General features: G+C 42.3%; 45 protein-coding genes, 2 rRNA genes and 1 riboswitch. Of the genes, 13 read left to right on the top strand and 34 right to left on the bottom strand.

All coding sequences use genetic code 11. The features are described 5' to 3' along the window. Positions 1–253: 253 nt before the first annotated feature. From rlmD to M3196_RS16220, 4 genes are all read right to left on the bottom strand, one after another. A complete protein-coding gene (rlmD, locus tag M3196_RS16205) occupies positions 254–1,633 on the bottom strand; it encodes a 23S rRNA (uracil(1939)-C(5))-methyltransferase RlmD (protein WP_251323354.1) in 1,380 nt (459 codons plus the stop codon). Between the two features lie 112 nt (positions 1,634–1,745). Further along, positions 1,746–3,146, bottom strand: coding sequence for a S8 family serine peptidase (locus tag M3196_RS16210; RefSeq protein WP_251323355.1), 1,401 nt, complete (start codon positions 3,144–3,146; stop codon positions 1,746–1,748). A gap of 29 nt (positions 3,147–3,175) precedes the next feature. Beyond that, positions 3,176–3,805: a class I SAM-dependent methyltransferase gene (locus tag M3196_RS16215; RefSeq protein WP_251323356.1), complete on the bottom strand. Its 630-nt coding sequence runs from the start codon at positions 3,803–3,805 to the stop codon at positions 3,176–3,178. A gap of 75 nt (positions 3,806–3,880) precedes the next feature. Continuing rightward, positions 3,881–4,786: a diacylglycerol kinase gene (locus M3196_RS16220; protein ID WP_251323357.1), complete on the bottom strand. Its 906-nt coding sequence runs from the start codon at positions 4,784–4,786 to the stop codon at positions 3,881–3,883. A gap of 315 nt (positions 4,787–5,101) precedes the next feature. Between M3196_RS16220 and M3196_RS16225 the strand changes: the two genes are divergently transcribed. The 8 genes from M3196_RS16225 (at position 5,102) to M3196_RS16260 (ending at position 11,429) form a co-directional block, all read left to right on the top strand. Next, on the top strand, positions 5,102–5,593 hold the full coding sequence (locus M3196_RS16225; protein WP_251323358.1) for a GNAT family N-acetyltransferase: 492 nt from the start codon (positions 5,102–5,104) through the stop codon (positions 5,591–5,593). Positions 5,594–5,647: 54 nt separating this feature from the next. Continuing rightward, positions 5,648–5,860 carry a hypothetical protein gene (locus tag M3196_RS16230; RefSeq protein WP_251323359.1) on the top strand — a complete coding sequence of 71 codons (213 nt, stop codon included), beginning with the start codon at positions 5,648–5,650 and terminating at the stop codon, positions 5,858–5,860. A gap of 58 nt (positions 5,861–5,918) precedes the next feature. Next, positions 5,919–6,749, top strand: a complete 831-nt coding sequence (locus M3196_RS16235; protein WP_251323360.1) for a sugar phosphate isomerase/epimerase — start codon at positions 5,919–5,921, stop codon at positions 6,747–6,749. A gap of 20 nt (positions 6,750–6,769) precedes the next feature. Beyond that, the gene (locus tag M3196_RS16240) at positions 6,770–7,570 is read left to right on the top strand and encodes a CPBP family glutamic-type intramembrane protease (RefSeq protein ID WP_251323361.1); all 801 of its coding nucleotides are present in this window, start codon (positions 6,770–6,772) and stop codon (positions 7,568–7,570) included. A gap of 179 nt (positions 7,571–7,749) precedes the next feature. Continuing rightward, positions 7,750–8,571: an ABC transporter permease subunit gene (locus tag M3196_RS16245; RefSeq protein WP_251323362.1), complete on the top strand. Its 822-nt coding sequence runs from the start codon at positions 7,750–7,752 to the stop codon at positions 8,569–8,571. Beyond that, entirely contained in the window at positions 8,568–9,503 is a 936-nt protein-coding gene (locus tag M3196_RS16250) for a hypothetical protein (RefSeq protein ID WP_251323363.1), read from the top strand. The genes M3196_RS16245 and M3196_RS16250 overlap by 4 nt, the downstream gene beginning before the upstream one ends. Before the next feature lie 17 nt (positions 9,504–9,520). Beyond that, a complete protein-coding gene (locus tag M3196_RS16255) occupies positions 9,521–10,504 on the top strand; it encodes an ABC transporter ATP-binding protein (RefSeq protein ID WP_251323364.1) in 984 nt (327 codons plus the stop codon). Then, entirely contained in the window at positions 10,497–11,429 is a 933-nt protein-coding gene (locus M3196_RS16260; RefSeq protein ID WP_425311017.1) for an ABC transporter ATP-binding protein, read from the top strand. Before M3196_RS16255 ends, M3196_RS16260 begins: the two co-directional genes overlap by 8 nt. 230 nt (positions 11,430–11,659) lie before the next feature. Here M3196_RS16260 and M3196_RS16265 read toward each other — a convergent pair whose 3' ends face one another. Further along, complete coding sequence (locus M3196_RS16265; protein WP_251323365.1) at positions 11,660–14,743, bottom strand: efflux RND transporter permease subunit; 3,084 nt, start codon at positions 14,741–14,743, stop codon at positions 11,660–11,662. A gap of 94 nt (positions 14,744–14,837) precedes the next feature. Between M3196_RS16265 and M3196_RS16270 the strand changes: the two genes are divergently transcribed. Then, the gene (locus M3196_RS16270; protein WP_251323366.1) at positions 14,838–15,671 is read left to right on the top strand and encodes a TetR/AcrR family transcriptional regulator; all 834 of its coding nucleotides are present in this window, start codon (positions 14,838–14,840) and stop codon (positions 15,669–15,671) included. Positions 15,672–15,807: 136 nt separating this feature from the next. Further along, positions 15,808–17,178: a short-chain fatty acid transporter gene (locus M3196_RS16275; RefSeq protein ID WP_251323367.1), complete on the top strand. Its 1,371-nt coding sequence runs from the start codon at positions 15,808–15,810 to the stop codon at positions 17,176–17,178. A gap of 37 nt (positions 17,179–17,215) precedes the next feature. On the opposite strand, the gene gatB is transcribed toward M3196_RS16275, so the two are convergent. The 10 genes from gatB to M3196_RS16325 all read right to left on the bottom strand — a co-directional run bounded on the left by gatB (position 17,216) and on the right by M3196_RS16325 (position 30,180). Continuing rightward, positions 17,216–18,646 (bottom strand): Asp-tRNA(Asn)/Glu-tRNA(Gln) amidotransferase subunit GatB, encoded by a 1,431-nt coding sequence (gene gatB / locus M3196_RS16280; protein ID WP_251323368.1) that lies wholly within the window; start codon positions 18,644–18,646, stop codon positions 17,216–17,218. A 12-nt stretch (positions 18,647–18,658) separates the two neighbouring features. Then, entirely contained in the window at positions 18,659–20,116 is a 1,458-nt protein-coding gene (gatA, locus tag M3196_RS16285; RefSeq protein WP_251323369.1) for an Asp-tRNA(Asn)/Glu-tRNA(Gln) amidotransferase subunit GatA, read from the bottom strand. Between the two features lie 15 nt (positions 20,117–20,131). Continuing rightward, positions 20,132–20,422, bottom strand: coding sequence for an Asp-tRNA(Asn)/Glu-tRNA(Gln) amidotransferase subunit GatC (gene gatC, locus M3196_RS16290; protein WP_251323370.1), 291 nt, complete (start codon positions 20,420–20,422; stop codon positions 20,132–20,134). A gap of 491 nt (positions 20,423–20,913) precedes the next feature. Then, positions 20,914–21,168, bottom strand: a complete 255-nt coding sequence (locus M3196_RS16295) for a YciI family protein (protein WP_251323371.1) — start codon at positions 21,166–21,168, stop codon at positions 20,914–20,916. A gap of 87 nt (positions 21,169–21,255) precedes the next feature. Beyond that, positions 21,256–21,612, bottom strand: coding sequence for a DUF3905 domain-containing protein (locus tag M3196_RS16300; protein WP_251323372.1), 357 nt, complete (start codon positions 21,610–21,612; stop codon positions 21,256–21,258). 236 nt (positions 21,613–21,848) lie between these two features. Further along, positions 21,849–23,396, bottom strand: coding sequence for an L-glutamate gamma-semialdehyde dehydrogenase (gene pruA, locus M3196_RS16305; RefSeq protein ID WP_251323373.1), 1,548 nt, complete (start codon positions 23,394–23,396; stop codon positions 21,849–21,851). 502 nt (positions 23,397–23,898) lie between these two features. Next, positions 23,899–25,110, bottom strand: a complete 1,212-nt coding sequence (locus tag M3196_RS16310) for a CamS family sex pheromone protein (protein ID WP_251323374.1) — start codon at positions 25,108–25,110, stop codon at positions 23,899–23,901. Positions 25,111–25,149: 39 nt separating this feature from the next. Then, entirely contained in the window at positions 25,150–27,156 is a 2,007-nt protein-coding gene (gene ligA / locus M3196_RS16315; RefSeq protein WP_251323375.1) for an NAD-dependent DNA ligase LigA, read from the bottom strand. Between the two features lie 21 nt (positions 27,157–27,177). Further along, positions 27,178–29,421 (bottom strand): DNA helicase PcrA, encoded by a 2,244-nt coding sequence (pcrA, locus tag M3196_RS16320; protein ID WP_251323406.1) that lies wholly within the window; start codon positions 29,419–29,421, stop codon positions 27,178–27,180. 66 nt (positions 29,422–29,487) lie between these two features. Further along, a complete protein-coding gene (locus M3196_RS16325) occupies positions 29,488–30,180 on the bottom strand; it encodes a heptaprenylglyceryl phosphate synthase (protein WP_251323376.1) in 693 nt (230 codons plus the stop codon). A gap of 388 nt (positions 30,181–30,568) precedes the next feature. Between M3196_RS16325 and M3196_RS16330 the strand changes: the two genes are divergently transcribed. After that, on the top strand, positions 30,569–31,102 hold the full coding sequence (locus M3196_RS16330; RefSeq protein WP_251323407.1) for a GNAT family N-acetyltransferase: 534 nt from the start codon (positions 30,569–30,571) through the stop codon (positions 31,100–31,102). Positions 31,103–31,321: 219 nt separating this feature from the next. Here the strand turns inward: M3196_RS16330 and M3196_RS16335 are convergent, their stop codons facing one another. The 3 genes from M3196_RS16335 to M3196_RS16345 are packed head-to-tail and all read right to left on the bottom strand — an operon-like array spanning position 31,322 to position 34,475. After that, the gene (locus M3196_RS16335; protein WP_251323377.1) at positions 31,322–31,627 is read right to left on the bottom strand and encodes a YerC/YecD family TrpR-related protein; all 306 of its coding nucleotides are present in this window, start codon (positions 31,625–31,627) and stop codon (positions 31,322–31,324) included. A 19-nt stretch (positions 31,628–31,646) separates the two neighbouring features. Next, positions 31,647–32,678 (bottom strand): DUF3048 domain-containing protein, encoded by a 1,032-nt coding sequence (locus M3196_RS16340; RefSeq protein ID WP_251323378.1) that lies wholly within the window; start codon positions 32,676–32,678, stop codon positions 31,647–31,649. A gap of 48 nt (positions 32,679–32,726) precedes the next feature. After that, positions 32,727–34,475 (bottom strand): adenine deaminase C-terminal domain-containing protein, encoded by a 1,749-nt coding sequence (locus M3196_RS16345; protein ID WP_251323379.1) that lies wholly within the window; start codon positions 34,473–34,475, stop codon positions 32,727–32,729. A 92-nt stretch (positions 34,476–34,567) separates the two neighbouring features. Here M3196_RS16345 and M3196_RS16350 point away from each other — a divergent pair, with 92 nt between their 5' ends. Continuing rightward, positions 34,568–34,828: a YgaP family membrane protein gene (locus tag M3196_RS16350; RefSeq protein WP_251323380.1), complete on the top strand. Its 261-nt coding sequence runs from the start codon at positions 34,568–34,570 to the stop codon at positions 34,826–34,828. 155 nt (positions 34,829–34,983) lie between these two features. Further along, entirely contained in the window at positions 34,984–35,088 is a 105-nt protein-coding gene (locus M3196_RS22120; RefSeq protein WP_338082959.1) for an EYxxD motif small membrane protein, read from the top strand. Here M3196_RS22120 and purD read toward each other — a convergent pair. The 16 genes from purD to M3196_RS16430 all read right to left on the bottom strand — a co-directional run. After that, entirely contained in the window at positions 35,066–36,334 is a 1,269-nt protein-coding gene (gene purD, locus M3196_RS16355; protein ID WP_251323381.1) for a phosphoribosylamine--glycine ligase, read from the bottom strand. The two genes, M3196_RS22120 and purD, sit on opposite strands and share 23 nt — an antisense overlap. 376 nt (positions 36,335–36,710) lie before the next feature. Then, positions 36,711–38,249, bottom strand: coding sequence for a bifunctional phosphoribosylaminoimidazolecarboxamide formyltransferase/IMP cyclohydrolase (purH, locus tag M3196_RS16360; protein ID WP_251323382.1), 1,539 nt, complete (start codon positions 38,247–38,249; stop codon positions 36,711–36,713). Further along, positions 38,246–38,836: a phosphoribosylglycinamide formyltransferase gene (gene purN / locus M3196_RS16365; RefSeq protein WP_251323383.1), complete on the bottom strand. Its 591-nt coding sequence runs from the start codon at positions 38,834–38,836 to the stop codon at positions 38,246–38,248. The genes purH and purN overlap by 4 nt, the downstream gene beginning before the upstream one ends. Beyond that, positions 38,833–39,873 carry a phosphoribosylformylglycinamidine cyclo-ligase gene (purM, locus tag M3196_RS16370; RefSeq protein ID WP_251323384.1) on the bottom strand — a complete coding sequence of 347 codons (1,041 nt, stop codon included), beginning with the start codon at positions 39,871–39,873 and terminating at the stop codon, positions 38,833–38,835. The genes purN and purM overlap by 4 nt, the downstream gene beginning before the upstream one ends. 14 nt (positions 39,874–39,887) lie before the next feature. Beyond that, positions 39,888–41,306 (bottom strand): amidophosphoribosyltransferase, encoded by a 1,419-nt coding sequence (gene purF / locus M3196_RS16375; RefSeq protein WP_251323385.1) that lies wholly within the window; start codon positions 41,304–41,306, stop codon positions 39,888–39,890. Beyond that, positions 41,282–43,513 (bottom strand): phosphoribosylformylglycinamidine synthase subunit PurL, encoded by a 2,232-nt coding sequence (purL, locus tag M3196_RS16380; protein ID WP_251323386.1) that lies wholly within the window; start codon positions 43,511–43,513, stop codon positions 41,282–41,284. Before purL ends, purF begins: the two co-directional genes overlap by 25 nt. Continuing rightward, positions 43,497–44,180 (bottom strand): phosphoribosylformylglycinamidine synthase subunit PurQ, encoded by a 684-nt coding sequence (gene purQ, locus M3196_RS16385; RefSeq protein WP_251323387.1) that lies wholly within the window; start codon positions 44,178–44,180, stop codon positions 43,497–43,499. The genes purL and purQ overlap by 17 nt, the downstream gene beginning before the upstream one ends. Continuing rightward, positions 44,177–44,431, bottom strand: a complete 255-nt coding sequence (gene purS, locus M3196_RS16390; RefSeq protein ID WP_251323388.1) for a phosphoribosylformylglycinamidine synthase subunit PurS — start codon at positions 44,429–44,431, stop codon at positions 44,177–44,179. The genes purQ and purS overlap by 4 nt, the downstream gene beginning before the upstream one ends. Further along, positions 44,419–45,141, bottom strand: coding sequence for a phosphoribosylaminoimidazolesuccinocarboxamide synthase (gene purC / locus M3196_RS16395; RefSeq protein WP_251323389.1), 723 nt, complete (start codon positions 45,139–45,141; stop codon positions 44,419–44,421). The genes purS and purC overlap by 13 nt, the downstream gene beginning before the upstream one ends. A gap of 326 nt (positions 45,142–45,467) precedes the next feature. Continuing rightward, entirely contained in the window at positions 45,468–46,760 is a 1,293-nt protein-coding gene (gene purB / locus M3196_RS16400) for an adenylosuccinate lyase (RefSeq protein WP_251323390.1), read from the bottom strand. Then, positions 46,757–47,911, bottom strand: a complete 1,155-nt coding sequence (gene purK / locus M3196_RS16405) for a 5-(carboxyamino)imidazole ribonucleotide synthase (RefSeq protein ID WP_251323408.1) — start codon at positions 47,909–47,911, stop codon at positions 46,757–46,759. Before purK ends, purB begins: the two co-directional genes overlap by 4 nt. Further along, positions 47,904–48,389 (bottom strand): 5-(carboxyamino)imidazole ribonucleotide mutase, encoded by a 486-nt coding sequence (gene purE / locus M3196_RS16410; protein ID WP_251323391.1) that lies wholly within the window; start codon positions 48,387–48,389, stop codon positions 47,904–47,906. Before purE ends, purK begins: the two co-directional genes overlap by 8 nt. Positions 48,390–48,496: 107 nt before the next feature. Beyond that, positions 48,497–48,600: riboswitch (purine riboswitch) on the bottom strand. A gap of 82 nt (positions 48,601–48,682) precedes the next feature. Then, positions 48,683–48,886 (bottom strand): NETI motif-containing protein, encoded by a 204-nt coding sequence (locus M3196_RS16415; RefSeq protein WP_251323392.1) that lies wholly within the window; start codon positions 48,884–48,886, stop codon positions 48,683–48,685. A 3-nt stretch (positions 48,887–48,889) separates the two neighbouring features. Next, the gene (locus M3196_RS16420) at positions 48,890–49,417 is read right to left on the bottom strand and encodes a DUF2179 domain-containing protein (RefSeq protein WP_251323393.1); all 528 of its coding nucleotides are present in this window, start codon (positions 49,415–49,417) and stop codon (positions 48,890–48,892) included. A gap of 550 nt (positions 49,418–49,967) precedes the next feature. Continuing rightward, positions 49,968–50,083 (bottom strand): 5S ribosomal RNA (gene rrf / locus M3196_RS16425). A 188-nt stretch (positions 50,084–50,271) separates the two neighbouring features. After that, positions 50,272–50,393: ribosomal RNA gene (locus tag M3196_RS16430) — 23S ribosomal RNA — on the bottom strand; the annotation flags it as partial.

The following is a 50,393-nucleotide window of genomic DNA, read 5'->3' on the forward strand; positions in this document are numbered from 1 at the left end:
TAAAGGTTTCGCATAACTCCCGCTTTTTACCCTTTTTCACCTCAAAAATTCACTTTTCCACGCTCTTTTTTCACGCTTTCTTTCACGCCTTTTCTCGAATTAGAATAAAGTTTTCCGAGGCTACAAAAAGAAGAAAGGCTTATCCCGTTAAGGATAGCCCTGCTTTTCTCACGCTTTTTTACGAAATCTTTTTTCTCACTTGAAGGAGAAATCGGAAAGGTTTATTGTGTGATCGGTGAAAATTATTGGTTAGTTACAATGAGAGGACAAGTTTCGCAACTGCCTCACAATGCGTAGTCTGCGGAAACATATCCACTGGCTGGACTTCCACTGTTTTAAACCCGCCGTCTTCCAGCAGCCGGAGATCGCGTGCCAATGTTGCTGGGTTACAGCTAACATATACAACACGTTGTGGTTTCATATCAATGATTGTTTTTAATAGTTCTTCGTCGCAGCCTTTTCTTGGGGGATCAACCACGATCACTTCTGGTGTGATACCTTGCTTTTTCCACTCTGGAATGACATCTTCTGATTTTCCTACTGCGAACTCTGCATTTGTGATGTTGTTTAATTCTGCGTTTCGTCTAGCATCTTCAATGGCTTCTGGTACAATTTCAACTCCGTATACTTTTTTCGCTTTTTGAGCTAAGAAAAGTGAGATTGTGCCGATCCCACAATACGCATCTATTACGGTTTCGTCACCGTTCAGCTCAGCGTATTTTAACGCTTGATCGTATAGTACTTTCGTTTGATCCGGATTGATTTGATAGAAAGATCGTGCAGAGATCGCAAACTTAATGTCACCGATGTAATCGTAGATATACTCAGCACCCCATAAAACTCGTGTTTCGTCACCAAAAATTACGTTCGTACGCTTAGAGTTTATGTTTTGCACGATTGATTTAATCTCTGGTAGTGCTGCTGTTATATCTTCGATGATTTTTTTACGCTGCGGTAGATCCTTACCGTTTGTCACTAAGACAATCATCAAATCGCCAGTGGTCTTCCCGTAACGTGCGATGATATGGCGGAGAATGCCTTTGTGTTTTTGTTCATCATAGGCTGTAATGTTGTACTTGTTTACGATCTCTTTTACAGCTTGAACGGCGTCATCGTTCGTATCGCCTGTAATGATGCAGCTGTCCATTTCTACGATTTCGTGGCTGCGTTTTTGATAAAATCCTGTAATGATGCGGCCGTCTCGCTCCCCAACAGGTACTTGTGCTTTGTTACGGTAGCGCCAAGGTTCTTCACCCATGCCAAGCGTGGGTAATACAGGAACTCCCTCAAGTTTGCCGATTCGTGTAAGTACGTCTTCTACTTGTTTGCGTTTATATTCTAACTGACCTTCATAAGATAAATGCTGGAGCTGACAGCCTCCACACCATTTATAGATTGGGCATGGTGGTTCAACACGCTCTGGACTGGCTTCAATAAGTTCTTCTAACCGTCCAAATCCGAATCCTTTCTTCACGCCAATAACCTTTACCATTGCACGCTCTCCCGGCAAGGTATTCGGTACAAACAAAGTAAACCCATTAACGCGCGCTACTCCTGCACCTTCATGGGTTAAATCTACGATATCCACTTCATAACTCTCATTTTTATGAACAGGCAAATCAGCCTTTGTCATTTTCATCGTCCTTTTTTCCATTATGCTTTTCTGATTGTAGCATAACTGCTCATGGACACCAAATGGCAATATAAAAAGAACAGACCTAAAAGTTCAGGTCTGTTCCCCGTTATTAATTACCCGCTGCTTTTACAGCCTCATACGCATTCACGTATCCTGCTCCAACTTCATGGAACTTGTAGCCTGCCATTGGATCAGCTGTTGATTCGAGCAATTGAAGAACTTGATCAGGCTGTAAGCTCGGATTCGCTTCAAGCATCAATGCCGCCACACCCGAAATGTGCGGAGTAGCCATACTTGTACCGCTTGCTGTAGTGTAGTTTGCAAGATGCTCCGGTGCAATATATTCAGCATCTGTTACCGAGCCAAGAGTGTTCATCACTACTCCAGTTTTAGATTTTGTAGAAATGATATCAACACCTGGTGCTGTAATATCAGGGTGAAGCAAGTTATCTCCTTCTACTCCACGGGATGAGAAGTCTGCAAGCTGCTTGTCCTTTGTTCCGGCAGCAACTGAAATGACCCAAGGAGCTGCTGAATATGGATTTAACGTGTTGTCGTCAGGCCCTTCATTACCCGCCGCAAACGTTACGACCATCCCAGCGTCATGTGCCTTTTTACTCGCTATGTTGATTGGATCATTTGCTGAGTAATCACCTGTTGTTCCCCAGCTGTTTGAGATTACGTCAATACCGTACTCTTCTTGATTTTCAATCGCATAATTAAAAGCTTCTAGCGCCCAAAAGATGTTGATTCCTTCTCCTGTACTAAGACCCACTAGCTTTGCATCTGGTGCGACACCTGTATACAATCCTTCACTCGCTGTTCCAAGTCCTGCAATGGTTCCTGCAACGTGAGTTCCGTGACCAGATGATGTATCTGTGTTTTGAACATTTTCAAGGTAAAGCGGTTCATTTGAGAACAGATCTCCCGCTAAGAATTTTACGTTTTGAATGACTTTTTCTTCGCCGAACGGCAGATCTGGATGTGTCGCATCAATTCCGCTGTCGATAATGGCTACCGTCGTACCTTTCCCTGTATAACCTAACTCATTCCACACGCGCTCAGCTCCGATTAACTTGCGGCTGTCTTTCATTAAGAAGTTTAAATCTTTATTGTGGTAAACAGAAACGGCATTTAAGCTGCTTGAGAGCAATGATGTAATCTCAAGTTTCGTTCCTTTAACAGCAACCATTGGCAGTTCGCTGAACGTTTTTGTTTCTAAGCCCAGATTTTTCAAAGCTGTCACATCCGATGAACTCGGCAGTGATTCATACGTAACTACCGCTTCCACCAATGCGTTAGATGTAATATCACTCAATACCTTTGTAAGTTCTGTATCCACTTCTATTCCAGCAACTGCCTTGGCATTTTGCTGAGGCAAGAAAAAGGCGCAGCTAACATAACTGTTAAACACAACGATAAAAACTTCTTCATCATCAAACCCCTCCGCTTTCCATTTTATGAATTGTTTTAATTTTCTAACATAATATTGGATGGGGCAATCATGCAAAGGGGATAATTCTTATTACTGCAAATGGACTAAACTGATATATCGTTAGTTGTACGACTATCTCGTGCTACGATAATGGTATACAGTCCGTTTAGCGTTTTATATTCTTTTGTTATATCGATGGGAAGTGCATTTTTGATTTTATAAAAATCTCGGTTAATATCCGTTCCGATCGCTGATGTTACCTTATTTAGCAGTCTTCTTATAAGATTTGGATGGCTATATGAATCTATGAATTTATCAAAAATTAATATAGTACCTTCTGGGGCTAAATAGTTAAAACTTTTCTCTAGTACTTTTTCAGGATGCTCGACAACACTTAAGATTAAGTTCAACACAATAATATCGAACTTTTGATTTTGAAAATCCATTTCTTCGGCGTTCATTTGCAAAAGAGTGATGTTTCTTCCATTCTTCTTTCTCTCTGCAATTTTTAACATGTCTTCTGATAGATCCATTCCTGTAATGGCATTCCTTTTTGGGAGAAATGAAAAATCCTCGCCTGTTCCCACTCCAACGAGCAGTAGAGAATGACCTGGTTTAACTTCTATTTCAGATAAAGCTTGTTGCCGGGCTTTCCGAAAAAGACGATTACCCATGAATTTATCGTAAAATGGAGCAATCCTTTTATATTTTTTAATAGTTGAGTTGTTTTTCATATTTAAATTCCCCCTATAAAAAAAAAGAACACCTAAAAGCTTAAATGCTTAGGTGTTCCATCTCGTTAGCTTATATTATGGTTTGATTCTTTCTTTTGGTACTAACAACTCGAAGTGATGATGCAGGTTCTCGAATTCACCTGGCAGAATGCCGCCCAGCTCACCGTCGAGGTTGATCTGCATCTTTTCACGAGGTGTTACTTTAACACGTTTCGCCTTTTTGTAGATTACGTGATCATCGTGAATATGTTCACCGCGAATCGCAAGTGACGCGATACGTACAAACTCAGCCAGGTTTGTTTTCTTTAAAATGATAACATCGAAAAGTCCGTCATGGAATTCAGATGTAGGAGCAAGCTTTTCAAAGCCGCCAACAGAGTTCGTATTGGCTACTAAAAATAGCATGATCTCGCCTTCGTATTTTTCTTTATCGTCAAATTCGATATCAACATAAGTTGGTCGGATCGATGGGAGCATCTCGATTCCTTTAAGGAAGTATGCCAGTTGGCCGATCATCGTTTTAAGCTTGCTCGGCACTTCATAAGTTAGTTCTGTTATGCGTCCGCCGCCCGCAATATTGATAAAGAACTTATCATTCACTTTACCGATATCAACTGGCATATGTGTACCGCCGCAAAGGACGTCACAAGCACCTTCAATCGTTCGCGGTACACCAACTGCACGTGCAAAGTCGTTCGTTGTTCCTGCAGGAATGATGCCGAGCATGGGGCGATTCTCAAGACCAGCTAGGCCGTTAACTACTTCATAGATGGTTCCGTCCCCACCAGCTGCGATAACAAGGTCGAAACCTCTTTCTCCAGCAAGGCGTGCCGCACGTGTAGCGCAGCCTTCTTCAGGTGTTGTGGCATGGCATGATGTTTCATAGCCTGCGTTCTCAAGTCGATCCAAAATATAGGGAAGCTGTTTCTTTACTGTTTCTCGTCCTGAACTTGGATTATATATTAGTCTTGCACGTTTCATAACTTTCACCTTCGTTGTTTGACTTCTTTTAAAAGTTTTAACTTAAATCTTTCGCTGTATAACTACAAAAAACAGTCCGTTCATGGACTGCTTCTAAAGATTCCTCTTATATTATAGTGATTCATGTCCTAAAAAGCAAAGCTGTTTGCACGGTTGCATGTGTTGAAATTGTGTCTAAATTGTAGGGGGTCTGACCCGGGGTCAGACCCCCTACAATTCTCATACAATTCTCGCACAATTTACATAGAATTCTTCTATGAAAATAAAGGAGTTTTGTGTCTGTTTATGGAATTTTCTAGGTGAGGAGTGTGTAAGATGGAAAAAACAACATTAGAAATTTCCTTATCAACACCAGAAGACTATGCTGGTCTGGTTGAAATCGATCATCTCGTCTGGAATATAGACACAACACCTGCACCAGACATCCGCTGGGATTCACCTGAGGATTATGGCAAGCAGTTTCCTGCAGGGAGTCAAATAGTCGCCCGCTGCAAAGGGAAAGTTTGCGGCTACATTTTCTATAAAGATGTAATCCCAGTCCCTTCAAACATGCATGTAGCAGATCTGGCGATGGCTGTTCACCCTGATTATCATGGACAGAATATTGGTTCCGAGCTTATGCGGGCAGTTGAGGAGCTTGCACGGGACAACGGCAAAACTAAGCTATCTTTACGCGTTTTATCAACAAATGAGAAAGCCATCCGCTTTTACAAAAAATGCGGCTACCAGGAACAAGGAAGACTTGTCGGAGAATTCTACTTAAACGGGCGCTTTGTCGATGATTTGCTTTTTTATAAGCATATCTAAAAACTGACCTCATAGATTAACTTATGCACCACTATCTCTAGGAGGTGTTTTCAAATGTTTTGGATTTTTATTTTGTCACCACTCGCTGCGGTCCTCTTGCTTTTTGCAATTGTGCATTGGAGAACGAAACAGAGGTATAAAAGATACAATGCGAAATATGAACTTGAAGAACATGTCAGTGATCAAAATAAAATCAACAATGCCGCCGCCTGGAACTCTTCACAGCAAAATCACCATTCTGGCGGTGGAGGCGCAGGTGGGATTTAAAAAGACGGGATCTTATTCCTGTCTTTTTTCTCGCTTAAATACTGAAAGGAGCTTTTTTATGTCCAACAAAATGGCCATCTCAGGGAGCACGATCATGTCTGATACTTCCCTATTGCATGAACTATTTATAAATGAAGCAGATCATATAGAAATTGGTGAATTTGAGAACGAAGCTGCCTATCAGCATTTTTTAAGTTTAGTAATCAAATCCAACAAAAGCTTTGGCTTGCATTCACCGCTTTTCCGTAATGAGAGTATATACGACCTTATTGAAAATGTACAATTTGAACCTGAAAAAGCGTGGGTTCAGTTTGAAACCGAAGTGAAGCGGATGGCTGAAGAGGGAGCAGCATACATACTTGTTCATTTTCCCTATTTTCAAGATGAGTCAGACGACCCTAACAAAAAGATAGAAGAAGGATTACAAAAGTTATCCTGCCTTCAAGCAAAGTATAATCTGCCGATCGTCTGCGAACCAAAACTAGGGATGTGGAAATCTCCAAAAGGAATCGAATATCTTCATAAGTTCCCCATATCAGTGTGGGAGAGGTATGGGTTGGAGCTTTGCATAGATATTGGAGATTACTTGCTGGCTGCTGCAAAGTTATCTGTGCACCCACTGGAATTAATCCAAAAATGGCAGGATCACATTAAAGTTGTACACCTTCACAACATCGAATTTTTAGAAGGGAAATACATTTGGATTCCCATTCATCCTTCCCACGAGAACGATGATGTTTACTTTCCAGTAAAAGAGATTCTGAGCTTTATAGCCAAACACAATAATATCTATTGGGTTTTAGAGCATACGCCGCATTCATGCCCGAAGAAAGAATTCGTCATGGAAGGCATACAGTGGTTAAAGGAAGACATTTTAAAAATTGAATAGTGAACATGGAGGACGTAACATTGAAACATTTAAAAATTGCCCTATTTCTTGGTTTGCTTGGTTTACTTGCAGGAGCTTTCGTTGTTCCCTATCAGCTGGAATCATTAAAAAATACACTTACAGCAGCTGAGTATGAAAAAATGATCGGTGCAGTTCCTGTTCCGCTGTCGGTCATGATTAGCGTAGCTGCATTACAAATTGGATTAATTATCACAGTTTTTAGCTGGATTGGTTTAAAACTTACAGAACGAACAGGGTTTACCCTGCCACTTTTGCTACCTTGGCTCCTTAAGAAAAAGAAACCAGTCATAGACCGCGCCGCTTTAAAACTTGCTCTCATCGGAGGCGCAATCGGCTCAATTGTTATGGTGTTAATGGATGTTCTCCTTTTTCATCCCCACATTCCGAAGCTTGGAAATGGTGAAGGTGTCGTATGGTGGAAAGCAGTTCTTGGCGGTGTTCTTTATGGGGGAATTGTTGAAGAAGTTCTGATGCGTCTTTTCCTTATGACTCTGATTATTTGGTTATTGGCTTTTATTTTTAAAAAATACCGCAATTCTATTCCTTCGTCCTTCTATTGGATCGGAATCATCCTTGCTGCATTTATTTTTTCTGCAGGACATTTACCTGCCACCGAGGCTCTATACGGAGAGCTATCTTCAATTCTTATAGTACGATCTTTCCTGTTAAATGGGATACTCGCTATTTTCTTTGGCTATCTATTTTGGAAAAAAGGCTTGGAGTACGCGATGATTGCACATATGATGGTGCACGTTGTTACACAGCTAATTGTACTTCCTCTTTTAAAGCTAGTTTCATAATCGCCCTTAAAAATACTGGATAAAGCTCCGGTGTTTTTTATTTGTAAATTAATTGAAAAATTTAGAGCTAGTTGTTCGTCAAATTAAGTAGGGATTAAATTTCGGGGTTTGTGTATCAAATATATGTCAAATAATTTACAATTATTTCAAAAGAGATTATTTACAAATTGAGGTGTATGATGAATTTTTCTTTAAGGAGTTATTTAAAACGGTTAAGATCAACCATTCTAGGTATCTTAATAATCAGTATCCTGCCCGCTCTTTTATTTGGAACGAATACTCAGTTAGAACAAAATGTATGGGAGTACTCTATTAACAGACTAAAATACCCACTGTTTCCTGACGTCTTTGAGAAGTATCAATATTCTATGACTATTTTCTTTTGCGCTTTACTTACAGGGTTGGTCGCCGCGTTAATTCTAACCTTCTTTACAACACTACTTCCAAGATTTTTGCAGCGCATCGTATACGGATTATTGACATTCTTAGAATCACTGCCCGATTTATTTATTGTTGTGGTTCTTCAGTTTGCCATTATCTATATATACAAATCAACAGGAGTTCTACTATCAAATATTTCAAACGTCTACAACAATCCTATTTATCTTCTTCCAATCCTTACACTATCTATATTGCCGACGATTCAATTATTTAAGATTACGCTGCTGCTGATGAAGGATGAACAGCATAAACCGTATGTAACTGTCGCAAGATCAATGGGTCTTAGCAGACTATATATCACGATCGCACACGTTTTCCGAAACATTCTTACGAGTCTTGTTCAGTATTACAAAACGATTTTTGTATTTATGCTTTCTAATCTGTTTATTGTAGAATATGTGTTTAATTTGAACGGAATTATGAACGTTTTGCTTAACACGAAAGGTGTTGCCTTTATGGTAACGGCTCTTATGATTGCCATCCCTTTTTCTCTTTTATTTGAAATAGCTGAAAGCAATACTATTAAGTTAACTAAACAAGAAGAGGAGGAGGCCGCATGATTATAAAACTAGTAAAGCAGCCACAGTTCATCATAGGGTTTCTTTTTATAGCTTGTTTACTGATTTTTAGTTTTTATTGGCCGAACCTGCTGGATGTTGATAAAGCAGAATCCCTTAAACTGCAGGACTTTTTATATGACGATGAAGGAAGAATCATAGATGCTCCTCCCTATTCTCCATCACAAGTTCCTCCCTTAGGGTCGGATATGTTTGGTAAACAGATTTTTTATCAGATTATAGATGGGGCAAAATATACGATTCTGATCGCACTTGGTATCGCTTTGTTTAGAATTCTGTTTTCTGTAGGGATCACTCTGATCAATCCTAAATCTAGCTTTTCCTTCTTAAACGATATTGTTCAAGCAACCCTTTATATCCCAACAGCCATATTGGCGTTTATATTTATGAATTCATTAATAGTGAAACAATCAATGGAACCCATGAGTACTATGAAATTGATCGTACTGCAGTGCCTTATATTAATTGGTGTAGGTGTGCCGCCATTAATTTCAACATTTTCACGTGAAATTAAAGCTATCTTGAATAAAGATTACATCACAAATACGTTTGCCTTAGGTTCTAAGAAGTTTTATGTGTATTACAAACATGTGCTGCCTGAACTTTCTACGAAATTAGTACTTTTATTTGCCCAGCAAGTTGTACAGACATTAATACTCATGGCACATCTTGGTGTTCTCGCCATTTTCATTGGAGGTTCAGCTATAGTTGTTTTGGGAGATATTTTTAGTCCAATGCCAGTAGCTATTCCCTTAGCTGGTGAATGGGCGGGTATTATAGGCATGAATTTCGCAAAAGTAAAAGCGGCTCCATGGGCTATTTTAACTCCTCTGACTTTCTTTGCGGTTTTAATATTTGCCCTTAATATGATTATTCAAGGCATACAAAACTGTTTAGAAACCAACAAGTCGTAAAGTGAGGTGCAAAGAAGATGGATCAGCATATTCTACAGATTAATAATTTAAGAGTTTCATTCAATAAAAATAAAGACAAGATTACAGTGGTTAATGATGTAAGTCTTCAAATTGAAAAAGGACAGACAGTTGCTCTAATTGGGGAATCAGGTTCAGGGAAAAGTATTACTTCCCTTTCTGTCCTGCAGCTTCTTCCCTCAAATGGCCAAGTAGATAAAGGTTCGATCACCTTTAATGGGAAAGAACTGATGTTGCAGCCTGAAAAAGAGATGAGGAAGATCAGAGGCAATGAGATCTCTATGATTTTTCAGGATGCCATCGCATCCCTTAACCCAGGTATGAAAGTCGGCGTGCAGATTACAGAAGGACTTAAATACCATAATCTTGTTCCAAAAGCTGACCTTAAAGCAGAAGCGCTTCAATTGCTGGAACAGGTGGGTTTTAAAAATCCTGTGCATATCTATAATCAATATCCCGATCAGCTTTCAGGCGGGATGAAGCAGCGCATTTTAATTGCAATGGCGATCTCGTGCAAACCTAAGCTCCTTATCGCTGATGAACCTACTACTGCCCTGGATGTTACAATTCAAAGGCAGGTACTCGATTTAATCGATCATTATAAATCTGATCTGGATGCCTCTGTACTGCTCATTACACACGATTTTGGTGTTGTTGCAGAATATGCTGACTGGGTATACGTCATGTTAGGCGGTCATATTGTGGAGTCGGCAGATGTTTATACGATCTTTAAAAATCCTGTACATCCTTATACGAAAGCTTTGATCGGCAGTATCCCTAATCCCGAAAACGGACAGGAGCGCTTAAAGAGCATTCAGGATTATACGTTTGAAGATACTAGCTATGATGGAAGAAAATTCGCGCCAGAAACGTATACGTACGAAAGTAGCGCTTTTCATGCACCCTCCTCATTAGTTGAAGTAGAACCGATGCATTATGTACGATTCTATGACGGCGAAAGGAAGGTGATTGCGATTGGATAACTTGCTTGTAAGAGCGCAGAATCTATCAAAATATTTTACAGACAGCTCTGGTGTTCATAAAGCAGTGGATGGTGTATCTCTAAATATTCACAAGGGGGAAACGCTTGGAGTTGTTGGGGAGTCAGGTTCAGGAAAAACAACGCTCGGACGGACCATCATGCGCTTATACAAGCCCGAGCACGGACAGATCTGGTTTGACGGGAAAGAAATAACAAAGCTAAATGATGGAAAGTTAAGACCCTATAGAAGAGAAATTCAAATGATCTTTCAAAATCCGTATGAGTCTTTAAGTCCCCGCTTAACCGTTGGGGAGATCCTTGAGGAACCACTCTTTATTCAAAAAATAGGGACGAAGAAAGAGCGGATGGATAAAGCGCTTAGCATGCTTGAAAAAGTCGGCCTTTCTCGGAACTCTTATCAAAGAAAGATTCACGAGTTTTCGGGCGGTCAGCGCCAAAGGATAGGAATTGCACGTGCACTGATTCTAGAACCGAAGTTTGTTATAGCAGATGAACCCGTTTCCGCACTCGATGTTTCCGTTCAAGCTCAAGTATTAAATCTCTTAAAAGATCTGCAGGCCGAGATGAATCTAACCTGTCTGTTTATATCGCATGACTTAAGCGTCGTTCATTACATGAGCGACCGAGTAGCCGTTATGTATTTGGGGCATCTAATCGAATTAGCTCCAAAAGAAGAGCTGTATCGCAACCCGATACACCCATACACGAAATCGCTATTATCATCTATCCCTGTTCCCGATCCAGAGCGGCGCAATCCATATCGTGAGCCGATCATCCTTCCTGAGAAGCCGCTATATCCGCCACAGCTGGTGCATGTCGGGAACGAACACTATGTATCGGCCAATATGATCAATATAAAAGATTTTGAGATTGAAAGTACAAAAAAACAAGTAAGCTATATTTAAAAGTGGAGGACTGGCTGCCAGTCTTTTCTTTTTGCTGGGTTTTTTTGATGAGGAATTTGTCGAAAAGCCTATAAATGTAACTTTACAGCCTAAAAAATTAAATTACGGCCTAGAAATATTATTTACGGCCTATAAATCAACATTTACGGCCTAGAAAATTAAATTACGGCCTAGAAAGCTTAAAAAGCCCTGCAGGATGACGCACGCATCACCTTACAGGGCTTAATAAACTAGTTTTCTTCTACTTCTCTACGGTTTTTCTTAAATATCTTGGATAATACTTCATACACGATTGGTACGATAATCAGCGTTAATAACGTGGAACTTGTTAATCCACCGATTACGGTGATACCAAGACCCTTCGAGATTAAACCGCCTCCGCCTGAGCCAACTGCTAACGGGATTAACGCTCCGATTGTTGCAATGGCTGTCATTAGGATCGGACGAAGACGTGTTGCTCCCGCCTCCAGAATCGCTTCACGCATGCTCATGCCATCACGTTCCATATGAATAATGCGGTCTACGAGAACGATGGCGTTTGTAACAACGATCCCGATCAACATTAACAGTCCCATCATGACAGATACAGAGATTGTTTCACCTGCGATTAATAAGCCAACAAATGACCCAATTACTGCAAACGGCAGTGAGAATAGAATCGCAAATGGTGCGACACCTTCACGGAATGTTACGACAAGAATGAAGTATACGATCGCAATTGCCGCAAGCATAGCTGCTCCAAGCTGTGTAAATGTTTCAGTCATATCTGCCTGAACACCTGCCACTCCAACGGTAACGCCTTTAGGCATATCCAATTTATCGATATCTTTTTGGACTTCTGAAGTTGCTTTGGAAATATCATCACCTATGGCCTTACCTGAAACTGTTGCGTAGTATTCCCCTTTGCTTCGGGCAAGTGTATTAAGCGTTGTTCCTTCTTCAACTTTTACAAGCTCAGATAACGGCATTGTCGTACCAAGCGCTGTCGGTACTTGTCTTGCCAGAATATCATCAACTGATTTAGGCTGTCTTGTTTGCTCCTGTTGTACAATAACGTCTAAAGTATCACCGTCTTTTTCAATCGTGGTTAATACATCATCTGCTTTTGCAGGATTAAGCATCATAACGATTTGACCAGTTGTCAGTCCGTATTTCAGTAATTCATCTTGATCGACATTAAATGTGTGTTCTACAAATGCATCCTTGGCGCTTGAGGAAACGTCTTCTAGGCGGTCATTCTTCTTCATGACGTCTTCTGCCATTTTTACAGCTTTATTGAGCTTATTTAAATCTTCACTATAAAATGTATAGCTGACTTCATTGGCAGGACCTGTCGATGCTGAGAAGTTCTGGCTCTTCCATTCACCTGATTGGCCAATATTTGCTACATAATCTTCGATGTCTTCACGCACTTCTGGGAAGTTATCCATCTCCGGGTCAAAGATCAGGTACATCAATGCACCGCCTGCTCCGCCACCCGACATAGCCATCATTGGATCAGCGTTTTCCGTAACAGAGATTTGTACGATGTCGATATAATCACGCTTGAGCATTTCTTCTTCTAATTCTTCAACGTTTGCCAAGGTTTCTTCCTTAAGCTCACCGGCTTCTGGTGTGTACGTTAAGTACATCACTTTGTCTTCTTCACTGCCCATGAAACTGAAGCCGATTATAGGTGTTAATGCCAAGCTTCCTGCTAATAAAATTACTGCCAATATGGAAGTGATCATTTTATGGTTAAGGGATTTGTTAAGAATCCCTTTATACCATTTTGATAATTTACCAGCTTCTTTATGGCTTCCTTCTGTCTTCTCACCATATAACTTCTTTTTGAATAAGAAGTGGGATAATGCAGGTACGATTGTAATGGCAACAATCAGTGAGGCACATAGCGCAAACGTCATCGTTAATGCGAATGGGGCAAAAAGCTCTCCAACCATTCCCCCAACAAAGATAAGTGGTGCGAATACGGCAACTGTTACCAGTGTTGATGATAGGATCGGCTTAAACATCTCAATTGTTGCTTCGCGAATAAGCGCTCGCCCTGATAACTTTTCTTCTTTTAAATGCAGGCGTCGGTAAATATTTTCTACTACAACGATGGAGTCATCGATTACACGGCCGATTGCTACCGTGATCGCACCAAGTGTCATGATATTGAGTGTAATATCCATCCAGTTAAGCAGCAATAAAGCCATGAATATCGAAACTGGAATAGAAATGATCGAAATAATCGTCGATTTAAAATCACGCAGGAATAGAAGAATGATCAATACTGCGATTAATCCGCCAAACACTGCTTTTTCAATCATTGTTGATACTGATTCTTCAATTGGTTTACCTTGGTCCAGTGATACATCAATGACAAGACCGTCAATTTTTGATTTTTCTTCTTTAATTAACTCTTTCACACTATTTACAACATCAACGGTGTTGGCTTGCTGTTCTTTGACAATCTGGATCGCAATCGCATCATCACCATTTGTACGGGAGACTGATTCTACTTTTCCGACCATTTTGATATCAGCAATATCACTAAGCTTTACAAATGGGGTTGGATTTTGTGCAGATGGTGTGACAGGAATCAACATATTCTTGAGTTCATCGGCTGTCATGAACTTACCGTCAACAGCTACCGCTTCCTCACCCTCTTCAAACTCGTAAAGTCCTAATGAGACTGCCATGTTGCTTGCCTGAATCATTTCTTTTACTTTTTCTTCAGTTAAATCAAACTCAGACATTTTGGCTTTATTATAAGTAAGGTCCACTTCTTCAATATGCTGACCCGTAATTTTGGCTGATGCAACACCATCGATCTTCTCGATCTTTGGAAGGATAATCTCTTCTACCGTTGACGTTAATTCAACAATATCTTCTTGCGTACTGCTTACACTAAGTGCAGCAACTGGCATCATGTTCATGCTGATTGCCGTTACTGTCGGCTCTTGTGCTGCTTCTGGCAAGTTCACCGTATCCAGAGCAGATTGCAGTTCACGTTTTGCCTCATCCATGTCTATACCGTATTCATATTCCACTTGAATGTTTGACATATTAGAATATGAATTTGAATAAACGGCTTTGACATCTTCTAGGCCTTCTACCGCTTTTTCTATCGGCATGGACACATCTTCCATCACTTTCTCTGGAGTTGCTCCAGGATAAACGTCCATAACCATTAAGTAAGGAATCGATACATCCGGAATCGTCTCCATATTCATTCGTGTCCCTGAATAGATACCTGAAACTGTTATAATAATGGTAAGCAGCCATACGGCTAATTTATTCATTAGGACAAAATTAACTAAACCTTTCATTAGTCCACCAACCCCTAATTGACTTATCAAACTCAATTACTTATACTAATGACTGATTGGTCATTTGTCAACGAATTTTCTTAGGAGCGATGAAATGAGTAAAAAACAATTAATTATGGAAAGTGCTCTAGAACTCTTTGCAAAACAGGGTTTCGAAGCTACTTCTGTACAGCAAATAACCGAACACGCCGGTATTTCCAAAGGTGCTTTTTACTTATCATTCAAGTCAAAGGACGAATTGATCATTGGGCTTATTGATCACTTTATGCTGGAATTCATCTCGGATATTGACCACGTAGTCAAGAATCATGATAATGATAAAAATCTTTTAAATGAATTTTATAAAACGGCGTTTCATTCCTTTCAAAAGCATTCTGATTTCGCCAAAATATTTATCAAAGAACAATCGCAAACTGTTAATGAAGAACTCATTTCTAAAATGCATCACTATGACAAATTAATCGATAAGATTATCCTAGGGATGTTGGAACGTTTATATGGGGAAGAAGTCATATATACAAAATATGATCTGATTTATTGTGTTAAAGGCTTCATGCATACCTATTCACAATTATTTTTGTTCTTTAACGTACCCCTGGATCTTCATTTATTAAGTCAGTCACTAGCAGAAAAAACTTCCTTGCTTGCCAAATATGCTGAAACCACCTTTATAACAGAAGAGCTTTACAAAACGCTTAACGAAACGCTGAATGAAAAAGTAACAAAAGCGCAGATCCTCGAAATCATTGAACAAAAAATAGAAGAAATTGATGAGCCTACCGAAAGCGAATCCTTAGTTCTGCTAAAAGAGCACATTAAAGAACCAAACCTAAGTCCTGCTATAGTAAAAGGGTTGCTCTCAAATCTCAAGGACCATTCTAGGTGTAAGCAGGTATCTTATTTACTTCGGAATTATCTGGAGTTATAGGGTAAACGCTCGGCCGCAGTTAATAACACATTTAAATCGTAGCGAAAACGCTGCGATTTTTTTGATTTAAAAAAGGGTAATTTTGTAAAAAGAAGAATTGTATACTGATAATACATGTGAAAGGAGACTGGCTATTATGAATAACCCGGAACTCAATATTAAAAACGAGAAGTCGAGGCAAGGAGAAACTTTCATTACTAAAAGCGCCAACTATCTATCTACTTGGTCTTATAAGTATGTCCCGGATGCCTTTGTTATTGCAGTAATACTTACATTGTTCGTATTTCTTATAGCACTTTTCATGAATCCTACTAAACCTGAAGAGATTGTTAAATCATGGGGTGATGGATTCTGGACTTATTTAGCCTTTACTATGCAGATGGTTTTATTAATGGTTACCGGCATGACTCTGGCAAGTGTTCCCTTATTAAATAGAGGTTTACAGTCCATTGCTAATTTAGCAAATAATGCACAAAAAGCTTATGTTCTTACGTTTTTGATTAGTGCCCTAGCATATTATATAAACTGGGGTTTAGCTGTTGTTGTAGGTGCCATTATGGCCAAAGAAGTGGCCATAAAGAATCCTAAAGCTCACTTTCCTCTTCTGGTAGCTGCCGCCTATGCACCTACTGCTTTATATAGTGCGGGCCTCTCTAGCTCAATTGGATTAACAATAGCTACAGAGGATCATTTTCTTGCAAGTGTTATGGGTGTTATTCCTACCTCTCAAACTATTTTCAGTGCATCCACAATCATAATTTTTCTTTCACTCCTTGTTACATTACCTATTGTTATTGTACTCATGGCTCCCAAGAACAATATAGTTAGCTTGGATCCTGATCAGTTTACAAAACCAACAAATGACAAACCTTCTAAACATGACTTAACATTTGCTGAAAAACTTGAATGGACTCCTTTTCTAGGTATTGTTCTAGGTGCAATTGGAATTTTATATTGTGTTTATGAATTTATTAATGGCCGAAGTTTAGACTTAAATATTATTAATATTTTCTTTTTATCTCTTGGATTATTATTACATGGATCATTAAATAACTTTGCAAAAGGATTTAAAGAGGCTACTCAATCAATTTCACCAATCATATTGCAGTTCCCTTTTTATGCTGGAATTATTGCAGTACTTGGCAGCTCCGGTTTAGGTGCAGGAATTATTGAATGGATGGCATCAATAGCTTCAAAAGACACCTTTGATATTTTCACGTATTGGTCCGCGGGTATAGTGAACTTACTTGCTCCTTCCGGAGGAGGTCAATGGGCACTTCAAGGTCCTCTCCAAGTCCCTGCTGGTTTAAAACTTGGCGTAGATCCAGCCACAATTGCTATGGCTGTGGGCTGGGGAGATGCATGGACTAATTTAATTCAACCGTTCTGGGCTCTCCCTCTTTTAGGTGTACTTGGATTAAAGATAAAAGACATCATGGGATACTGTTTTATCCTTTGCATTTGGGTTGGTATAGTTACAAGTGTGCTCATGCTCTTTTTGTATTAAAGAAAAAAAATCCTCCCGTTATAGGAGGATTTTTGTTTTATCTTTTTTTCAGTTCTTCCACAATCAGTTTGTTTACAAGCGGAGGGTTCGCTTTTCCTTTTGTTTCTTTCATAACTTGTCCAACTAGGAAACCGACTGCTTTTTCTTTTCCGTCTTTATAGTCAGTTACAGATTGCTCGTTGGCATCCAAGATCTTCACAACGATCTCACGTATTGCTCCTTCGTCTGAAATCTGCACAAGACCTTTATCTTTTACGATTTTTTCTGCATCGCCGCCGTTTTCAACTAGCTCTTTGAAAACAGTCTTTGCGATTTTATTGGAAATTGTTGCGTTGGCAATCAGCTTGATCATGCCCGCAAGGCCTTCTGCTGTTAAAGCGGTTTGATGCAGTTCTCTTCCTTCGTTGTTCAAATAGGCGCTCACTTCACCCATGATCCAGTTGGATGCCTGCTTCGCATCTGCACCTGCACCAATCGTTCCTTCGAAGAAATCCGCCATCTCTTTTGTCATCGTCAGAACTTTTGCATCGTATTCAGGAAGTCCAAATTCACCTACGTATCTCTTTTGACGCGCATCCGGCAGTTCTGGAATTTCAGACTTCACTCGATCCAGCCACTCATCATCGATAAAAATCGAAACAAGATCAGGTTCTGGGAAGTAGCGATAGTCATCAGAACCTTCCTTCACTCGCATAAGAATGGTAGTTTTTGATGCTTCATCATAACGGCGCGTTTCCTGAAGGATTTCTCCTCCTCCTGAAACAACTTCACGCTGACGTTTCTCTTCATGTTCCAGTCCTTTTTGAACGAAAGCAAATGAGTTTAAGTTCTTCAGCTCTGCTTTCGTACCAAACTCTTCCTGACCGACGGGACGGATAGAAATGTTAGCGTCACAGCGCAATGAACCTTCTTCCATCTTACAATCAGATACACCCGTGTACTGAATGATCGCTTTTAATTTTTCCAGATACGCATATGCCTCTTCTGGCGTACGGATATCGGGCTCAGATACGATTTCAACGAGCGGTGTTCCCTGACGGTTAAGGTCAACTAGAGAGCCGTCAGAAGTATGCGTAAGTTTCCCTGCATCCTCTTCCATATGAATACGGGTAATCCCGATTTTCTTTTTGTTGCCATCTACTTCTATTTCAATCCAGCCATGCTCACCGATCGGCTTATCAAACTGTGAAACTTGATAGGCTTTTGGGTTGTCCGGATAAAAGTAGTTCTTACGGTCGAATTTCGTTTCACGGTTGATCTCACAGTTTAGTGCCAGTGCCGCACGCATCGCAAAATCAACTGCTTGATGGTTCACAACAGGCAAAACGCCTGGATGCCCTAAGCAGATCGGACATACATTCGTGTTCGGCGGCGCACCAAAGTTTGTAGAACAGCCGCAGAAAATCTTTGAGTTTGTTTTTAATTCTACGTGTACTTCTAGTCCAATAATCGTTTCAAATTCGCTCATTCTCTGCACCCCCTACAGCTTCGGCTTCGCTTTGTGATGTTCTGTTGCCTGTTCAAACGCATGTGCCACTTTATAAATTGTACTCTCGTCAAAGTGCTTTCCGATGATCTGAAGTCCGATCGGCAGTCCATCAGAGAATCCGCATGGTACAGAAATCGCCGGAACACCTGCCAAGTTCACTGGAATGGTTAAAATATCATTCATGTACATCGTTAACGGATCTTTTGTCATCGCTCCGCATTTGAATGAAGCTGATGGCGTTGTGGGTCCGATGATGACATCGTATTTTTCAAAGATGTTCGTAAAGTCTTCTTTTATCAGCGTACGGACTTTCTGCGCCTTTTTATAATACGCATCATAATACCCTGAGCTTAAAGCGAATGTCCCGAGCATAATGCGGCGTTTTACTTCCTCACCAAACCCTTCACTGCGGGATTGCTTGTACATATCGATCAGGTTATTGCTGTTGTCTGAACGCAATCCATAACGGACTCCGTCAAAACGGGAAAGGTTGGCTGAAGCTTCAGATGAAGACAGTAAATAATAGGTTGCCAGGGCGTAGCGTGAATGTGGGAGTGATACCTCTTCCCATGTTGCACCTAAACCTTCGAGTACCTTCAGAGCTTCCATAATGCGCTCTTTAACGTCAGGCTGTACACCTTCTCCAAGGTATTCTTTAGGAACTCCAATTTTTAATCCGTTTACTTCGCCTGTGAAGGAAGCCAGGTAATCCGGGATATCCACCTTTGCAGAGGTTGAATCCATCGGATCGTTCCCTGCAATCGCTTGAAGCAGGTAGGCATTATCTTCAACGTTTTGTGTGATTGGTCCGATCTGGTCAAGGGATGATGCAAAAGCTACAAGTCCATAACGGGATACAAGTCCGTAAGTTGGTTTTAATCCTACCACACCGCAGAATGCGGCTGGCTGACGGATAGAACCCCCTGTATCAGATCCTAATGAGAATAGTACTTCTCCTGCAGACACGGCTGCTGCGGAGGCACCTGAAGATCCACCCGGTACGCAGGAAAGATCCCACGGGTTATGAGTCGGATGGAACCCAGAGTTCTCGTTTGATGATCCCATCGCAAACTCGTCCATGTTCAATTTACCGATCGTGATTGTGTCCGCTTCCGTAAGCTTTTCCACAACCGTTGCATCATAAATCGGTTCAAAGTTTTCAAGAATACGGGATGCACATGTCGTACGGATCCCTTTTGTAACGATATTATCTTTTATTCCGATCGGCATACCAAAAAGCAGTCCTCTATCAGCACCGGAAATAAGTTTTTCGTCCAATTGTTTAGCCTTGATGCGGCTAAATTCCTGGTTTAATGTTAAAAATGCTCTTACTTTATCATCAACTTGATGGATACGGTCAAATGTTGCATCTACAATGTCTGAGACGCTAAGTTCTTTCGTATGTAATAACTGATGCAGTTCTGATATCTTTTTATCTAAAATCGACATACGTGGTCTTTCCTCCTACTCTAAAATGTTCGGAACTTTAAACTGGCCGTCCTTTTGTGCCGGCGCATTTTTCATCGCCTCATCTACTGATACAGAATTTCTGACTTTATCTTCACGAAGGACATTTTTCAATTCCAGCACGTGTGTAGTCGGCTCCACGTTATCTGTGTCGAGTTCCTTTAATTCTTCTGCAAACCCGATTATTTTATCTAATTGTTCAGTCAGCATTTCGGCTTCTTCATCCGTAACAGCTAACCTGGCTAAATGAGCCACGTGTTTCACTTGATCCTTTGAAATTCGAGACAAGCACGCCACCTCCAAGACTTCTTATACCAAAGTATTATTCTGATGATAACAAAAACCTTGTAGGATAGGCAACTTAGGGAGAGAAGATTCGTGTGATTAAGTCTAAATGGAGAGGTATTAGGGCATTTTTTGACAAAGCCCTTCTCTAAAAGATTGTTGCTTTTGGGTCATTTTTTCATTCTCTTCATTGACAAGTTGATTGGAGAGCAAGGTGCGTGCCAGCCACCTGATATACTTCCTGCAAGGCATGCGACGAGGAACAAGCTTCGACTGTTTTGCCTTCAGACGCAGGAGCACATCTCCTGGAAGGTGAGACTCCTAGAGGCGCAACGCGCCGAGAAGGCTCACCGCACGCCCCGCGGAAAGCGAGCGTCCTGGAGCGGAAATCAACCACTTTCAAGAGCAAGAAAGTTTGCGACAACAGCCTTTGTCAAAGCTCGACAAATGAAAAAAACCGACTCAAAACGAACGGTTTTGAATCGGCCTTATCATTAGATACCCCACTCATGAAGTTCTAAACGGCGAACCCCTTCTTTGACGTAAGGATCTTCTTGCGCTAAGTTTTTCGCTTCCTCTAAAGAATCTGCTTTATAAACGACCATTCCGCCTGCACCATCTAAGAATGGGCCCTTAAGATGAACCTTCTCTTGTTCCACTAATTCTTGTAGATAATCCAGATGGGCCTGACGATACTCCTGGTTTAATTCAGGTTTTTCCATATGTAAAATTGCTGCGAAATATGGCATTACGTTTACCTCCTCTATACGAATATCTTCATCTTACTACAGTCCTCAGTATACAAAAAGAAAAACACCCGGTATATCCGGATGTGATCAATCAGTACCATAACTTGAATCTTTTGTTGGATGTCTTAGCATGCCTTCTTTTGGCGGAGCCTTTTTCTCGATAAGGTCTCTATTTATATTCTTATTCCATCCGATATCATTCGTTGGATGAACCCACTCATCCCCTGCCATGATTTCAGGATCAGTATCTGTGGTCCAGTTATTGAGCGGTGAATTAGGTGAATCATAAAAGCTGTCTCCGATCACAACTCCGTGCTCGTTTACAAATGGTGCCTGCATCTTCATGCCTGTTTTTTTAAAGTCTGGAGAACTGATTTGATGTGGCATTGTTTCATCTATATCAACTTCAGGCAGTTCCCTCTTTGTCTCTTTATCTTTTGACATCTCTTTACACCTGCTTTCGTATTGTTATACGATTAACTTCTCCTGAAGCGGCTTGTATAATCCATTTTTTGTTTGTGATCAGGTGAAGACTTATAATTTTTTTTGAAGACTTATAAAAAAATTTGAGGACTTATAAAAAATTTTCAAGACTTATAAATTCTAACGAAGACTTATAAATGAATTTTCCCCAAAATAAAAAGCCCTCTCTCAGTCGAGAAAGGGCTTCATATTTGCTATTAAAGTGTTTCTGAAGTTGTTTTTGCTTGCATGTGAAGGATTAAGTAGTCTGGTCCGCCTGCTTTTGAGTCAGTTCCAGACATGTTGAATCCGCCGAACGGCTGGTATCCAACGATCGCACCTGTACATCCGCGGTTGATGTAGAAGTTACCTACGTGGAACTCTTCACGCGCGCGCTCGATGTGCTCACGGTTGTTAGAAAGAAGTGCACCAGTCAGACCGTACTCTGTGTTGTTTGCGATTTCCATCATGTGATCGAAGTCACGTGCTTTGCAGATCGCTACAACTGGTCCGAAAATCTCTTCTTGCATCAGGCGAGCTTTTTCATCAACGTCAGCAAAGATCGTTGGCTGGATGAAGTAACCTTTAGAGTCGTCTCCTTCTCCACCAGTCATCAGACGGCCTTCTTCTTTACCGATTTCGATGTACTTCATGATTTTGTTATAAGAAGCTTGGTCGATTACCGGCCCCATGTATGTGCTAACTTCTTCAGGGCTACCTACTGTTAGCGTTTTAGTTAAAGCTACTGCTTTTTCTAGAACTTCATCATACACGTCTTGGTGGATAACCGCACGAGATCCAGCAGAACATTTTTGTCCAGAGAATCCGAATGCAGAGTAAACGATTGAGCTTGCTGCTAATTCAAGATCAGCGTCACGGTCAACTACAACTGTGTCTTTTCCGCCCATTTCAGCAATTACACGCTTCAGCCAGATTTGGCCAGGGTGTACTTTCGCTGCGCGCTCATAGATACGGCAGCCCACTTCACGAGAACCTGTAAATGAAACGAAACGCGTTTTCGGGTGATCAACCAGGTAGTCTCCGATTTCTGCACCGCTTCCAGGTACGTAGTTAAGTACGCCTGCAGGAAGTCCTGCTTCTTCCATTACTTGAACGAACATCGCTGCGATAACTGGAGTTGAGTTCGCTGGCTTCAACAATACTGTGTTACCAGAAACGAACGCAGCTGCTGCAGTACCTGCCATGATCGCAAACGGGAAGTTAAATGGAGAGATAACGATACCTACTCCAAGTGGAATGTAGTTAAATTTATTGATTTCGCCATCGCGGCTTACAACTGGCTGACCAGCTTTAAGCTTGATTGCTTGGCGTGCATAGTATTCTAAAAAGTCGATAGCTTCTGCTGTATCAGCATCCGCTTCTTTCCATGGCTTACCTGCTTCTTTTGTAAGCATAGCGGAGAATTCATATTTACGGCGGCGGATGATCGCTGCTGCACGGAACAAGATGTTCGCACGGTGCTCAGGATCCCACTTCTTCCAAGATTCGAAAGCAGTTAATGCAGCTTGCATCGCTTGCTCAGCATGGTCTTGAGTTGCCTTTGAAACAGATCCAATCACTTCTTCTTTGTTGGCTGGATTTATAGAAACAATCTTTTCGTCTGTTGTGATTTTCTCACTGCCGATAACAAGCGGAAACTCTTGTCCAAGCTTAGAATTAATAACCTTCAAGCCTGCCTCATAAGCTTCCTTGTTTGCAGGAACTGAAAAATCCATAAATGGTTCATGACGGTATTCACGTGTCATAATAAATTCCCCTCCTAATAAAGCGTTTTCAAAATTGGGTTTCCCACGTTCATTCTACATGAACATAGCGTTTAGTTCAAACAAACAGAAATAGTCAGAATTCTTTATTTTCAAGGGATGAACTGCTGTTCTGCATCTTCTTTCTAGTTGATGAATGATTAGTACATTTCAGGCTCTTTTCAACTAAAATTCTGGAAAAATTCCGAATAAATATACTCTTGCGTAGCTTAGGTTTTTTTTACGGTACGTGTTCTTTTATTTGTTACAAGTTCGCTCAGGATGAATCGGTTTTCGCTCAAAAACTCGGAGTTTCGCTCAAGATTAACCTCGCTTCGCTCAGAATCTTCTAGTTTCGCTCAATAATCCGCCACTACCGCTCAAACAAAGCTTTTTTCAACCCGAGTTTCCTGTAAAAATACGTACAGTAGAAAAAAAAATGAAAAGCTGACACCAAGCAGACATCATCTGTGTCCTTTTGGGTCAGCTTTTAATCATAAATAAACTATTTTCGATAAATATGAACGAATGGCTCTTCTTGGGTTGTTTCGTCTTTAACAATCAATGCCTCTGGCTGGTCTACAGCTGAACCGATATACACTTCAATCGGAACATCCGGCAATTCTCCCAGTGCAGATGTAGCAACGAATTGAGTAAAGGAAATGATCTCTGCTTTCCCTCGGAACTGAACGGGAATTTCGATTGTCATTCGCTCCAGGTTTCCGTCTTTATAGAAACCTTTTCCGATTACACCGATAAAATTCGGGAAGTATTCCTGAACTTTGGCTTTAAAAGATGTAAATTTCTCGGAATCGCTTCTCTTCTTTTTGGAAGCTGAGTCTGAAGGGAATAAAAGATAATCTTCATCAATATCTTCCCATGAACTGATCGAGTTGCTTCCTTTCTTCACCACTCCAGCCGCAAAGAAGTTTCCTGGTGTCACTGAGTCACGCTCTTCTTCTTGATAAAGAGCAACTACAATCGGAATATCCTGTAATTTAGGGTCTTGACGCAAACGGCTTGCGACTTGCCCGGCAATTTTTTGCGCTTCTTTTTGAACCTTTGCGCGGTCGAGTTTGACCTCACCAGGATAGATGAGACTATTGTGTTTAACGTCATAATAATACGTTGAGTTAAACGATAGCCCAATAACAACTCCGCCGAGCTTTACCTTGCCGTCTCCACTTTGAACAAGATAGTTATGCTCTAATACGTAGGAAAGATATTTCGGGTTATTCTTATTGGCTTCCAGCATTTTATCAACGTATTGAGCGTCACCTTCATCTACTTTAACACCAAGTTTCGGGTTTAAACCTGTTTGATCCAATTCACTTTTACTCTTTCCTGGCTTTTCGTCGGCTCTTCTCAGCCAATTGGTAACAGTAGGTTCATTTAAAAACTGACCTTCCTGGAAAAAGTATTTATCCGTATTGAACGTTTCTTGAGCTACACGCATCAAGCCCATTTCAAACTCGTTTATATCAAGACGGTTATCTACACCATAACGGATAACGCCGCGTGCTCCACCTGGCTCAAATGGAAAAATACTTCGGTAATACTTTTCCCCGGTCTTGATTTCCCCTGTGATGATCGCTTTTTCTTCTTTCTTCCCCTTTTCCTGCACAACCTTTTCTTCTTTTTCCAGCTCATCGTCACCCAGACAGCCAGTTAAAACGAGTAAAAGGCTTAAGAAAAGGAGTCCAACCCGTTTAATCATTACGGACACTCCTCTAATAGTGGTCAGCTCTCGCCAATCTTATTTGTTCAGCTCTTCAACCAATTGCTGCTCATTCCAGATATCGATGCCAAATTTCTTCGCCTTATCAAGCTTAGATCCTGCATCTTCTCCGGCAATCAGCATATCTGTATTTTTACTTACGCTACCGGTAACCTTTGCTCCTAAGCGTTCTAATTTTTCTTTTGCTTCATTCCGGGTCAAAATAGACAGCTTACCAGTTAACACAACGGTTTTCCCTGCAAACGGCGTATCAAGATCCTCAACTTTAACAAGCTTCGGTCCTTTATATGTCATGTTCACACCAAGACTCTGCAGTTCTTCTATCAGCTCTTTTACTTCCGGCTTAGAAAAGTAAAGCTGAATCGAATCAGCCATCTTTTCACCGATTTCTTCTACTTCTAAAAGCTGTTCTTTTGATGCGTTCATTAGTGTTTCCATCGTTTCAAAACGCTGTGCAATCGTCTTAGCCGCTTTTGCTCCAACATGGCGGATACCAAGACCAAATAAAAGACGCTCTAAAGAGTTTTCTTTGGATTTCTCAATAGCGGCAAGTAAATTATCTGCAGATTTTTCACCCATACGTTCTAATTCTAACAGTTTATCACGCTCTAGCTTATATAAATCTGCAACATTATCAATCAGCTTTTCTTTAAACAGCTGAGCGACTACCTTTTCACCAAGTCCGTCAATGTTCATCGCATTTCTGGAAACAAAATGAATGAATCCTTCACGGATCTGTGCAGGACATTGCGGATTTAAGCAGCGAAGTGCCACTTCACCATCTAAGCGTTCAAGTTCGCTGTCACACTCCGGACATTCAGTCGGCATGTGGAAGTCGATTTCGTCACCCGTACGGCGCTCTGTAATAACGTTCACGACTTCAGGAATGATGTCGCCAGCTTTTTTTACAACAACATAATCACCGATCTTGATGTCCTTTTCCCGGATTAAGTCTTCATTATGTAATGAAGCACGCTTGACTGTCGTTCCAGCTACTAAAACAGGCTGAAGGAGCGCGGTTGGTGTAACAACACCTGTACGGCCTACATTCAGCTCGATACCTTCAAGCTTCGTAACAACTTCTTCAGCGGGAAACTTGTATGCGATCGCCCAGCGCGGGTTTTTCGCAGTAAACCCTAATTCTTCTTGCTGATAAAGTGAGTTAACTTTAATAACGATTCCGTCAATCTCGTATGGAAGGTCTGGACGCTTCTCCTGCCAGCCGTTCACAAACTCAATCACTTCATCGATGTTTTCGCACTTCTTCCACTCCGGATTCGTTTTGAAGCCTAAGTGGCTTAAATACGTTAAACTCTCGTCATGCGAATCTACCGTATGGCCTTCCAGCTTACCAACTCCATAAATGAAGATATCAAGGTTCCGGCTTGCGGCAATCTTTGGATCAAGCTGGCGCAATGAACCCGCTGCTGCATTCCTTGGATTTGCAAAAAGCTCCTGACCTTCTTCTTCACGGTGAGCGTTCAGCTTTTGGAATGACTTCTTTGGCATGAACGCTTCTCCGCGCACTTCAAGCATAACCGGATCTTTCAGCTTAAACGGAATGGAACGAATTGTCTTTAAATTGTTAGTAATATCCTCACCGATTGTGCCGTCTCCGCGGGTAGCACCTCTTACAAATCTTCCATCCTCATATAGAAGGGAAACCGCAAGCCCATCGATTTTCAGCTCAGCAACATACGTAACGTTATCTCCAACACCTTCGCGTACCCGTCGGTCAAAATCGCGAAGATCCTGATCATTGAACGCATTTCCAAGACTAAGCATCGGAACGGTGTGTTCAACCTTTTCAAAAAAGTCCAAAACGGCACCGCCTACACGTGATGTAGGCGAATGCTCGTCATGAAGTTCAGGATGATTATTTTCAAGTTCGATCAGCTCTTTCATAAGCTGGTCATATTCAGCATCAGGTACAGACGGTTTGTCCAGCACATGATATTCGTAATTATATTTTTCTAAAAGCTCCCGGAGTTCCAGGATTCTTTCCTTTGCATGTTCTTCGTTCAACCCGTTCCACTCCTTCTATACTTACGCTTTTTCGATCGGGGCAAATTTAGCAAGCAGTCTTTTTACACCAACAGGCTGAGGGAATGCGATGTCGAGTTCAAGCGAATCACCATCACCGCGCATACTTACAACAGTACCCGTTTCCCACTTGCGGTGTTTGACTTTGTCGCCCACTCTCCAATCCAGTTTTTCCCCGCCAGAAGATTGATAGACAGGTGTTACGGTTTTCTTTTTCGGATTCATGAAGGATGGGGTAGATCCACCACCTGAACGGGCTCCAGCACCCCATGGTACAGAAGGTTTCTCCTTTACTTCTGCTTCTATCAAATCATCTGGAATTTCAGCGATAAATCGTGATTCCGGATTTGTTGTTGTACGTCCATAAAGGGTACGCATTCTTGCATTTGTTAAGAAAAGCTCTTCTTCCGCACGTGTAATCCCTACATATGCAAGACGTCGCTCCTCTTCCATCTCGTTTTCTTCAAAAAGTGCACGGCTATGCGGGAATACTCCTTCCTCAAGCCCCATTAAGAAAACAACGGGGAACTCCAGACCTTTTGCAGAGTGAAGCGTCATCAGTACAACCGCTTCTTTCGGCTTGTCTTCTTTTTCAGCTTCTTCATCAAGCTTATCGATATCCGCTACAAGGGCGAGGTCTGTAAGGAAGGCAATAAGCGATTTGTCATCTTGTCTCTTTTCGAAGTCCTGCGTAACGGAAATAAATTCATCGATGTTCTCTAAACGGCTTTGTGCTTCAATCGTTTTCTCTGCTTTCAAAGCATCTCTGTAGCCGGTTTTGCTTAAAACTTCTTCCGTGAGTTCTGTTACTGACAGGTATTCCTGCTGACGCGTCCAGTTCGTGATAAAATCTGTGAACTCTTTTAAGCTGTTTGTTGCACGAGCGCTGAGTCCGATCTGCTCTACTTCTTGCAGTGCCTGGTACATGGACAGGTCATTAGCCGCCGCGTATTGAGCGACTTTATCCATGGAAGACGCACCGATTCCGCGCTTAGGAACGTTAACGATCCGCTGCAAGGAGATATCGTCATCAGGGTTTGAGATCAGACGCAGATAAGCAAGGATGTCTTTAATCTCTTTTCTGTCATAGAACTTTGTACCGCCCACGATGTTGTATGGAATGTTTGACTTTATCAAAACTTCCTCTATAACACGCGACTGGGCGTTCGTTCTGTACAGAATCGCAATATCGTTATAAGAACGTTTGCCTGAAGAAACGGCTTCACGGATCTTACCGGTTACGTAGTAGCTTTCTCCCTGCTCGTCGTCACCTTGATAATACATGATACTTGCTCCTTCTGTATTATCTGTCCAAAGGTTCTTCGGCTTACGGTTCATGTTGTTTTCGATGACTTTGTTAGCTGCTTGAAGAATCTTTTTCGTAGAACGGTAGTTTTGCTCAAGCAAAATAACCTTTGCATCATTGTAATCTTTTTCAAAAGAGAGGATGTTTGCGATATCCGCTCCGCGCCAGCCATAGATCGACTGATCGGAATCACCGACAACACACAGGTTGCGGAAACGGTCAGCAAGCATTTTCACAAGCATATATTGTGCGCGGTTCGTATCCTGATACTCATCCACATGGATGTATTGGAACTTGCGCTGATAGAATTCCAGCACTTCAGGGACTTTCGCAAACAATTGGATCGTCGTCATGATGAGATCGTCAAAATCAAGCGCCTGGTTCTTTCGTAAGCGCTTTTCATAGTTTTCATAAACTTCTTGTACGACACCCTCAAAATGACCGTTCGCAACTTTTGCAAAATCAGCTGCCGTTTTCAGTTCATTTTTTAATGATGAAATTGAACTTAAGATGCCTCGAGGTTCGTATTTTTTCGGGTCGTAGTTTAGATCTTTTAAGATTGCTTTTACAACAGATAATTGATCTGTCGCATCTAAGATCGTAAAGTTACGGTTGATCCCGATCCGGTCGATGTCCCGGCGCAAAATACGCACGCACATGGAGTGGAACGTTGAAATCCAGATCTCTTCCGCTACAGGGCCAGTGATCTTCGCTACCCTTTCCTTCATCTCTCTTGCTGCCTTATTTGTAAAAGTAATCGCCAGGATGTTCCATGGTGCTACCTCTTTTTCCATCATTAAATAAGCGATGCGATGTGTCAGCACACGCGTCTTTCCGCTTCCCGCTCCAGCCATTAACAGCAATGGACCGTCTGTATGTTTTACCGCTGCTTTTTGTTCAGGGTTAAGCCCTGTTAACAGCTTTTCAATCATTTGATGCATACTCATTCTTCATTCACCGCCCGAACATATATTCTCATTATATTTTCGCTTATTTTGCAGTTTTTTTCAACTTTTACCTTTAACTGCTTCAACCGTTTCTATCGCAGCGTTTAGATCGTCATAGACGATGTTGCCGACTACAACAGTGTCTGCAAATTCCGCCATTTCGCCCGCTTGATCAGCTGATGTGATTCCGCCTCCATAATAAAAGACTGCCTTATCCAGCACTTCCCTTACTTGTTTCACGATGTTTGCATCTCCATACGTACCGCTGTATTCCAAATAAAAGATCGGAAGCTGAAACATTTTTTCAGCCATGCGGGCATATGCTACAACATCATCTGAAGTTAGATCCGTATCGGCTTTTGAGCGTTCAGCTGCTGTACAATCAGGATTCACGATGCAATAGCCTTCCGTAATGATCTCGTCCCAGTTCATGATGTCACCGTACTCTTTGAGCGCTTGCTTGTGCAATCCAGTTATAAAGTTAGCATCCTTTGCGTTTAAGACAGTCGGAATATAGTAAAAATCAAACCCTGGTGTGAGGGATTCGATATTTGAAACTTCAAGCACACAAGGAACCGCAAACCTGCGTATTCGTGACATAAGATCCAATGTGTTATCAAGCGTTACCCCTTCAGACCCACCGACAATGACAGCATCCGTACCACTCTCGCAAATGATCTCCAGGTCGCTGTCGCTGATCTCTTTATCTGGGTCAAGCTTAAACACATGCTTCCATTCTCTATAATCAAACATTGTGTTCTTCCTTTCATAAATAAAGGCTGTATTCGTAAACTTTGTTGCTATTTGAAGGGGTTGATTTCCGCTCCAGGATGCTCGCTTTCCGCGGGGCGTGCGGTGAGCCTCCTCGCCGCTATGCGCCTTCGGGGTCTCACCTGTCCCGCTAGTCCCGCAGGAGTCTCGCACCTTCCGCTCCAATCAACTTTCAACGAAGTGAAATCACAAAAATTTTCAAAAGCAACTTTTAGAAATGAGCCTAAATAAAACAACCCGTGCCTGCTTTTTTAACAGACCGCTTTCTGTACTTCTGCATTATATCAAAAATCAAGTTCTCACTCTATGATTCATCATGTGGAAAGATTGTGAAGTTCATACTTCGATTTGGGGAGGAATGCCTGTGCTAATGTGGCATATTGACGACGAAATAATGCTGAAACAGCCAGACTTGAAAGAATCTGAATCTATTTTTATGCTGCTTGAGCATTCGCGTCAGCATCTCGGTCCTTGGATTGGCTGGGTGGACTACACACAATCAAATGGAGAAATGAAGCAGTTTATTAAAACGGTGAATAAAAAAATGAAAGAACAAACAGATGTTGTTCTTTTTATCTGGTATCGGGGTCAGGTTGCGGGATCAGTAGCTCTTTATGACATAAAGTGGCACAACCAATCAGGAATGCTCGGTTATTGGGTTGGTGAAGGATTTGAAGGTCATGGAATTGCGCAGCGGGCAGTAAAGGGGATGCTGATGTACGCGTATTATACGCTCATGCTGAACCGCGTGGAACTCAGGGCAGCTGTTCAAAACGAAAAAAGCATCAAGCTCGCTCGCCGCCTCGGCTTCCAGGCTGAAGGTATTGTGCGGCAGGCGGAATGGATCCGCGGTAACTGCCGCGACCAAGTCCAGATGAGCTTAATGAAGAGTGAGTTTCATTAAAATTCAGGGTTCATAACATATGCTGCATAATCGTAAGCACTTTGTTCTACTTCTGCTTTCAGGAATCCCACGTTAATCATGGTCTTTCCCACGTTAGCGAGCATTAATCCCACGTTAATTTCAAAATACATGATTTTCGACAAAGTTTGGCACGTTTCGATAACTCTTACATTAATTAAAATTCAAACAAAAAACCTGCACATGGCAGGTTTTCCTTATTTATTTCGCTTCTTCCTCTTCATGAACACGATCAAGGACCATTGCATAAGCGTCATTCCCGAAGTTCAGGCAGCGCTTTACACGTGAGATCGTAGCTGTGCTTGCACCTGTTTCGTTCTCGATCTTGTGATAAGTCTTGCCTTGACGAAGCATGCGTGCCACTTCAAGTCTTTGAGCGAGTGATTGAATCTCGTTCATCGTACAAAGATCATCGAAGAAACGATAGCATTCTTCCATATCCTTCAGCGATAGAACAGATTCAAACAGCTGATCCAGCGCTTTTCCACGTAGTTTATCAATTTGCATGAAACATGCACTCCTTTTTCTATTGCATCTTAACTGAATTCTCCATACCGTTAGGCACAATGTTAATCCATGTTTTACCTGGTATTAACGCTCCTCCGTCCGGAACAATTCTTCCATTCTCGTTTTTCCACGAGATTTTCTGTGCAACACCGTTTTGAATCAGAATCGCATCTCCGCCGGATGTTAAATTGATCTCACGTCTCCCGGCATCATCGATTACACGATGTGCTGCCTCTACAATGAATACATTGCTTACGGCGATTGGAGTTTCAGTTTCCCTATCTATTGTCGGTTCATTGTTGCTGCTTCTAGCGTACGTTTTCCTGTTCTTAGAGTACGTAAATCCTACCGTTTCTCCGCGTCCATAATCAACTGTAACCTCGGTTGCTTCTTCACCCTCAAGGTTCATGGAACTTGTTTTTGTCAGAAAAGGAAGCATATCTAGGTCATCTGTTTGATCGGCACCTGTTTTCTCCATCCCTTTCAAAATATTTTCATAGGTGATGTAAGAGTTGTGGGGCGCCTTTCTGAAATCAGCCCGTTTAAACAGACTTCCGTCATAGTCCATGCCGTTCAAGTGATCAACTGTACCGCTGTACAGAATATCTTTTGCTTCAGGACTGTATCCGTGAGCAACGTACAGTGAATTGTACCCTCGGGAAAGCTCAATAAAGTAGTCTCGCGCACTTCGGACAGGTCCGACTGTTTCTGGCATTTCACTTTGAAAGACCGCCAGAAAGCGTGTAAGTTCTCCCTCAGCTAATACTTCGTAAACCATATCTGCTTTATGAAGTCCTGATTGCGGTCTTGCCTTCCAGTGGTTGTTCACCATTACAGCTACAGCACGGTGATCAGTATCCTCGTTCGTCCCAATTCCAGTAAGCGGAAAGACAGAAGTGAATGTTTCTTCTTCTTTCTTATCTTTTTTGGAATCAGATGCCTCGGCTTTATCAACCTTGCCGTCCTCTAGTACCTTTTCTTTCGCGTCTTTACATGCAGAAAGCGTGAATACAAGGATCATAGACATGAAAATAACGTACCACTTTTTCATTGGGCTCACTACCTTTATATCGTTTATTTTGCCCAATCCTTTTCTATATTAACGCATAATCGAAGGAAAGAGTAATCCTTTCTTTTTAACATCGTAAATGCCTCTTTGCGTAATGCGGATATATGGCAAGTGTGTAGAAGAAAAGAACAGCAGCGAATAGATCGGATCCTCGTATAGATAGCCCCGGTCTCTAAGAGCGCTTGTTAAAGCTTTTTCTTCCTCTATTAGTTCTTCTATAGCAAGATTCGACATTCCTCCCGCTAACGGAAGTTTTATCTCAGCAACAACCTCGTCTTTTTCGGTAAGGACGATTCCTCCACCCATCTCTTTCAGCCGCTTAAACGCTAGAGACATGTCTTTTTTGCTTTTACCTATTATGAGCAGGTCTCCTGTATTGGAATAAGAGCTCGCAAACCCATACAGATTCTTGGCAAACCCTTTAACGATCGTGTTGGTCCTCCACTTTCCATCTTTATCGATCAGCATTAAGAAACACTCATCTGATTCTTCGTTAATCTCTTCAGAAAAAGGATTGATCGATACATTATATGGCCGTGTGATCACACTGTTGTACATTTCTATGCCGACAAGCCCAGAAAACTGAAAATCGTCATCCTGCAGATCCCAATCAATCTTTCTTTGTGAGATGCCATGGCCTTCCCAGTCAAACTCAAAATCTTTGTCTTTACTTATATCTACTCCATCTTGCTTCATCCATTTTCCTTTTGCCAAAACCGAAACAGGAAGAGGATGGTTAACATCATCTAAAATATTCAAGTGCGCAACACGCCCAGGGGCAACCATTCCAAAAAGATGATCCAGTCCGTAATATCTCGCCACGTTATAGGAGACCATCATATACGCATCAACAGGATCAATGCCCGCTTCTAACGCGATTGAAAGCATTTTATCTGTAACGCCTTCTTCATAAAAAGCAGGAGTCGATCCATCTGTCGTAAAGAAAATCCGTTCAAAGTTCGTTATTCCCTCTTCTTTCATCTGGCGCAGCAGCTTTGGAAGGTCTGGACGAATCGAAGAATAGCGAAGTGACACTTGCAGACCTGCATTCAACCGGTCCATCACCTCGGTCCCTGTCATTGCTTCATGGTCGCAATCCACACCAAGCAGCGTCATCGCCGTTAATGTTTTCTCTGAAGCGCCCGGCAGATGTCCTTCGATCTTTTTGCCCGCTTTTTTCGTCTGCAGCATCCAGTGCAAAAGTGTATCATCACCCTGCAGAACACGTGGCCAGCTTGTCAGTTCACCGCCTTGAAGAACATACGGGCTTTCAAGCAGCTTTTTAATCGATGTTTCCGAAAAATATTTTTCCTCTTCCACTAGCTCTGTTTGTGCATCGTAACGGCACCACCAAAAGAAATTGGCCGGCATTTCATTTACATTTTCCATAAAAGAAAGCGCTTTCGAAATATTCATTTCAAAAAGAAGCATGAAGTTATCAGCTAAAAATACAGAGGTCCCACGCTGTAATGCATATCGGGAGAGCGTCTGGGGATTATAAAGTTGAAACGGGTGACAGTGCGGTTCAATATAGCCGGGCACAACAAACTGGCCATCAAGATCAGCGTATTCGGTACCTGAATCCTTTGCCGGCAGCTTCTCGCCGACATAAACAATACGGTCTTCTAATATCCAGATATTTGCTTTTGTCCATTTTTTAAGGGCTGTATGAAGATACGTAGCATTTTTCAGGACAAGCGACGGTGCCATTTCACCTTGAATGACGGCCACTTGTTTGCGCATTTGTGATTTCTTCCAAAACGCGATGTGTTGGTTCATGTTAGATTCACCTGTCTTCTCTGAAAATTTCGTTTTTTTCAAGAATACCATATTCACCAAGTAAATTGGTAAAAATCGAAAGGAGTATCTCTATGAGACAAAATATTGGTTTAGTAAACAGTATGATTCGTATTATTGCAGGCTTAACGCTTCTCTCTGTATATACGGCTAAGCTGACAAGAAAGCCTTACAAAGAATCGTATATTCTCATGATCATGATGGCTGCAATGAAGGTAGCTGAGGGTATTGTGCGATACTGCCCAATGACTGAACTGCTTCACAAAAGCAAAGAGATGAACGATATGGATCTAGGAACTATCGCAAAAGAAGGTTCACCATTTAATCCTTCTTGATCTAGATCCAATGAAAAAAGGCTGACCATAAAATCGGCCAGCCACTAGCAAAGCTTACATGCACACTGCGAGTTGCACGAGTAATCGCAGGTGCATGGATACTTTTCGGAAGAGATTCGACTCTTATCAATAAACAAAAGGAGGTTAGCAGCATCATGAACTATGAATACTTAATGGATACTGCTTTTCTTTATATTATGCTTATTGGCGGGATCATCGCCATTGCATTTGTATTTGTTAGGAAGAGACGTGTGAAATAGCTTTATATCCGATATCCTTACGATAAAAAGAACCTTCGCACGTAATCTTTTTCATCTCTTCATAAACTTTTCTTTGTGCATCATCAAGAGAGTTTCCTTTTGAAGCAACTAACAGCACTCTGCCGCCATTCGTTTGCAGACCCTCATCAGAGCGTTTTGTACCAGCATGAAACACGTTCGTTTCCTTATCTATGACTTCCAGCCCTTCAATAAGCTTTGGTTCAGATGATGAGACAGGATAACCTTCTGATGCTAGAACAACCCCAAGGACCGCTTCTTTAGACCAGCGAAGTTCTGGCTTATGTCCATCTAATAGCTGAATCAGTAATTCCGCCAGGTCATTTTCAAGTCTTGGTAAAACAACTTGTGTTTCAGGATCTCCAAACCGCGCGTTGAACTCAATAACTTTAGGTCCTTCTTTTGTTAATATAAGACCTGCATAAAGGATTCCTGTAAAAGGTGTACTTTCTTGTTTCATCGCTTTTACTGTCGGCATTACGATTTCCTGAATCGCTTTTTGAACCGCTTCATCAGAAATTTGCGGAACCGGTGAATAAGCTCCCATTCCGCCTGTGTTTGGTCCATTATCACCGTCATGTGCACGTTTATGATCTTGTGCGATTTCCATCGGAAGTACGATCTCGCCATGAACGAATGACATTAATGAAAACTCTTCACCATCTAAAAATTCCTCAATAACTACCTTTTCGCTTGCTGCACCGAACCGTTTGTCGACCATTAGCTCATGTAAGCCTTCTTCAGCATCTTTCAGCGTCGTCGCAACAATAACTCCCTTGCCAGCTGCAAGACCATCCGCTTTCAATACAATGGGCGCACCCTTTTCTCTTATATAATGGAGCGCCTGATCGTAATTTGTGAACGTTTCTGAAGAAGCAGTCGGGATGCCGTACTTTTGCATCAAGTTTTTCGCAAACGATTTGCTGCCTTCTATTTGCGCTGCAGCTTTTGACGGACCAAAAATTGCGAGACCTGCTTCTTTAAACCGGTCTACGACTCCTTCAAGCAAAGGTACTTCAGGCCCTACAAAAGTAAGTGCGATCTCTTTTGATTTTGCAAAAGAGACAAGCTCGTCAATTTCGTTTTCTTGGATCGGTACATTTTCAGCGATTTTTTCAGTTCCAGGATTACCTGGTGCAGCGAATACACGTGACACGCTTGGACTGTTGGCAAACTTCCAGACGAGCGCATGCTCACGTCCGCCTTTTCCGATGACAAGAACGTTCATGATTGTAGTCCTCCCTTTTAAGAAATGCTTGAATTACTCTACTTTCAAAAGGCTATTTTCTTTCGCAAGCGACGAGGAAGCTCTTTTCCGCAGGATTTCCTTGTAGAAAGACCACCGCATGCCCCGCGGAAAAGTGAGCATCCACAGTTAGGAGCAGCAGAACAGATGAAAAACGGTGTTTTACGGTACGTGTTCTTATATTTATTACACGTTCGCTCAAACTTATGGAGGTTTCGCTCAAAAACGCCGAGTTACGCTCAGAATTCTCTAGCTGCGCTCAAACTACCTCTCGTTTCGCTCAAAATATCCTTTTTTCGCTCAAATTACCTCTTCTAGAAACTGTAGCGCAAATTAACTCTTAAAAAATAGCATATCCTTAATGTTTAAAATGTCTTACGCCAGTAAACACCATCGTAATGCCGTGTTCATCTGCTTTTTTAATGGAATCTTCGTCCTTTATAGATCCTCCTGGCTGAATGATCGCTGTTACACCAGCGAGTGCCGCCGCTTCAACCGTATCATCCATCGGGAAGAACGCATCAGAACCTAGAGCAGAACCTTTCGCTCGAACACCAGCTTGTTCAATCGCAATCTTCGCTGCACCAACTCGGTTCATCTGACCAGCACCAACTCCTACCGTCATTTCGTCCTTCGTTAGAACAATTGCGTTGGATTTCACGTGTTTTACAACTTTCCAAGCAAGTCGTAAATCTTTCCATTCCTGCTCAGTAGGCTGGCGTTTTGTAGGAATCGTCACGTTCGCATCATCAAGTCCATAAACATCTTCATCCTGAACGAGCATACCGCCAGATACGGTTGTTACTTTCTTTGCGATCCCTTTTCCTTCAGTAAAATCAAGCTTCAGCAAGCGGATGTTCTTCTTTTTCGTTAGAATCGATAACGCTTCTTCTGTAAAGGAAGGGGCAATTATGATTTCAAGAAAAATCTCAGCCATCTTCTCAGCCGTCTTAGCATCAATTTCCGTGTTGGATGCGATGATTCCGCCAAAGATTGAGATCGGATCCGCTTCAAAAGCACGCGTATAAGCTTCTAAAACAGTCGAGCCTGTACCAACTCCGCATGGGTTCATATGCTTTACTGCCACTACAGCCGGGTCTGTAAATTCTTTTACAATCGAAAGTGCAGCATCAGCGTCATTGATGTTGTTGTAGGAAAGCTCTTTTCCGTGAAGCTGCTCCGCGTTTGTTAACGAAAGTGTACCCGCAAGTGGTTTCGCATAAAACGCCGCTTTTTGATGAGGGTTTTCCCCGTAGCGAAGATCCTGCTTCTTTTCATACGTTACTGTAAACGACTCTGGATGCTCTTCTTCTACAGCTGCAGTTAAGTATTCAGCAATAAGCGCGTCATATGCCGCTGTGTGACGGAACGTTTTCGCTGCAAGTCTGCGGCGCGTCTCATCACTCACTGAACCTGCGCCCTCTAGTTCACCCGCAACCGTTTCATAATCTTCAGGATCAACGACTACAGTGACATAGGCATGATTTTTCGCTGCTGATCGAAGCATACTCGGACCGCCAATATCAATGTTTTCAATTGCGTCAGCAAATGTTGTGCCCTCTTTAGCAATCGTTTCTTTAAAGGGATATAAGTTAACGACTACTAGATCGATCGGTGAAATCTCGTTTTCTTGCATCGCTTTTTGATGGCTCTCATTATCACGGACCGCTAGAAGTCCGCCATGAATCTTAGGGTGCAATGTTTTAACCCGGCCATCCATGATCTCAGGAAAACCTGTTACTTCAGAAATCCCGATTACGGGAATGCCAGCATCTTCTAAAGCTTTTTTCGTTCCTCCAGTCGAGATGATCTCGACGCCATGACTTGCAAGCTTTTCTGCAAAAGGAAGCAAGCCTTCTTTGTTGGATACAGAAACTAGTGCTCGTTTTATAGTCATTGTACAAGGCCTCCTATGGTGTCTTTTTGTAAAAGTTTGTTTATGATGGCTGGGTACAATTGATGTTCAGCATTCTGTATGCGCTTTTGAAGCATTTCTCTTGTATCTCCAGGCCGTACCGGGATTTTCACCTGTTCGATAATCGGCCCTGTGTCCATTCCGCTGTCCACATAATGAACGGTCACGCCCGTTTCTGCAACATCTGCTTCCAATGCCTGACCTACTGCATCCTTACCCGGAAATGCAGGAAGGTAAGAGGGATGAATGTTTAATATTCTTCCTTCATACGCCTCTAGCAGCACCTCTCCAATAAGCCGCATATAGCCTGCCAGAACAATTAACTTAACGTTATATGCCTCTAGTTCACTAACGATTTCTTTCTCAAAATGCGCTTTAGAAGCAAAGGTATTCGGTACAAACGTAAAAATCGGAATGTGAAGCTTGCGTGCCCGTTCAATAACTTGTGCACCGGGTTTATCACAAACTAAAAGCGAGATTTCAGCTTGCAGGATTCCTTTACCAACAGCATCTGCAATCGCTTGAAAGTTGCTTCCGCTTCCAGAAGCAAACACCGCTATCCTGTTCATTCGATTGAACCTCCGCCAAAGATAACACCTTCGCCTTTTTTCACGCGCCCGATAATATACGGCTTCTCACCTGTTTCTTCTAAAAGGCGGATCACCGGCAGCATGTTCTCTTCTGATACAGCAAGCACCATGCCGATTCCCATATTGAACGTTTTAAACATTTCCTTGCGCGTGAGGTTTCCTTTTTCCTCGATCAAATCGAAAACAAGAGGAACAGGCCATGAGCCATAATCAATCTCTGCAGCTAGTCCTTCTGGCAGCATACGCGGAATATTTTCGATAAACCCGCCGCCCGTTATATGCGCCACGCCATTTACAGCGTACTTATCGAACACTTCCAACAACGGTTTTACATAGATGCGTGTAGGTGTCAGCAGTTCTTCACCAAGAGGTTTAGAAAAGCCTTCATATTGTTCGTTCAAATCCAGTTTTGCCTTTTCTAATAAAACTTTTCGTACGAGAGAAAACCCGTTTGAGTGCAGCCCATTAGATGCAAGTCCGATTAATACATCGTTCTCCCCAATGTTCGAACCGTTAATCAGCTTTGATTTCTCAGCAATACCTACTGTAAAACCGGCAAGGTCGTATTCCTCACTGTCATACATGCCAGGCATCTCAGCTGTTTCTCCCCCGATAAGTGCGCAGCCTGCCTGCTCACAGCCGTCCGCAATTCCTTTTACGATATGTTCTATTCTTTCTGGGTGAAGTGTGCCGCAAGCGATATAGTCCAGGAAATAAAGCGGCTCGGCTCCTTGCGCAACAATGTCGTTTACACACATGGCAACAGCGTCAACACCAATTGTGTCGTGCTTATCTACCATAAAGGCGAGCATTAATTTTGTTCCTACTCCATCTGTTCCAGAAACGAGCACCGGCTCTTTATGCGAGAAACCTGACAGATCAAACATCGCGCCAAACCCGCCAAGTCCTGCAAGCACTTCAGGTCGCTTTGTTCTCAATGCATGTTTCTTGATCCGGTCAACTGCTTCATAACCTGCTTCTATATTCACTCCTGCTTGCTTATATGCTTCTGCCATCAACTTCTCCCCCTTTAAACAAGCTCTTTTTCATATGGTAATACGGTATCCGGGTAAATTTCGGTTGGATAACGTCCTGTAAAGCAAGCTAAACATTGACCGCAGTTAGGTTCTGAGTTCGAACGGCCGATCCCCTCCATCAATCCCTCAACGGAAATGAAAGCTAATGAATCTGCTCCGATAATTTCACGGATCTCATCAACCGAATGTTTAGACGCAATCAACTCTGCTCGTTCTGACGTATCAATTCCGTAGTAGCACGGATGCGCGATCGGCGGTGCGGTAATCCTTACATGGACCTCTGTAGCGCCAGCGGCACGCAGCATTTTTACGATACGGCGACTTGTTGTACCACGAACGATCGAGTCATCCACCATCACAACACGCTTGCCTTCAACAATTCCACGAACCGGCGAAAGCTTCATCTTTACACCTAATTCACGCAGTTCCTGTGACGGCTGAATAAACGTTCTTCCCACATAGCGGTTTTTGATCAAACCGATCTCATAAGGGATTCCGGATGCTTCTGCATAACCGATCGCTGCTGAGATACTTGAATCAGGAACTCCTGTTACTACATCTGCTTCAATTGGCGCTTCTTCAAACATCTTTTTCCCAAGGCTTTTACGTGCGGCATGAACGTTGATTCCTTCAATATTGCTGTCAGGTCTTGAAAAATATATATATTCCATCGAACACATTGAGCGCTGTACAGACGTTGAAAAACGGTCCACCGTTAATCCATCTTCGTTAATGATCAGCAATTCTCCAGGCTGCACGTCACGCACGTATGTTGCACCGATCACATCGAATGCACATGTCTCAGAGGCAACCACATAAGCGTCTCCTAACATGCCTAATGACAATGGGCGCAAACCGTTAGGATCTAAGGCAACCATCATTTCGTTCTCTGTCATGACTAAAAACGCATAAGCCCCTTTTAACATCGTCAGTGCGTTCTGTACCTTTTCTTTCAACGAAAAATAACCGCTGCGCTTAATGAGATGGGCAAGAACCTCTGTGTCAGATGTCGTTTGAAAAATGCTTCCTTGTGACTCCAGCTGATGTTTTAACGCATTCGCATTTACAAGATTTCCGTTATGAGCTAACGCTAAAGAACTTGTTTGAGAACGGAACAACAGCGGCTGCACATTCGCTAGCTCGTTACCGCCAGCGGTAGAATACCGGACATGGCCAATTGCACCATGTCCTATGAGACCTTCTATTTCACCTTTGCTAAACACATCGTTCACAAGACCGCTGCCTTTATGAATGCGTAAACGCTCTCCATCCGTTACAACGATCCCTGCTCCTTCTTGCCCGCGGTGCTGCAGGCTATGAAGGCCATAATATGTTAACTGTGCGGCATCCGGGTGTCCCCAGATACCAAATACACCGCATTCTTCGTTTAAGCCTTTGATGTCAGCAAGCATGGAATGGCCCCTTTCCAGGCATCCTGCAGTTCCTGGAGCGTACAGGATAATAACTCTTCACCCTGTTCATTATCGATCGCAAGACCGCTCTCAGAACGTACAAAACCTATGATTTTTGCGTCTTTCACAATCTGTTGAAACTCATCTTGATGTTCAGGTTTTACAGTAACTAAGAATCGGGATTGTGATTCTCCGAAAAGACTTCCGATCGGCTCGTCTGTTAATGTCACGCTCGCCCCAACTTTACCGTCCATAACAGACTCAGCAAGCGCTACAGAAAGTCCTCCTTCTGCAACGTCATGCGCAGATGCGATCAACCCTTTTTGAATAGCTGCTAAAAGCTCACGCTGTCTCGTTTCTTCCACTTCAAGATCGATATGAGGTGCTTTACCAAAGATGCGTCCTTCTTTCATCTTCTGAAGCTCACTTCCGCCAAATTCAGCTTTGCTTTCACCGATCAGATAGATGATGTCTCCCGCTTCTTTAAAGCTTTGCGTCACGATATTCTTCGTGTCTTCAATCAGCCCGACCATACCGATAACTGGCGTTGGATAAACAGCTATTCCGTTTGTTTCGTTATAAAGCGATACGTTCCCGCCGATAACAGGAGTTGCAAGCTTGTTGCATGCCGCACTCATGCCGTCAGCTGATTTTTCAAGCTGCCAGAAGATCTCAGGCTTTTCCGGGTTTCCGTAGTTTAGGCAGTCCGTAACAGCAAGTGGCTGTGCACCGGAACATACCAGGTTACGAGCCGCTTCTGCTACCGCAATCTTTCCGCCCACTTCAGGGTCTAAGTAAAGATAGCGAGAATTACAATCCGTTGTCATCGCAAGAGCCTTTTTCGTCCCTCTGATTCTTACAACAGCTGCGTCAGATCCTGGCGCAACAACTGTATTCGTGCGCACCATATAGTCATATTGGTTGTAAACCCATTCTTTGCTCGCAATCGTCGGTTGCTCTAGTAAAGATAGCAGCGTAGATTTGAAGCTCGTAATCTCAGGGATATAATCTTCTTGTGCTTGGAATTCTCCGTAATAAGCCGGTTCTTTTGAAGGCTTATGATAAACTGGTGCATCCTCTGCAAGAGCATCTACCGGTACATCTGCTACAATCTCACCTTGATGAGTGAGGCGCAGTACTTGTTCTTCAATAACCGTACCAACCGTTACACAATCGAGATCCCATTTCGCAAAAATCTTTTCAACTTCATGCTCACGGCCTTTTTCAACAACTAAAAGCATACGCTCCTGTGACTCAGAAAGCATCATTTCATAAGCCGTCATGCCTGTTTCACGCTGTGGAATAAGGTCAAGGTTCATCTCGATTCCCATTCCAGCTTTACTTGCCATCTCAGCAGACGAGCTTGTTAGACCTGCCGCCCCCATATCCTGAATCCCAACAAGAGCATCACAGTTATGAATCAGTTCCAGGCACGCTTCCATTACGAGCTTTTCCATGAACGGATCGCCAACTTGAACCGCTGGACGTTTTTCTTCTGACGCTTCCGACAGCTCTTCAGATGCAAACGTTGCACCGTGAATGCCGTCGCGGCCCGTTTTAGCCCCTACGTACATGACAGAGTTTCCAGCACCTTTTGCTTGGCCCTTCTTAATATCTTTGTGGTCGATTAACCCGACACACATTGCATTTACTAACGGGTTGCCTTCGTATGATGGATCAAATTGAACTTCTCCGCCAACAGTCGGGATACCGATACAGTTTCCATAGCCTGCGATTCCTGCTACTACCTGCTCAAATAAATACTTAACACGTGGTGACTCTAATTCACCAAAACGAAGAGAATTCAGCATCGCGATTGGACGCGCTCCCATTGAGAAAACGTCACGGATGATTCCGCCAACACCGGTTGCAGCACCTTGGTAAGGTTCAATCGCTGATGGATGGTTGTGAGATTCAATCTTAAATACAACCGCCTGACCGTCACCGATATCCACGATACCAGCACCTTCACCAGGACCTTGAAGCACACGCTCTCCTTTTGTAGGGAACTTGCTTAACACAGGTTTTGAGTTTTTATAGGAACAGTGCTCACTCCACATAACAGAGAACAATCCTGTTTCCGTCCAGTTTGGAAGTCTTCCAATAATCTTTTCTACTAATTCAAACTCTGAATCACTTAAGCCCATTTCACGGTACAGTTTCTGTTCTTTAATTTGAGAACTTGTTGGTTCAAGTTGCAGCGACATAGCGTTCCCTCCAGCTCTTCACGATTGATTGAAATAATTTCAGTCCATCCTTGCTTCCTAACAGCTCATCAACAGCGCGTTCCGGGTGCGGCATCATCCCAAGCACATTGCCCTCTTTGTTTGTAATTCCGGCAATATCCTCAACAGATCCGTTCGGATTCTCCGCATATGTGAAAACGATCTGATTGTTCTGTTTCAATGCTTTTAACGTCTCTTCATCGCAATAATAGTTACCTTCACCATGTGCAACTGGAACAGAGATCACTTCACCTTTTTCATATTGAGTAGTAAACATTGTTCCTGCGTTCTCAACCACTAGCTCTTCCGGCTGGCAGATAAATTTCAGCGACTCGTTGCGGCGCATAGCCCCTGGCAAGAGACCTGTCTCTAATAAAATCTGAAATCCGTTACAAACACCAAGAACCGGCTTTCCTTCTTTAGCTGCTTTTACAACCTCACTCATCACGTTTGAAAACTGTGCGATTGCCCCTGAGCGTAAATAGTCCCCATAAGAGAAACCGCCAGGCAATAAAATACCGTCAAATTTACTTAAGTCTGATGCATCATGCCAAACGTATTCAGCATCCATGCCAAGCTCGTCTTTTACTGCATGATACATATCTGTGTCACAGTTCGATCCTGGAAAAACGATTACTGCAAACTTCACTGTGCGACAACCTCCTCCACCTCATACCGGTAGTCCTCGATCACCGGATTGGATAAAAGTTTAGAACACATTGCCACGATTTTCTCATCTAGATCATAGTTCCCTTTTTGAAGCGTCAGCTCCAGATACTTACCGATACGTACGTCTTCAACCTCTGACTGTCCCATCTTATGAAGCGAATGCATAACTGCCTTTCCTTGCGGGTCCAATACACTCTCTCTTAGCGTTACATAAACTTTTACTTTGTACATGATAGGCCTCCTAGACGTTTTAAAATAGTTTCATAAGCATCTGTTAAACTTCCAAGTTCACGGCGGAACACATCTTTATCAAGCTTCTCGTTCGTTTCTGCATCCCATAAACGGCATGTGTCAGGGGAGATCTCGTCAGCTAAAAGCAGCTGTCCATCTTTGTCTATCCCAAACTCAAGCTTAAAATCTACAAGCTTTACATTCTTTTGAGCGAAATACGACGTCAACACTTCATTGATTTGAAAAGCTTGCTCTGAAATCTTTTCGAGCTGCTCTCTTGTTGCAATATTCATGATATCAATGTGATCTTCGTTAATAAGCGGATCACCAAGGTCATCATTTTTGAAGTAAAATTCTAAAATGGTCTTTGGCAGGATCTGCCCTTCAGGAATTCCTGTACGCTTTGATAGTGAACCAGCAGCGATATTGCGCACGACCACTTCTAAAGGAATGATGGTCACCTTCTTTACGAGCTGTTCGGTTTCAGAAACTCGTTTTACAAAGTGGGATTCAATGCCTTTATCTTTAAGTAACTCGAACAAAATTGAAGAAATTTCGTTATTCAGTCTGCCTTTTCCCTCGATTTCTGCTTTTTTCTCCCCGTTAAAAGCAGTAGCGGAATCTTTATAGCTCACCCAAACCACATCTTCTTCTGTCGTGCGGTAAATTCTTTTCGCTTTTCCTTCATACAGCTGCTCTAGCTTCTCCATTCTGACCCCTCCGTTATTTGAAGATTCCTAATGTTCAATCTTTTAAAAAAGGCAAAGAGAAAGAGAGCTCACAATATCACTCTCTTTTTAGTTGAAGTACTTCTAATAAGCTTTTTAGCAATTACTGTTGTTTTTGGAAGTGGTTGATTTCCGTTCCAGATGCTCGCTTTCCGGGGGGCGTGCGGTGAGCCTCCTAGCGCTCTGCGCTTTTAGGAGTCTCACCTGGCCCACTCGTCCCCCAGGAGTCTCGCATCTTGCACTTCAATCAACTTTCAATGAAGTCTTTTAAAAACAACAATCTTTAAAGATCCTTCTTGTAAAATCCTTTAAAGTCCTAATCTATCGAAGATCGTATCTACGTGTGACAGATGGTAACTGTAATCAAAGCATTCAGAGATTTCTTCAGGTGTTAATTTATCCGTAATTTTCGGTTCAGCTTCTACTAATGTTCTAAACTGGACGCCTTCTTCCCACGCTTGCATCGCTTTTGGCTGCACCGTGTCATACGCTTCTTCACGAGCCATACCTTTGTCGATTAGTTTTAATAGAACGCGCTGTGAGTAAATTAAGCCATAAGTGCGATCCATGTTGCGCTTCATGTTCTCTGGGAATACTGTTAAGTTTTTGATGATGTTTCCAAAACGGTTCAGCATATAGTTAAGTGCGATCGTCGCATCCGGCAGAATCACACGTTCAGCAGATGAATGCGAGATGTCACGCTCATGCCAAAGGGAGACATTCTCGTAAGCCGTCATCATGTAGCCGCGGATCACACGAGCAAGTCCTGTCATGTTCTCAGATCCGATCGGGTTACGCTTATGCGGCATTGCAGAAGATCCTTTTTGACCTTTAGCAAAGAACTCTTCCACTTCACGCGTTTCACTCTTTTGAAGTCCGCGAACTTCTGTTGCAAACTTCTCGATGCTTGTCGCGATCAAAGCGAGCGTTGACATATAGTGTGCATGACGGTCACGCTGCAGCGTCTGTGTAGAGATCGGTGAAGCCTCTAATCCGAGCTTTTCACACACATATTTTTCAACGAATGGATCGATGTTGGCATATGTTCCAACTGCTCCAGAGATCTTTCCGAAACGAACGGTGTCAGACGCTTGCTTAAAGCGTTCCACGTTACGTTTCATTTCTTCGTACCATAGAGCAAGCTTTAATCCGAATGTTGTCGGCTCTGCGTGTACACCATGAGTACGTCCCATCATAACTGTGTACTTATGCTCTTTTGCTTTTTCTTCTAAAATCTCAACGAAACGATCCAAGTCTTTTGCTAAGATGTCATTCGCTTGTTTTAAAAGATAAGAAAGTGCTGTATCCACAACGTCTGTTGAAGTCAGGCCGTAATGAACCCATTTGCGTTCTTCGCCGAGTGTCTCAGAAACGGCTCTTGTAAAAGCTACAACATCATGGCGCGTCTCTTCCTCGATCTCTAGGATTCGGTTGATATCAAACGACGCATTTTCACGAAGCTTCATCACGTCTCCCTTTGGGATTTCACCAAGTTCTGCCCAAGCTTCACATGCTAAAATCTCAACTTCAAGCCACGCTTGATATTTGTTTTCATCCGTCCAAATGGCTCCCATCTCTGGGCGTGTATAACGTTCAATCATTGTTGTACCTCCGTCTTCTTTCTCACTAAAAATACTTCAGACACTTTCTCGGCTTTTTCGAGTGCTTCTTCAATCGTATCGCCTAAAACCGTAATGTGCCCCATCTTACGTTTCGCTTTTGCTTCTTTTTTTCCGTACAGGTGCAGTTTCGCTTCTCCTAATTTTCCTATCTCTCTTAACACGGTCTCATGATGTTCCCCTAAAAGGTTGATCATCACGGCCGGCTTTATTAAATCAGTATTCCCTAGCGGCCAGTTGCAAACGGCACGCACATGCTGATCAAACTGTGACGTTTCACATGCTTCAATCGTATAATGCCCCGAGTTATGCGGCCTTGGCGCTAATTCGTTTACATAGAGGCTGCCGTCTTTTGCGACGAACATTTCTACGGCAAGCGTGCCAACAAGCTCCAGTTCCGTTGCGATTGACCCCGCTAAGAGCTTTGCTTGTTCAGCGGTTTTTGTTGTGATTCGGGCCGGTGCTATCGTTTTGTGCAGGATGTTGTCTCTATGAATATTCTCTGCTATCGGAAACGATTTAACCTCGCCGCTTACACTTCTTGTTAAAATAACCGAGATCTCTTTTTCGAACTCCACCCAAGCTTCCAGCACACAATCTGTTTCTTTTTCTAAGAGTGATGCTGCTTTTTCTATATCGCGTTCCTGTCTGATCACGACCTGGCCTTTTCCGTCATAACCGCCCCGGCACGTTTTTAGAACCGATGGATATCCTAGATGCTGCAGTGCTTCCTGAAGCATTTCTTCATTTGAAACGGGCATGTACGGCGCTACGGGCACCCCGGATTTTACGAGCGTTTCTTTTTCTTTTAAACGGTGCTGCGTAACAGATAGGAGACGGCTTCCCTGCGGCAAGTACGCATTCTCCTCAAGCCAGTTCGCGCTTACTGCATCAATGTTCTCAAACTCATAGGTGACAACATCACTTATTGCTGCAAGGTTCTGAATGCCTTCGCGGTCCTCGTACCCAGCTGCAATCTGATGATCAGCCACTTGACCGCATGGTGAATCTTCAGCAGGTTCTAAAACTACAACCCGCAATCCCATCTCCCTTGCGCTGAGTGCCATCATGCGTCCAAGCTGTCCGCCGCCTAAAATTCCGATTGTCTGCTGTGGTTTGATCGTTTTATACAAGCTGCTCACTACTTTCAATCGCCATCTCTTCTGCATTCGCCCGGCGTTGTTTAAGTCGCTGTCTTACTCCTTCGTCACGTACGGCTACCATTTGTGCGGCTAAGAGTCCTGCATTCGCTGCACCTGCTTTTCCGATGGCTACTGTTGCTACCGGAACACCTTTTGGCATTTGAACAATCGATAAAAGTGAATCCAGACCGTTAAGCGCTTTTGATTGAACCGGTACGCCAATTACAGGGAGAATGGTTTTTGCTGCAACCATGCCTGGCAGATGTGCTGCACCACCAGCTCCTGCGATGATGACTTCGATTCCTCTTTGTTCTGCTTCTTCTGCATATTGAAACATAAGATCTGGTGTACGGTGAGCTGAAACTACCTTTTTCTCATAAGCTACATCAAGTTCTTCTAAAATATCGCACGCTTCTTTCATTGTCTCCCAATCTGAAACACTTCCCATGATAACTCCTACTTTAGCCATGGCAGCCTCCTTATTGTCAGAAAAAATAAAAAAGTCCAGTTTGTATGCTTCTCCCTAAATATGAGAGAAAGCAGCCAACTGGACTTACAGATCCGATAAAAAATAAACAGAAAGATGCTTCCCCTCATAGTCTGATGAAATATACGGTCATCAGGTAGAGACTTACGGGCCATATTCCCGAAATTATATGAGGGCTTTATTCTTCTGGTTTTATTGTAGCAATGGTTGTTTTCATTTGTCAACAAAAATCGAACATTTAAGGTTAGAAAAGTTTTAATGTTCGTGTTTTGGTGTTAATCGATTCGTTTTCCTTCAAAAACGATTCGTTGTTCCTTTACTTCTGGTTCCATCCTGCCGTTTCGTTTTACCTCATGAAACACAGGCTCCTCCATTCTCCTCACTGGTGTATAGCCTTCCTTTGCCATACGATCCAGACAATCAGAGATCGTTTCTCCTGATTCAACAGAAAACTTCTTTTTAGAAGGCTTCTTGTCCATCTGTTACCTCCTGATGCCCTTAACCCAAAATCCGCCATGGAATGCCTTTGGTTCATGTGAGATAATAAACGCCTTTGGATCAAGCTCTTTTACCGTTGTATATAAATTACTTTCCGATTTACGTGATGTTAAGATCTCCATCATTAAACGTTGGCCTTCTCTGCCTTCTGCAAGCCAGTTCGTAACACCATATCCTTTGTTGCGAAGTTCATTTGGCAAACCGCCCTGAAGATCTGTCGTGATTACATTAACAGTAGTATAACCAAGTGCCAGCTTTTCCTCAATCTTCATTCCGACAAGCACACCGATTCCGTAACCGACTGCATAAGCAATCAGATTCTGGATCTCGTTGAGATTGTCTAGAACAAGGCCTAGCCCCACTACATAGATAATAACTTCAAACACACTAATAAAGGCAGCCAGATACCTTTGTCCTTTAAGCGTCAAAATCATTCTGATCGTAAAGAAAGATACATAAACGATATTAATTAATAAAATAATTCCTACCATTACTAAAGCGTTATCTAACATGATGGCACCTCCCCAAGGTGAAAAATACTTCGTTAAGAATAACACTTTTTGGACGAGTTGAAAACTGGAGAATTGATGCAAAAGAAGCGTAGTTTTGGATAGGAAGTTTGGCGGTGGCCAAACAACATTTAATTTGTTTGAGTTGAGACTCGGCTGATGCCAAGCTTCCTTTTGAGAATGTTTAAAACTCAGGAATTAGGGTGGGACATTGGCGAAGATTTATAAATCTTTTTGAGGACTTATAAACTTCGGTGAAGACTTATAAAAATTTTTGAAGACTTATATATTAATTTGAAGACTTATTAATGTTAAGGAAGGTAAATTTGGCTTTTCCTGCTTTCATAAAAACCCAGTATTTATATCCTGAATGTACTGTTTTTCACTTACAATTGAATCAAAAGTTTGTTTTTCAAGCTCTTCATTAATAAAAAGGAATAGCACAGATCAATTTTTTAACAATATAAGTTCATTTATGTTTCGCAGGTGACAAGTAACCATTTTAATATATAAAAAAAGATGGAACGAACACGATGTTCGTCCCACCTTCTTTGCCTAGCGACGTCCTACTCTTACAGGGGGAGACCCCCAACTACCATCGGCGCTGAAGAGCTTAACTTCCGTGTTCGGTATGGGAACGGGTGTGACCTCTTCGCCATCATCACTAGACCTAAGTTTTTTGATAAGCATCGAATCTCTTCGTCAGCTTTGTTCCTCCGGTACTCACGTATGTGTAATACGCTCCGTTCCTCTAGAACTTCACTTCCTCGACCTTCTCGCTTCTGAAAAAACTTTTCTTTTTTAGAGAGTATGTTCTCTCAAAACTAGATACGACGTTTCCAAACTTCATGCTTTTTAAGGATAAGCCCTCGACCGATTAGTATCTGTCAGCTCCACGTGTCGCCACGCTTCCACACCAGACCTATCAACCTCATCATCTCTAAGGGGTCTTACTCACTTAACGTGATGGGAAATCTCA

Source organism: Fictibacillus nanhaiensis, from assembly GCF_023715445.1.
Classification (GTDB): Bacteria; Bacillota; Bacilli; order Bacillales; family Fictibacillaceae; genus Fictibacillus; species Fictibacillus nanhaiensis_D.

Coding starts and splice junctions, on each gene's coding strand:
- rlmD (WP_251323354.1), bottom strand. CDS start 1,633: ATGACAAAGGCTGATTTGCCTGTTCATAAAAATGAGAGTTATGAAGTG.
- M3196_RS16215 (WP_251323356.1), bottom strand. CDS start 3,805: ATGAAAAACAACTCAACTATTAAAAAATATAAAAGGATTGCTCCATTT.
- M3196_RS16220 (WP_251323357.1), bottom strand. CDS start 4,786: ATGAAACGTGCAAGACTAATATATAATCCAAGTTCAGGACGAGAAACA.
- M3196_RS16225 (WP_251323358.1), top strand. CDS start 5,102: ATGGAAAAAACAACATTAGAAATTTCCTTATCAACACCAGAAGACTAT.
- M3196_RS16230 (WP_251323359.1), top strand. CDS start 5,648: ATGTTTTGGATTTTTATTTTGTCACCACTCGCTGCGGTCCTCTTGCTT.
- M3196_RS16235 (WP_251323360.1), top strand. CDS start 5,919: ATGTCCAACAAAATGGCCATCTCAGGGAGCACGATCATGTCTGATACT.
- M3196_RS16245 (WP_251323362.1), top strand. CDS start 7,750: ATGAATTTTTCTTTAAGGAGTTATTTAAAACGGTTAAGATCAACCATT.
- M3196_RS16250 (WP_251323363.1), top strand. CDS start 8,568: ATGATTATAAAACTAGTAAAGCAGCCACAGTTCATCATAGGGTTTCTT.
- M3196_RS16255 (WP_251323364.1), top strand. CDS start 9,521: ATGGATCAGCATATTCTACAGATTAATAATTTAAGAGTTTCATTCAAT.
- M3196_RS16265 (WP_251323365.1), bottom strand. CDS start 14,743: ATGAAAGGTTTAGTTAATTTTGTCCTAATGAATAAATTAGCCGTATGG.
- M3196_RS16270 (WP_251323366.1), top strand. CDS start 14,838: ATGAGTAAAAAACAATTAATTATGGAAAGTGCTCTAGAACTCTTTGCA.
- M3196_RS16275 (WP_251323367.1), top strand. CDS start 15,808: ATGAATAACCCGGAACTCAATATTAAAAACGAGAAGTCGAGGCAAGGA.
- gatB (WP_251323368.1), bottom strand. CDS start 18,646: ATGAGCGAATTTGAAACGATTATTGGACTAGAAGTACACGTAGAATTA.
- gatA (WP_251323369.1), bottom strand. CDS start 20,116: ATGTCGATTTTAGATAAAAAGATATCAGAACTGCATCAGTTATTACAT.
- M3196_RS16295 (WP_251323371.1), bottom strand. CDS start 21,168: ATGCCATATTTCGCAGCAATTTTACATATGGAAAAACCTGAATTAAAC.
- M3196_RS16300 (WP_251323372.1), bottom strand. CDS start 21,612: ATGTCAAAAGATAAAGAGACAAAGAGGGAACTGCCTGAAGTTGATATA.
- pruA (WP_251323373.1), bottom strand. CDS start 23,396: ATGACACGTGAATACCGTCATGAACCATTTATGGATTTTTCAGTTCCT.
- M3196_RS16310 (WP_251323374.1), bottom strand. CDS start 25,110: ATGATTAAACGGGTTGGACTCCTTTTCTTAAGCCTTTTACTCGTTTTA.
- pcrA (WP_251323406.1), bottom strand. CDS start 29,421: ATGCATCAAATGATTGAAAAGCTGTTAACAGGGCTTAACCCTGAACAA.
- M3196_RS16325 (WP_251323376.1), bottom strand. CDS start 30,180: ATGTTTGATTATAGAGAATGGAAGCATGTGTTTAAGCTTGACCCAGAT.
- M3196_RS16330 (WP_251323407.1), top strand. CDS start 30,569: ATGTGGCATATTGACGACGAAATAATGCTGAAACAGCCAGACTTGAAA.
- M3196_RS16335 (WP_251323377.1), bottom strand. CDS start 31,627: ATGCAAATTGATAAACTACGTGGAAAAGCGCTGGATCAGCTGTTTGAA.
- M3196_RS16340 (WP_251323378.1), bottom strand. CDS start 32,678: ATGAAAAAGTGGTACGTTATTTTCATGTCTATGATCCTTGTATTCACG.
- M3196_RS16345 (WP_251323379.1), bottom strand. CDS start 34,475: ATGAACCAACACATCGCGTTTTGGAAGAAATCACAAATGCGCAAACAA.
- M3196_RS16350 (WP_251323380.1), top strand. CDS start 34,568: ATGAGACAAAATATTGGTTTAGTAAACAGTATGATTCGTATTATTGCA.
- M3196_RS22120 (WP_338082959.1), top strand. CDS start 34,984: ATGAACTATGAATACTTAATGGATACTGCTTTTCTTTATATTATGCTT.
- purD (WP_251323381.1), bottom strand. CDS start 36,334: ATGAACGTTCTTGTCATCGGAAAAGGCGGACGTGAGCATGCGCTCGTC.
- purH (WP_251323382.1), bottom strand. CDS start 38,249: ATGACTATAAAACGAGCACTAGTTTCTGTATCCAACAAAGAAGGCTTG.
- purN (WP_251323383.1), bottom strand. CDS start 38,836: ATGAACAGGATAGCGGTGTTTGCTTCTGGAAGCGGAAGCAACTTTCAA.
- purM (WP_251323384.1), bottom strand. CDS start 39,873: ATGGCAGAAGCATATAAGCAAGCAGGAGTGAATATAGAAGCAGGTTAT.
- purF (WP_251323385.1), bottom strand. CDS start 41,306: ATGCTTGCTGACATCAAAGGCTTAAACGAAGAATGCGGTGTATTTGGT.
- purL (WP_251323386.1), bottom strand. CDS start 43,513: ATGTCGCTGCAACTTGAACCAACAAGTTCTCAAATTAAAGAACAGAAA.
- purS (WP_251323388.1), bottom strand. CDS start 44,431: ATGTACAAAGTAAAAGTTTATGTAACGCTAAGAGAGAGTGTATTGGAC.
- purC (WP_251323389.1), bottom strand. CDS start 45,141: ATGGAGAAGCTAGAGCAGCTGTATGAAGGAAAAGCGAAAAGAATTTAC.
- purB (WP_251323390.1), bottom strand. CDS start 46,760: ATGATTGAACGTTATACACGCCCAGAGATGGGAGCCATTTGGACGGAT.
- purE (WP_251323391.1), bottom strand. CDS start 48,389: ATGGCTAAAGTAGGAGTTATCATGGGAAGTGTTTCAGATTGGGAGACA.
- M3196_RS16415 (WP_251323392.1), bottom strand. CDS start 48,886: ATGGACAAGAAGCCTTCTAAAAAGAAGTTTTCTGTTGAATCAGGAGAA.
- M3196_RS16420 (WP_251323393.1), bottom strand. CDS start 49,417: ATGTTAGATAACGCTTTAGTAATGGTAGGAATTATTTTATTAATTAAT.